General features: G+C 56.8%; 55 protein-coding genes and 1 tRNA gene (1 of these 56 only partly in view). 15 read left to right on the top strand and 41 right to left on the bottom strand.

Going from position 1 to position 57,098, the window contains the following annotated elements; genetic code table 11:
* Positions 1-15: 15 nt before the first annotated feature.
* From QPL95_RS09985 to QPL95_RS09965, 5 genes are all read right to left on the bottom strand, one after another.
* Positions 16-1,041 carry an IS110 family transposase gene (locus QPL95_RS09985; RefSeq protein WP_008170306.1) on the bottom strand — a complete coding sequence of 342 codons (1,026 nt, stop codon included), beginning with the start codon at positions 1,039-1,041 and terminating at the stop codon, positions 16-18.
* A 286-nt stretch (positions 1,042-1,327) separates the two neighbouring features.
* Complete coding sequence (locus tag QPL95_RS09980; RefSeq protein ID WP_008170308.1) at positions 1,328-2,578, bottom strand: NAD(P)/FAD-dependent oxidoreductase; 1,251 nt, start codon at positions 2,576-2,578, stop codon at positions 1,328-1,330.
* Between the two features lie 84 nt (positions 2,579-2,662).
* A complete protein-coding gene (locus QPL95_RS09975; RefSeq protein WP_023011694.1) occupies positions 2,663-4,300 on the bottom strand; it encodes a GMC family oxidoreductase in 1,638 nt (545 codons plus the stop codon).
* 17 nt (positions 4,301-4,317) lie between these two features.
* Complete coding sequence (locus QPL95_RS09970; RefSeq protein WP_008170310.1) at positions 4,318-5,730, bottom strand: cytochrome P450; 1,413 nt, start codon at positions 5,728-5,730, stop codon at positions 4,318-4,320.
* Between the two features lie 14 nt (positions 5,731-5,744).
* A complete protein-coding gene (locus tag QPL95_RS09965) occupies positions 5,745-6,065 on the bottom strand; it encodes a 2Fe-2S iron-sulfur cluster-binding protein (protein WP_008170311.1) in 321 nt (106 codons plus the stop codon).
* A gap of 129 nt (positions 6,066-6,194) precedes the next feature.
* Between QPL95_RS09965 and QPL95_RS09960 the strand changes: the two genes are divergently transcribed.
* A complete protein-coding gene (locus QPL95_RS09960) occupies positions 6,195-7,262 on the top strand; it encodes an AraC family transcriptional regulator (RefSeq protein ID WP_008170312.1) in 1,068 nt (355 codons plus the stop codon).
* Positions 7,263-7,303: 41 nt separating this feature from the next.
* On the opposite strand, the gene QPL95_RS09955 is transcribed toward QPL95_RS09960, so the two are convergent.
* Positions 7,304-7,918, bottom strand: coding sequence for a TetR/AcrR family transcriptional regulator (locus QPL95_RS09955; protein ID WP_008170313.1), 615 nt, complete (start codon positions 7,916-7,918; stop codon positions 7,304-7,306).
* Between the two features lie 258 nt (positions 7,919-8,176).
* Between QPL95_RS09955 and QPL95_RS09950 the strand changes: the two genes are divergently transcribed.
* The 5 genes from QPL95_RS09950 to QPL95_RS09930 are packed head-to-tail and all read left to right on the top strand — an operon-like array spanning position 8,177 to position 14,173.
* On the top strand, positions 8,177-8,662 hold the full coding sequence (locus tag QPL95_RS09950; RefSeq protein WP_008170314.1) for a PaaI family thioesterase: 486 nt from the start codon (positions 8,177-8,179) through the stop codon (positions 8,660-8,662).
* Positions 8,659-9,150: a PaaI family thioesterase gene (locus tag QPL95_RS09945; protein ID WP_008170315.1), complete on the top strand. Its 492-nt coding sequence runs from the start codon at positions 8,659-8,661 to the stop codon at positions 9,148-9,150. The genes QPL95_RS09950 and QPL95_RS09945 overlap by 4 nt, the downstream gene beginning before the upstream one ends.
* Positions 9,140-10,042: an alpha/beta fold hydrolase gene (locus tag QPL95_RS09940; protein WP_008170317.1), complete on the top strand. Its 903-nt coding sequence runs from the start codon at positions 9,140-9,142 to the stop codon at positions 10,040-10,042. Before QPL95_RS09945 ends, QPL95_RS09940 begins: the two co-directional genes overlap by 11 nt.
* A gap of 37 nt (positions 10,043-10,079) precedes the next feature.
* Positions 10,080-11,132: an efflux RND transporter periplasmic adaptor subunit gene (locus QPL95_RS09935; protein WP_008170319.1), complete on the top strand. Its 1,053-nt coding sequence runs from the start codon at positions 10,080-10,082 to the stop codon at positions 11,130-11,132.
* Positions 11,129-14,173 carry an efflux RND transporter permease subunit gene (locus QPL95_RS09930; RefSeq protein ID WP_008170321.1) on the top strand — a complete coding sequence of 1,015 codons (3,045 nt, stop codon included), beginning with the start codon at positions 11,129-11,131 and terminating at the stop codon, positions 14,171-14,173. Before QPL95_RS09935 ends, QPL95_RS09930 begins: the two co-directional genes overlap by 4 nt.
* Before the next feature lie 93 nt (positions 14,174-14,266).
* Here the strand turns inward: QPL95_RS09930 and QPL95_RS09925 are convergent, their stop codons facing one another.
* Positions 14,267-14,392, bottom strand: coding sequence for a hypothetical protein (locus tag QPL95_RS09925; RefSeq protein ID WP_264622537.1), 126 nt, complete (start codon positions 14,390-14,392; stop codon positions 14,267-14,269).
* A gap of 92 nt (positions 14,393-14,484) precedes the next feature.
* On the opposite strand from QPL95_RS09925, the gene QPL95_RS09920 reads away from it, so the two are divergent.
* A complete protein-coding gene (locus QPL95_RS09920) occupies positions 14,485-14,838 on the top strand; it encodes a GbsR/MarR family transcriptional regulator (protein ID WP_227497733.1) in 354 nt (117 codons plus the stop codon).
* Between the two features lie 242 nt (positions 14,839-15,080).
* On the opposite strand, the gene QPL95_RS09915 is transcribed toward QPL95_RS09920, so the two are convergent.
* From QPL95_RS09915 to QPL95_RS09850, 14 genes are all read right to left on the bottom strand, one after another.
* Positions 15,081-18,275: an Ig-like domain-containing protein gene (locus QPL95_RS09915; protein WP_039881818.1), complete on the bottom strand. Its 3,195-nt coding sequence runs from the start codon at positions 18,273-18,275 to the stop codon at positions 15,081-15,083.
* Positions 18,276-18,286: 11 nt separating this feature from the next.
* The gene (gene aupA / locus QPL95_RS09910) at positions 18,287-19,624 is read right to left on the bottom strand and encodes an alkane uptake protein AupA (RefSeq protein WP_008170331.1); all 1,338 of its coding nucleotides are present in this window, start codon (positions 19,622-19,624) and stop codon (positions 18,287-18,289) included.
* 483 nt (positions 19,625-20,107) lie between these two features.
* Entirely contained in the window at positions 20,108-21,199 is a 1,092-nt protein-coding gene (locus QPL95_RS09905) for an aldo/keto reductase (protein ID WP_008170333.1), read from the bottom strand.
* Between the two features lie 84 nt (positions 21,200-21,283).
* On the bottom strand, positions 21,284-22,090 hold the full coding sequence (locus QPL95_RS09900; protein ID WP_008170335.1) for a dienelactone hydrolase family protein: 807 nt from the start codon (positions 22,088-22,090) through the stop codon (positions 21,284-21,286).
* 78 nt (positions 22,091-22,168) lie between these two features.
* Entirely contained in the window at positions 22,169-22,735 is a 567-nt protein-coding gene (locus QPL95_RS09895) for a TetR/AcrR family transcriptional regulator (protein WP_008170337.1), read from the bottom strand.
* Positions 22,736-22,778: 43 nt separating this feature from the next.
* Positions 22,779-23,447, bottom strand: coding sequence for a cupin domain-containing protein (locus QPL95_RS09890; protein ID WP_008170339.1), 669 nt, complete (start codon positions 23,445-23,447; stop codon positions 22,779-22,781).
* A 63-nt stretch (positions 23,448-23,510) separates the two neighbouring features.
* Positions 23,511-24,131, bottom strand: a complete 621-nt coding sequence (locus QPL95_RS09885; RefSeq protein WP_011783969.1) for a glutathione S-transferase family protein — start codon at positions 24,129-24,131, stop codon at positions 23,511-23,513.
* Positions 24,132-24,393: 262 nt separating this feature from the next.
* Entirely contained in the window at positions 24,394-25,680 is a 1,287-nt protein-coding gene (gene umuC / locus QPL95_RS09880) for a translesion error-prone DNA polymerase V subunit UmuC (RefSeq protein WP_303290814.1), read from the bottom strand.
* Positions 25,677-26,426, bottom strand: a complete 750-nt coding sequence (locus tag QPL95_RS09875) for a CLCA_X family protein (protein WP_303290813.1) — start codon at positions 26,424-26,426, stop codon at positions 25,677-25,679. The genes umuC and QPL95_RS09875 overlap by 4 nt, the downstream gene beginning before the upstream one ends.
* Entirely contained in the window at positions 26,423-26,866 is a 444-nt protein-coding gene (gene umuD, locus QPL95_RS09870; RefSeq protein ID WP_199457149.1) for a translesion error-prone DNA polymerase V autoproteolytic subunit, read from the bottom strand. Before umuD ends, QPL95_RS09875 begins: the two co-directional genes overlap by 4 nt.
* Before the next feature lie 304 nt (positions 26,867-27,170).
* On the bottom strand, positions 27,171-27,713 hold the full coding sequence (locus QPL95_RS09865) for a YqiA/YcfP family alpha/beta fold hydrolase (protein WP_303290812.1): 543 nt from the start codon (positions 27,711-27,713) through the stop codon (positions 27,171-27,173).
* Positions 27,714-27,872: 159 nt separating this feature from the next.
* A complete protein-coding gene (locus QPL95_RS09860) occupies positions 27,873-28,823 on the bottom strand; it encodes a TraI domain-containing protein (RefSeq protein WP_303290811.1) in 951 nt (316 codons plus the stop codon).
* Positions 28,810-30,033 (bottom strand): tyrosine-type recombinase/integrase, encoded by a 1,224-nt coding sequence (locus QPL95_RS09855; protein WP_303290810.1) that lies wholly within the window; start codon positions 30,031-30,033, stop codon positions 28,810-28,812. Before QPL95_RS09855 ends, QPL95_RS09860 begins: the two co-directional genes overlap by 14 nt.
* Complete coding sequence (locus QPL95_RS09850; RefSeq protein WP_303290809.1) at positions 30,026-30,259, bottom strand: hypothetical protein; 234 nt, start codon at positions 30,257-30,259, stop codon at positions 30,026-30,028. The genes QPL95_RS09855 and QPL95_RS09850 overlap by 8 nt, the downstream gene beginning before the upstream one ends.
* Before the next feature lie 128 nt (positions 30,260-30,387).
* Between QPL95_RS09850 and QPL95_RS09845 the strand changes: the two genes are divergently transcribed.
* Positions 30,388-30,645, top strand: coding sequence for a helix-turn-helix transcriptional regulator (locus QPL95_RS09845; protein WP_303290808.1), 258 nt, complete (start codon positions 30,388-30,390; stop codon positions 30,643-30,645).
* A 194-nt stretch (positions 30,646-30,839) separates the two neighbouring features.
* Here QPL95_RS09845 and QPL95_RS09840 read toward each other — a convergent pair.
* The 16 genes from QPL95_RS09840 to rpsB all read right to left on the bottom strand — a co-directional run bounded on the left by QPL95_RS09840 (position 30,840) and on the right by rpsB (position 45,582).
* Positions 30,840-30,916, bottom strand: a tRNA-Met gene (locus QPL95_RS09840).
* Positions 30,917-30,990: 74 nt separating this feature from the next.
* Positions 30,991-31,674, bottom strand: a complete 684-nt coding sequence (rnhB, locus tag QPL95_RS09835) for a ribonuclease HII (protein WP_303290807.1) — start codon at positions 31,672-31,674, stop codon at positions 30,991-30,993.
* A complete protein-coding gene (gene lpxB / locus QPL95_RS09830) occupies positions 31,674-32,852 on the bottom strand; it encodes a lipid-A-disaccharide synthase (RefSeq protein WP_303290806.1) in 1,179 nt (392 codons plus the stop codon). Before lpxB ends, rnhB begins: the two co-directional genes overlap by 1 nt.
* Before the next feature lie 18 nt (positions 32,853-32,870).
* Positions 32,871-33,662 carry an acyl-ACP--UDP-N-acetylglucosamine O-acyltransferase gene (lpxA, locus tag QPL95_RS09825; RefSeq protein ID WP_303290805.1) on the bottom strand — a complete coding sequence of 264 codons (792 nt, stop codon included), beginning with the start codon at positions 33,660-33,662 and terminating at the stop codon, positions 32,871-32,873.
* The gene (gene fabZ / locus QPL95_RS09820; protein WP_303290804.1) at positions 33,662-34,099 is read right to left on the bottom strand and encodes a 3-hydroxyacyl-ACP dehydratase FabZ; all 438 of its coding nucleotides are present in this window, start codon (positions 34,097-34,099) and stop codon (positions 33,662-33,664) included. Before fabZ ends, lpxA begins: the two co-directional genes overlap by 1 nt.
* 11 nt (positions 34,100-34,110) lie before the next feature.
* Positions 34,111-35,136 (bottom strand): UDP-3-O-(3-hydroxymyristoyl)glucosamine N-acyltransferase, encoded by a 1,026-nt coding sequence (gene lpxD / locus QPL95_RS09815; RefSeq protein ID WP_303290803.1) that lies wholly within the window; start codon positions 35,134-35,136, stop codon positions 34,111-34,113.
* Positions 35,137-35,175: 39 nt separating this feature from the next.
* Positions 35,176-35,673, bottom strand: coding sequence for an OmpH family outer membrane protein (locus tag QPL95_RS09810; RefSeq protein ID WP_303290802.1), 498 nt, complete (start codon positions 35,671-35,673; stop codon positions 35,176-35,178).
* Positions 35,674-35,717: 44 nt separating this feature from the next.
* Positions 35,718-38,036 (bottom strand): outer membrane protein assembly factor BamA, encoded by a 2,319-nt coding sequence (gene bamA / locus QPL95_RS09805; RefSeq protein ID WP_303290801.1) that lies wholly within the window; start codon positions 38,034-38,036, stop codon positions 35,718-35,720.
* Positions 38,037-38,081: 45 nt separating this feature from the next.
* The gene (gene rseP / locus QPL95_RS09800; RefSeq protein WP_303290800.1) at positions 38,082-39,431 is read right to left on the bottom strand and encodes an RIP metalloprotease RseP; all 1,350 of its coding nucleotides are present in this window, start codon (positions 39,429-39,431) and stop codon (positions 38,082-38,084) included.
* Between the two features lie 52 nt (positions 39,432-39,483).
* A complete protein-coding gene (gene ispC / locus QPL95_RS09795; protein WP_303290799.1) occupies positions 39,484-40,668 on the bottom strand; it encodes a 1-deoxy-D-xylulose-5-phosphate reductoisomerase in 1,185 nt (394 codons plus the stop codon).
* The gene (locus QPL95_RS09790) at positions 40,665-41,516 is read right to left on the bottom strand and encodes a phosphatidate cytidylyltransferase (RefSeq protein ID WP_303290798.1); all 852 of its coding nucleotides are present in this window, start codon (positions 41,514-41,516) and stop codon (positions 40,665-40,667) included. Before QPL95_RS09790 ends, ispC begins: the two co-directional genes overlap by 4 nt.
* A gap of 19 nt (positions 41,517-41,535) precedes the next feature.
* Entirely contained in the window at positions 41,536-42,306 is a 771-nt protein-coding gene (gene uppS / locus QPL95_RS09785) for a polyprenyl diphosphate synthase (RefSeq protein ID WP_303290797.1), read from the bottom strand.
* A gap of 62 nt (positions 42,307-42,368) precedes the next feature.
* On the bottom strand, positions 42,369-42,926 hold the full coding sequence (gene frr / locus QPL95_RS09780) for a ribosome recycling factor (RefSeq protein ID WP_303290796.1): 558 nt from the start codon (positions 42,924-42,926) through the stop codon (positions 42,369-42,371).
* 18 nt (positions 42,927-42,944) lie between these two features.
* Positions 42,945-43,673 (bottom strand): UMP kinase, encoded by a 729-nt coding sequence (gene pyrH, locus QPL95_RS09775; RefSeq protein ID WP_303290795.1) that lies wholly within the window; start codon positions 43,671-43,673, stop codon positions 42,945-42,947.
* A 195-nt stretch (positions 43,674-43,868) separates the two neighbouring features.
* Positions 43,869-44,738, bottom strand: a complete 870-nt coding sequence (gene tsf, locus QPL95_RS09770) for a translation elongation factor Ts (protein WP_303290794.1) — start codon at positions 44,736-44,738, stop codon at positions 43,869-43,871.
* Positions 44,739-44,832: 94 nt separating this feature from the next.
* Positions 44,833-45,582, bottom strand: coding sequence for a 30S ribosomal protein S2 (gene rpsB / locus QPL95_RS09765; protein ID WP_303290793.1), 750 nt, complete (start codon positions 45,580-45,582; stop codon positions 44,833-44,835).
* A gap of 250 nt (positions 45,583-45,832) precedes the next feature.
* Here rpsB and map point away from each other — a divergent pair, with 250 nt between their 5' ends.
* The 6 genes from map to dapE all read left to right on the top strand — a co-directional run bounded on the left by map (position 45,833) and on the right by dapE (position 53,028).
* Positions 45,833-46,603: a type I methionyl aminopeptidase gene (gene map / locus QPL95_RS09760; protein ID WP_303290792.1), complete on the top strand. Its 771-nt coding sequence runs from the start codon at positions 45,833-45,835 to the stop codon at positions 46,601-46,603.
* Positions 46,604-49,258, top strand: coding sequence for a [protein-PII] uridylyltransferase (locus QPL95_RS09755; RefSeq protein ID WP_303290791.1), 2,655 nt, complete (start codon positions 46,604-46,606; stop codon positions 49,256-49,258).
* On the top strand, positions 49,255-50,457 hold the full coding sequence (gene dapC, locus QPL95_RS09750) for a succinyldiaminopimelate transaminase (RefSeq protein ID WP_303290790.1): 1,203 nt from the start codon (positions 49,255-49,257) through the stop codon (positions 50,455-50,457). Before QPL95_RS09755 ends, dapC begins: the two co-directional genes overlap by 4 nt.
* A complete protein-coding gene (locus QPL95_RS09745) occupies positions 50,454-50,789 on the top strand; it encodes an ArsC family reductase (RefSeq protein ID WP_303290789.1) in 336 nt (111 codons plus the stop codon). Before dapC ends, QPL95_RS09745 begins: the two co-directional genes overlap by 4 nt.
* A 61-nt stretch (positions 50,790-50,850) precedes the next feature.
* Positions 50,851-51,879, top strand: a complete 1,029-nt coding sequence (dapD, locus tag QPL95_RS09740) for a 2,3,4,5-tetrahydropyridine-2,6-dicarboxylate N-succinyltransferase (RefSeq protein ID WP_303290788.1) — start codon at positions 50,851-50,853, stop codon at positions 51,877-51,879.
* Positions 51,880-51,897: 18 nt separating this feature from the next.
* Complete coding sequence (dapE, locus tag QPL95_RS09735) at positions 51,898-53,028, top strand: succinyl-diaminopimelate desuccinylase (protein ID WP_303290787.1); 1,131 nt, start codon at positions 51,898-51,900, stop codon at positions 53,026-53,028.
* Between the two features lie 31 nt (positions 53,029-53,059).
* On the opposite strand, the gene QPL95_RS09730 is transcribed toward dapE, so the two are convergent.
* Positions 53,060-53,278 (bottom strand): SlyX family protein, encoded by a 219-nt coding sequence (locus tag QPL95_RS09730; RefSeq protein ID WP_303290786.1) that lies wholly within the window; start codon positions 53,276-53,278, stop codon positions 53,060-53,062.
* A 168-nt stretch (positions 53,279-53,446) separates the two neighbouring features.
* Here QPL95_RS09730 and QPL95_RS09725 point away from each other — a divergent pair, with 168 nt between their 5' ends.
* Positions 53,447-53,986, top strand: coding sequence for a cold-shock protein (locus QPL95_RS09725; protein WP_303290785.1), 540 nt, complete (start codon positions 53,447-53,449; stop codon positions 53,984-53,986).
* A 63-nt stretch (positions 53,987-54,049) separates the two neighbouring features.
* On the opposite strand, the gene QPL95_RS09720 is transcribed toward QPL95_RS09725, so the two are convergent.
* From QPL95_RS09720 to QPL95_RS09710, 3 genes are all read right to left on the bottom strand, one after another.
* A complete protein-coding gene (locus QPL95_RS09720; protein WP_303290829.1) occupies positions 54,050-54,424 on the bottom strand; it encodes a hypothetical protein in 375 nt (124 codons plus the stop codon).
* Entirely contained in the window at positions 54,396-55,805 is a 1,410-nt protein-coding gene (locus QPL95_RS09715; RefSeq protein WP_303290784.1) for a hypothetical protein, read from the bottom strand. The genes QPL95_RS09720 and QPL95_RS09715 overlap by 29 nt, the downstream gene beginning before the upstream one ends.
* A gap of 166 nt (positions 55,806-55,971) precedes the next feature.
* On the bottom strand, positions 55,972-57,098 hold the 3' portion of the coding sequence (locus tag QPL95_RS09710) for a hypothetical protein (RefSeq protein ID WP_303290783.1). Its footprint extends 1,066 nt past the window's final position; 1,127 of the gene's 2,193 nt are visible here — the last part of the coding sequence; its start codon lies off the right edge, out of view; the stop codon is at positions 55,972-55,974.

Raw genomic sequence — 57,098 nt, 5'->3', positions numbered from 1 at the left:
CGTTGGTGCTCGGTTTTAGCCCTCCACAGGCTGTGTCTTAAACTCGGTTTGATTCATGAGTAGTGCCCATATAATCCGGGCGTTCTTGGCCGCCATCGCAACGGCGGCCCGCTTGTATCCACGTCGTTCCACCAGGTCTTTGGCCCAGTCACTGAGTCGATCATTCTTATCCGGTAATTTTGCAATCACTGCCCGGGTGCCATGGATCAGCAGCGTTCGCAGGTATTTGTCCCCGCGCTTGGTGATTCGGCCAAGTCGCACCTTGCCACCGGTCGAGTATTGTCGGGGCACCAGACCCAACCATGCGGCAAAGTGTCGCCCACTTTTGAACTGTCTGGGGTCAGGCGCACTGGCCAGCAGGGCTGTTGCGGTCTGTGGTCCGATACCCGGTATGGCCATAAGGCGCTTGGCCTGCTCATCGCTCCGGGCCATCGCTTCGACCTCCCGATCGTAAGCCAGGATTTCTTCATCGAGCTGTCGAATGCGTTGGTTGATGTTGTTGATTAAGCGGCGAGCGAGCATGGGTAAGTCGTTTTCGGCATCCTCCAGGATTTCGGGAACCCGGCGCCGTGCGGCGTAACGGCCCTGGGGAATGATCAGTCCGAACTCGGCCAGCAGCCCACGAATCTGATTGATCTGCGCGGTGCGTTCTTTGGTCAGTCCACGGCGAATACGATGCAGGCACAGTACGGCTTGCTGGTCTTCGGTCTTGATTGGAACAAACCGCATATTCGGCCGACCTACTGCCTCACAGATGGCCTCGGCATCGTTGTCGTCGTTCTTGCTGCTCTTGCGATAGGGCGCGACAAACCGGGGTGCAATGATTCGGACATCGTGGCCGAGTTTGGTCATTTCCCGAGCCCAATGGTGGGCACCCGAGCAGGCTTCCATGCCAATCAGGCAGGGTGGGAGCTGAGCGATATAAGGCAACAGCTTGGGCCGGTTCAGTCGTTTGCGAACCACGACCTTGCCGTGTTGATCGGTGCCATGAATACTGAACACAGTTTTCGCCAGATCGATGCCAATGGTTGTAACATTCATGATGACTCCTCCTGCTTTTGATTGAAGATGTCAGACACCTTCAATGTGGCACATCGATGCCGTGGGAGCAGGGGGAGTCCATATCATTCGCTATGGTGCTCTCGGTTTACCAGAGCAACAGTAATGTGTCTGGCTACGGGAAATTCCGCCGGTTGTGGCTCACGCATCCTTTGCGCTCACTGAAAGCTGTCGGTCGTAGGATATGATATCCATAGGCCGTATGAGTTGTGCATTGCTTTCGCAATTTTGGGCAAACTAAGGGCACAGCTCTACTCGGTCGTCAATTTCAATTTATGGACTGACCGCTCACCAAGGACTTCAGTTCAATATCCGGATCCTTCAACATTTCAGGATTGACCTGCCTGCGTTGTTGAACGAGGGTCTTGCCGACCATAAAAGCGATGGGCAGGTTGACCGCATCAACAGCAATGACACAGCCATCGCGGAGATAGAACACCGCAAATCCCTTGTCTTCCGGGCTTCCGCGCAGCACACGCTGATCATGATGTTGCGACAACCCCACCATCTGCAGACGCACGTCATATTGGTTCGACCAGAACCATGGAGCGCTGTTATAGGGTTTCTCCTCGCCCATCAGGGTTGCCGCCGCTGTCCGGGCCTGATCAACCGCGTTGGCGACAGATTCAAGGCGCTGCATCTTCTCGAAGAAAAGATTCCGGTGGCGGGTACAGTCGCCGATCGCCAGGATGGCGGGATCTTCTGTGCGGGTAAACTCGTCAACAATAATGCCGTCATCACAGGGCAGGCCGGCGGCCTCAGCCAGGGCGGTTTCCGGCACAACACCCACTGAAACGAGCACGATGTCGGCCGGTACAGTGCCGCCGCTCGCCAAGGTCACGCCAGCCACATGCCCCTGATCGCCCGCTTCGAAACCGGTTACCGCCGTGTTCAGCCGCAGATCCACGCCGGCGCTGCTGTGTTTGGTGTAAAAAAACTCTGAGATTTCCGGGCCTGTTACACGCTGCATAAGACGCTCGGCCGCTTCCAGTACTGTGACATTAACGCCTTTTTTGGTGGCACTGGCTGCCACCTCAAGTCCAATGTAACCACCACCCACGATGACCAGGCGCTTCCCCGGGAGCAATTCTTCACGCAGGGCATCCGAGTCAGCTATGTCGTGCAGATAATAAATGCCCTCCAGGTCAGCCCCGGGTGCGTTCAGGCTTCGGACGTGGGACCCCGTGGCCAGAACCAGTCGATCGTATTTCAATGTGCTCTGGTCCGACAGGCTGATGGTCCTGTTGTCCCGATCAATCTGTTCGGCACGCACACCAAGCCGCAACTGATGGCCGGCGTTCTCGTACACCGAGCGCGGCTTCAGGTACAGCGACGCCTGATCAACCTCTCCTGCCAGATAGTTCTTGGACAGGGGCGGCCGCTGATAGGGTGGATGTGGTTCTTCGCCCACCAGAATCACTTCCTGTTGATATTTTTTTTGCAGCAGGGTTGTCAGGAGCGCACCCGCTGCGTGCCCGCCGCCAACGATGACTGTCGTCTCTTTCTGTTGGTTTGCCATAGTCTGTCTCTGCCTGTTGTTCTCTGGGATCAGATTGATCAGAAGTCCGGATGCCAGCTGTGCGCCGGGATGCCCCCCGCAGCGCTAGCCGACCGTCTCCCCGGCATCCTCAAGTATCATCGCGGCGCCTTTCTCGCCGATCATGGTTGCCGGCTGATTGGTGTTTCCGCCGACCAGCGTCGGCATGATGGAGGCATCGACCACCCGCAGGCATTGCAGGCCATGCACGCGCAGGCGCGGATCGACCACCGCCATCGGATCAACACCCATCTTGCAGGTGCCAACCGGGTGGTACGCTGATTCACCGCTGCGCCGTACCCATGCGGCGAGATCGTCGTCATTCTGGAGCGCCGGCCCGGGCGAGACCTCAACCTCGTGGTGCGGGGCAAAGGCCGCCTGCGCCAGGATTCTGCGCACCAGATGTACCCCGCGTACCAGTCGCTCGACATCGGCGGACTCGGCCATGTAGTTGGGGTCGATCAGCGGCGCCGCAAACGGGTCGGCACTGTGCAGACCGACGCGCCCGCGCGACGATGGCCTGAGCCCGTAGATCATCACCGCGTAGCCATAACCGCTCATCGCGGTCTTCAGGTCTCGCCCGTGATCGTCGTACAGCATTGGCGCGAAGTGCAGCTGCAGGTCGGGTATCGGCTCCTCGGGCCGGGAGCGGATGAACCCGCCGGCCTCGGCGCCGTTGCTCGACAGCACGCCCCGCCGGCCGCTCAGATACGTCAGAGCGCCCCACAGCCCCTTGAGCCAGTAGCTCGGATGCATCGAGATGCTTTGGCGGCTGCGGGCGCTGACGCGCACGAACACGTCGATATGATCCTGGAGATTCTGCCCGACGCCCTCCAACGCATGGCGCAGTTCTATGCCATGCCGGGACAGTTCCTCCCGCGGACCGACCCCGGACAGCATCAGCAGTTGCGGCGAGTTGAACGCGCCGCCGCAGAGCACAACTTCGCGCCTGGCACGAACCTGCGTCTGCCCCGTTGTATCGCGGTATTCGACACCGGTGGCGCGGGTGCCTTCGAGTAGCACCCGGGTGACATGCGCGCCGCTGCAAACCGTCAGGTTGGAGCGCCCCGCAGCGGGTTCCAGATACGCCCGCGCATTGCTACAGCGTGTGCCGTCTTTCTGGTAGGCGTAGTAGAAGCCCACGCCCTCCTGCTCACTGCCGTTGAAATCTGTATTGAGCCGGTACTTCGCCTGGGTTGCCGCCTCGACAAACGCAATGCTCAGCGGATTGGTATAGCGCCGCTCGGCAACGTTCAGCGGACCACCCTGACCATGAAATTCTGCCTCATTCAGCGTAAGTTTGGGCTCGAAATGTTCCGATCGGCGGAAGTAGGGCAACACCTCGGCGTATGACCACCCGTTGCACCCCAGCCGTGCCCACTCGTCGTAGTCCCGGGCATGCCCGCGAATATAGACCTGCGCGTTCATGGCGCTGGAACCGCCAAGCATCTTGCCCCGCGGCTGAAAAAGCGCCCGGTCGTGCATGTGACGCTGCGGTTCGGTATTGAACTGCCAGTTGTAGCGGCGGCTGAACATCAGCTGCAGGAAACCCAGCGGCATGTTCACGAAAGGGTTGCGGCGGCTCTCCGGACCGGCTTCAAGCAGCAGCACAGAATGGCGACCGCTCTCCGACAGGCGGCTGGCGACAGCACATCCGGCCGAGCCCGCGCCAACCACGACATAGTCAAATTGTTCGGTCGTCATCCTGGTCAGCCTGTTCATTAACTTTTTGGTGTCAGCTGGACCATCAGCTCCGAATAGCCCCGCACGAAGTTGGACTGCACGCGCTCCGGCTCGCCGACGACTTCGATCTTGTCAAAGCGTTTGAGAATCTCTTCCCATAGGATACGCAGTTGCAATTCCGCCAGGCGGTTGCCCATGCAACGGTGAACACCGTAGCCAAATGACATATGGTTTCGTGCGTCCTTGCGATCGATAATGAAGTGATCGGGGTCCTCGAACTTGCGCTCGTCACGGTTGCCCGAGGCGTACCACATCACAACGCGATCGCCCTTTTTGATGGTCTGGCCGCCCAGCTCAACATCTTGCTTGGCGACTCGGCGCATATAGGCCAGCGGCGTTTGCCAGCGGATGATTTCCGACACCATGTTCGGAATCAGTTCCGGTTTTGCCTTCAGTTTTTCGAGCTCCTTTGGGAATTCGTTCATGGCCACCAGGCCACCACTCATTGAGTTGCGAGTGGTATCATTGCCGCCAACGATAAGCAGCGTCAGATTGCCGATAAACTCCATCGGGCGATTGATCAGATCTTTGGTGTCGTCGTTGCTCTGTAGCAGGCTGATCAAATCGAAACCGGGCTCTTCGCCCGCCGCGCGGCGCGCTTCTTTATCCCTCCAAAGCTTGGAGAAAGACCAGGCCATGTCTGCTGCGTCGTCAAACATGATCTCTTCATCGGCAAACTCGCCGCCGGTCGCCGAGGCTGCACCGGCCATTCGATCCGACCACTCCACCAGCTTGTGACGTTCCTCGTAAGGAAAATCCAGAAGGGTTGCGAGCATGCGACCGGTGAGTTCCTTCGATACAGTGGGCACCCAGTTGAAGGGCTGGCCCAGAGGCAGGCTGTCAAGCACATCGCCGGTACGCGATCGGATCAGCTCCTCCATTTCCTTCAGGTTCTTCGGTGCCACCACGCCCTGTACCGAGCTGCGCTGCACATCGTGTTTTGGCGGATCCATCGCTATGAACATTTCCACCGACAGTCCCTCTGGAGGGTCACCCAGAATGATTTGCGGCTCGGCGGAAAACAGGTCGTGACTCTTATCCACGAACATGATGTCTTCAAAGCGAGTCACCGACCAGAAGGGGCCGAAGGGGCTGTTCTTCTGGTAATGGACCGGAGCCTCATCACGCAACCGTTTGAAATAGGCGCGCCACTGATCCTGCCGATATAAAAACGGATTGCTGACATCGATGTCCTCAAGGGCCAGCGTGTTAACGTCCGGGATGGCTGATTCAACAAATTCGGGCACGGGCCGGCGTGGGCCGAAGGCCTTCTTCTTGGCGCCCATTAACAGTTTCAGCCCCTGGATCTGCCTGTGCATCGGCACCACCCTGGAGGTAGCATTAATCACTCGGGACTGAATGTCGTCAAATGTTTTGGACAGTGTTGGCATGCGTCCTCCTATGTTCACATCTGGAACTCGGGTAAATGCACGGTCATGCCGTCCATTTCATCAGTAATGACCACCTGGCAGCCCAGGCGCGAAGTGCTTGCCCGCTCCGGGGTCATTGACAGCATTTGCTCTTCCTCACCACCAGGCGTACCTGTCTTTCTGAACCAATCGTCCGAGACGATGACGTGGCAGGTACCACAGGCACACTCTCCCCCACAATCCCCGTCAATACCGGGAATCAGATTGTCAACGGCGATTTGCATTACCGAGGAACCAGCTTTGAATTCAGCGACATGTTCAGTTTGATCATGTTCTATAAAAGTAATCTTGCCCAATATTGTTCTCCTGCCAGTAGTTTTCAGTAATAGATATTGTCTGTCTAACGACACTCCTGTCAGGTCATTTCTTGACAAGCTGAGGTCATTTAAAGACAAAATGACGTTCATTCAGGACGGGGAAGATCAATGATGACGACGCAGAAGACGGGTGATTTGCAAAAACCCGGTCCCGGCATTCCATCGAATTACTCACGGCTCATTGCACGTGAGCTCGATTTAACAGCCAAACAACTGCCACGTCTGCTGCTCGGCACCGGGCTTGGTGTGACGCAATTCCTGAGCGAGGAAAGCCTGCTTACCGCAGCGCAGCAGGTGCGGATTCTGCGCAACGCACTGGATCTGTCCGGCCAGCCGGAATTAGGGTTATGGCTAGGCAAGCGACTGACCCCGGCAACCCATGGTGCGATGGGATTCGTGGCCTACAGCAGCCCCGACTTTCTCACTGCGCTGCAAGCGATTCATACTTTTCTGCCCACGCGCGCGAGCTTCATCCAACTGCATTTGCGGCAAGTCAACGAGCGCCTGGAATGTATTCTGGACTACCAGGAGTCGCTGGACGATGACATACAGCGGTGCCTGTCGGATGCGATGGTTAAGGCCCTTTTTGAATTTGGCGAGTTTATAATTGGTCGCCCTTTGCATGAGGCTGAAATATGCTTCGCTCATCCTGAACCCCCGTATCAGGCAATGTATGCCGATTTTTTGCCCGGGCAGATTCGCTTTGATTGCGACCAGTTAAAACTTACGTTGCCGATGTCGTTGTGTCGGGAACCGAATGCCTCCGCCAATCACGAAAACTATCGTCTGGCCTTGCAACAGTGTGAATCGATGCTTGCGCAACTTCAGTCGGATAAACCGAGCTATCAGACCCAGCTGAAGATGATGATGTTGTCCCGACCGCCCGGAACGCTCAGTGAAGACGAAGCAGCGGCCTCGTTGTTCATGAGCAAACGCACCCTGGCACGCAAACTCAAACAGGAACGCAGCGGTTTTCGGAAAGTTCGCGACGAGATTCTGTCCCAGCAGGCAGCGACCTACTTGCGTGACAGCCAGCTGTCAATCGAGGCCATTGCCGCGTTGATGAACTATCACGACAGTGCCAATTTCAGACGCGCCTTCAAGCGCTGGTTTGACCAGTCGCCTGAGCAATTCAGGCAAAATGTCAGATCACAAACCGTGCATCCGCATGATTAGCGATCATAAACAGAGGCTACTTGCGTTTGTGAAGCCAGAACCTATGCCTGACCCCCTTTATTGATCACACCGTCCATAGCGATCTGCCAGATCAAGTCGCCAATGGCGTCGAGTGAATGAGCCCCGTTCGGGTCGAACCAGGTTGCAACCCAGTTGAGCGCCCCAAGGCCGATCAGGCGGAGCAAACGGCCGTCAACATTCTTCCGGATCACGCCCTGTTCAATCATTGTTTCGAGGATCTCAGCCCACAGGGACTCGTATTGGTCACGCAGTTCGATGATTTCCTCGCGAGCCTCCGGGCCCAGCGCTCGCCATTCAAACAGCAGCACGTAAACCGCGTCCGAATCTACCAACAGGGCTCGCAGATGCGCTTTGATACAAAGACGCAACCGTTCAACCGGGTCATCCGAACTGGCGTAAGCCGACTCGACCTCTGCGGTAACCAGGTCCACCCCCCGGCGCATCAGCTCGACAAGCAGCGCTTCCTTGCTGTTGTAACGATAATACAGACTTCCGGGCAGCATATTGCAGGCCTCGGCAATCTCCTTGAGCGACGTCCTTTCAAAGCCTTTCTCACGAAAAAGCCGGGCTGCGTTAGACAAAACGTCGCCCTGGTCGCCCAGTTTGCTTGCAGGAGTCATCTGTCTGTTAACCATCGCTTAAGTATCTCCTCAGCAAGCCAGTTCGTTATTCATCAGAGCGGCCACCACCTGACTTGTTACACTGATCGTACGCCATTGCACGGGTGGCGTGCCATTTGCCTCAACAGATTCTTGACTTTTGGTTGGTTAACCAACCAAAATCCAGCAACAATGTTATTCGGAAGAAACTGACATGGCAATGACCTATGACAATCAGCTGTTTCCCGCCACTTCCACCCCTGCGCGAAATGCAAACCGGGGTGGGCATATCTGATGACGGAGTCGAACAGAGCTCAGCACAGTGACGCTGTGACGACGGCGTGGCAGTTTACCGAACAGGTTCCCCACGGCAGGGATCTGGGTATGCAGGTTGTCTCTGTGAACGGAAACCAGGTCTGCATGCGCCTGACCCCACAGCCGTGGATGTTCGCCGAAGAGGATACACAAGAAATCTGCACCAGCGTGCTCTACTCGCTGGCCGACTCCGCCGGAGGCTTGGCGGTATTCGCGGGGGCCCTGGAGTTGATGCCCATTGCCACGCTGGATCTGCGCATGGATTATCTGCGGCCCGCCATCGGCGACCGTGCCCTCTTGGCGGTGGCCACCTGTCGTCATTTAACGGACGAGGTCGCGTTCATCCATTGCGACATCCTCAGCGAGAGCGATAGTGCACTGTTAGCGACGGCAAACGCCACCTTCATGCGCAACACCCAGGGCCAGCGATTCCAGGCCGGTGGACGAAAAAAGGAGGGCGCATGAGCACGACTGGCGATTCGGCACAACCCATCTCAGGCCCTACCGAAAGCGGGAAAGAATGTTCCGACTGGCAGGCTCTGCTGGAGCGCATTCCCTACGCACGGCACCTTGGGCTTGAGGTTCAACGCGACGATGTAGGTCTAGTGGTTCATATGCCGTGTCGTGAAGCGCTCATTGGCAACTTTATGCTACCCGCCCTCCATGGCGGCGTGCTTGGCGCCCTGATCGAACTCACCGCGCGGGTCGCTGCGCAAAGCCAGGATACCGACAAACGTTGCCCACGCATTCTCGACAGCCACATTAACTACCTCCGCTCCGCGCAGGCCCGATCGACGTTCGCCAGCGCCGAAATTGTCCGGCAAGGCAGGCGGAGCAGCCTGGTCCGGGTGACTTGCTGGCAGGGCGATAAGCGCAAACCGATCGCCAGCGGTCAGGTTCAGTTGTTGCTCCCGACAATGGCGGCCAAAGAAGCAGATCTTCATGAACAATAAGCACAACAACCCTGAACGCGACCAATTCCAGGCGCCGGATGGCGCGGAGATCGCACTGTGGCGTTGGCCGCAATCCAAAGCGCGCCCCACGGTGCACTGGGCCCATGCAACGGGTTTCCATGGCCGCCTGTACCGCCCCCTCCTTGATGAGCTTGCCACGGACGTCAATGTCCTGGCCTGGGACATGCGGGGGCACGGGGCCAGCGCCGGTGCGGCGAACTTTTCGACATTCCGGGGCTGGGAAACCTACTATCGCGACATGATCGCTCTGCTGGATAGCCTGGACGAGCCGGTCTGGCTCGCCGGCCATTCCATCGGTGCCACCACCAGCATCATGGCCGCTGCCCGACGGCCAGACAAAGTGCTGGGCCTGATTCTGGCGGAACCGGTGATCATGGATCCGGGGCAGGGCCTGAAGCTGTGGCTGGCCAAGCTGCTACGCCAGTCACATCGGTTGTCACTGGCCGCCGGAGCCGCACGTCGGCGCCGGGTATTCGACTCGCACGCTGCTGCGCTGGACAACTATCGTGGCCGCGGTGGCTTCAAGACCTGGCCCGATGCATGGCTGGAGGCCTACATCCAACACGCTTTTCTGCCGCAGGACGATCAAGTTCGCCTGGCGTGTGCGCCGGAGTGGGAGAGCACCACCTTTGCCCATACCGAACACAACCCCTGGCCCGGTATTCGTCAGTTGCGGTGCCCGGTTATCGCGCTGGCGGCGGAGCGCGGGTCAACCTTCTCGCCGGCGGCGCGAAAACGCCTGCAGACCCTGCTGCCCCGGGCTGACGTCATGGTTCTTGAAGGTACGACCCACTTCCTGCCCATGGAGCAGAACGAAACCGTTCGCGATGCCATCCTGCAACTTGCGTTGTCCGGACACCGCGAGAACTGATACCCACACCTTGATTTTGCTAATCGGGACACCTGCCATGCGCTGTATGCTGACACTGTTTATCTCGCTGCTCATTCTGTCTGGTTGTCAGCAGTCTTCGGAACCGCCCCCACAGGCCCGCGCCCCTATCCCCTGGGTAAAAACAGTTGAACTAAAGGACGCCGGCCCAACAGCGCACAGATTTTCAGGAACCCTGCGAGGCCGCCACGAAGTTCCTCAGGCCTTTCAGATCGCCGGTCGGATTCAACATCGTTACATTGATGCCGGTCAACGCGTGGAAAAAGGCGACTTACTGTTCAAACTCGATACACGAGACCTTGTAGCAACGGCGGAGGGAGCCGCGGCGGATCTGAAGCGTGCAGAAGCGGCCCTGGCAATTACCACCAATGAGCTCCAGCGCCAGCAGCAACTTGTGGGGCGTCAGTTTGTCAGCGAACAAACCCTGCAACGCCTTGAGTTGGCAGAGCGTGAGGCGCGCAGCCAGGTGCAAACGGCTTCTGCACGCAATCAGCAGGCTCAGAATGCCTTGGGGTATGCGGAACTGAAAGCCGCCCATGCAGGCGTGGTCACTGAGGTCATCGTTGAACCCGGCCAGGTTGTGGGTGTCGGTCAAACCCTTGCCGTTCTGGCCGAAGATCAATCGCTGGAAGTCGAGGTTTTTTTACCAGAGGGCAGTAACCCGCCCAGGCGCGGTTATGTTCCTTTGCCCACTGGCGAACAGCTTGCTGTGAGCCTGAGAGAGATTGCCGGGGCTGCCGACCCCGCAAGCCGGAGCTGGCGTGCCCGATACAGCCTGGAGGGGCCCTACCCCTCGTCTTTAACTCTGGGTTCGGTGGTGAGTGTCCGGTTAGCACAGAAGCAAACCGCGCCCAGCCATCGCGTACCGCTGGGTGCCCTCGATGAGAGAGGGCAAACGCCACAGGTCTGGTTGGTCTCCGATGGCACGGTGAAGCCCCTTGCGGTCGAGGTGATCGATCTGGGTGAAGAGTATGCGCAGATCAAGGCCGATATCAACGCGGGAACGCCCATCGTCGCGTTGGGGACACACCTGCTCACGCCTGGCATGGCGGTGCAGGAGCTGGCTCAATGAGCTTACCGAATCTTTCCGCGCTGGCAGTGCGCGAGCGTTCGGTCACCCTCTTTTTTCTTTTGCTGTCCGTTGTTGCCGGTTTCTACGCGTTCTCCTCCCTTGGTCGGGCGGAAGACCCTGCGTTCACCGTCCGGGCGATGGTGGTTTCTGTCGTCTGGCCAGGAGCAACCCCCGAGGTGCTGCAGAATCAGGTCGTGGATCGTCTGGAAAAGCAAATTCAGGAGGTGGCGTATACCGATACCATTGAAACAACCATTCGGCCCGGGCAGGCCGCCATGGTTATCCGATTCCAGGATTCGACGCCCAGCGAAAAAGTGCCTGATCTCTTTTATCAGGTCCGCAAACGCATGCTCGATGAGCAATCCAACCTGCCCCGGGGGGTGATCGGCCCCATCGTCAACGACGATTTCGCGGATGTGTATTTCTCCCTGCTTGCCCTGACGGCACCTGGGCTGCCGATGCGTGAACTGACCCGCGAGGCAGAATCGATACGGGATCGCCTGCAACGGCTGCCCGGCTTGCAAAAAGCACAGCTCCTGGCGGAGCGTCCTGAGCGGGTGTATCTCGAATTTGATCAGGACCGGCTCAACAACCTCGGTTTGTCGGCAGAAGAGGTGTTGCAGGCGATAGAGGCCAACAACCGTCTTCAGCCTCTTGGCTTTGTTGATCTTGCCGGCCCGCGGGTTTATGTCCGCAGCAACATCGACCTGTCTGACCTTGAGCGCCTCACCTCAGTACCTCTGCGTATCGGAGACCAGCTTATCACCGTGTCTGATCTGGCCGAGGTGCGTTTAGGTTATGAAGATCCTTTGAGCTACATCGTCCGCTCCAACGGTGAGGATGCGATCCTGTTAGGTGTCGTCATGCGCGCGGGTGAAAATGGCCTGGAGTTTGGTGAGCGGCTGCGCGAGTTTGTCAGTGCCGAACAGGGCAGGCTGCCGCTGGGAATGTCAATACAGACCCTGACCGATCAGGCGGAAGCCATCACTCAGGCGGTTGATCTTTTTCAGGTCAAGTTTCTGGTTGCGTTGGTCGTCGTGATGGGGGTCAGCATACTGGCGATCGGTCTGCGCGCGGGTTTGGTGGTGGGCATTGCGATTCCTGTGACCCTCGGCCTGACTTTCTTGTTGATGAAAATGGCGGGCATAAACCTGGACCGCATCACCCTGGGTGCGTTGATTATCGCACTGGGTCTGTTAGTGGACGATGCGATCATCGCCATTGAAATGATGATCGTGAAGATGGAGAGCGGCTGGGACCGGGTACGGGCAGCCAGTCATGCCTGGAGCGTAACCGCCGCGCCCATGCTGTTCGGTACGCTGGTGACGGTGGCCGGATTTGTCCCCATCGGATTTGCCCAGTCCGGAGTGGGAGAATACACCGGCAACATCTTCTGGGTGCTGGCTTTTTCGTTGTTGATTTCCTGGGTGGTGGCGGTAACTTTTACGCCTTATCTGGGCGTCAAGCTCTTGCCCGATTACACCGGGCATATGGGCCAGGACCTTTACCAAAGCGCGTTTTATCAGCGGTTGCGTGGGGTGATCACAGCGTGTGTTCAGTACCGGAAAACCGTCGTTTTTATCACAGTGGGTTTGCTGGCGATCAGTGCTTTCGGGATGGCAACCCAGGTGCAGAAGCAATTTTTTCCCAGTTCTGATCGCCCTGAAGTTCTGATCAGTGTCTATGCTCCGCAGGGGAGCGCTATTGCCACCACGGATCAAAGTGTCAGACGCCTGGAAGCAATTCTGATGGACATGCCGGAGGTGAAAAGCCTTTCCGCTTACATCGGAGCCGGTGCACCGCGATTCTTCGTATCGGCCAACCCCGAGCAGCCGGACCCGGCATTTGCCAAGTTGATTGCCATTGGGGAGGACGTTGAAGGGCGCGATCGCATCATCTCGGCATTGGAAGCCAGAATCGCGGCGGGTGAATTTCCGGAGGCACGAGTGCGTGTAACGCGTTTGCTGTACGGTCCGCCGGTGGTCTGGCCGGTCAGTTTTCGTGTGCTGGGTCCGGAAGCCGATCAGCTCAGAGAGATCGCGCACCAGATCCGGACTCTCATGACCGGGCATCCGAACATCGTCATGCCGCATCTCGAATGGGACGAGCGCGTACCCACGCTCTATCTTGATATGGACCCGGAAAATCTGGGTTGGATGGGCCTGACCCCGGCAGAGGTTGCCCGGCAACTCCAGTTCCAACTTCGCGGAGTGGCCGTCACCGAACTGCGCCAGGGCATAAGGAGCGTTCAACTGGTGGCGCGTAATGCACGTGGCGAAGTGATCATGCCGGAAGATCTTGAGATCAAAACCCGCGACGGCCGCAAACTTTCCGTACAGCAACTGGGCAAGTGGCAGGTTCGTTACGAGGACCCCGTCATAAAGCGTTACAACCGTGACCCCTTCCTGGCCGTTCAGGCCGATGTAGAAGGTGCCCAGCCACCGGATGTCACCAAGGAAATCTGGAGTGCGATGACAGCCCTGCGTGAACAGTTGCCGGAGGGTTACCGTATTGAAATTGGCGGTACGGTGGAACAATCAGCCAAAGCCAATGCTTCAATCCAGACATTACAACCGGTGATGTTGGCGTTGATGCTGATCTTTATCATGCTTCAGATGCGTTCATTTATCGGCACATTGACTGTTCTTGCCACCGCGCCACTGGGGCTGATTGGGGCTGTGCTGGCTCTGCTGCTGTTTAATCAACCCTTTGGCTTTACCGCGCTGCTGGGGTTGATTGGCCTGGGCGGCATCCTGATGCGAAACACCATGATTCTGACGCAGCAGGTGCAGGACAACTTCAAAGCAGGAATGGCTGCCCGGGAAGCCGTTGTCGAAGCGGCAGTCCAGCGTGCCCGCCCCGTGGTACTCACCGCCCTGGCGGCCGTTCTGGCGTTTGTACCTCTGACCTTTGACCTGTTCTGGGGGCCGCTGGCTTATGTGCTTATCGGTGGCGTAGCGGTCGGCACTCTGATTACGCTATTGTTTGTCCCGGCGCTTTATGCCCTCTGGTTTCGGTTAAAGAGCGAATGCTTAGATTAGATCGGCCCCACAGTTTAGACTGGAACATGTTATTAGAGTGACTGACGAAATCACCCGGGAGGGCAACGCTTATAGCCCGCTCATCCGTGAAGTTCAGTCCGGGACATCATGCTGGCCCAGGCGATCCTTTATCGTGGCGCGGGCTTCGCCACCGTCTGGCCGCAGTTCCTGGCCATCGCCTTTGTCGGGGCTGCCCTTTTCGGGTTTGCTCTGGCACATTTCCGACGGACCCTGAACACCAGCCGCCTGGAAAAGCGCCAAGACGCGTTCAGATGCGCTGGTTTGGCAGGGTCCGCATGGCCCCTTTAACTATGAAAACACTCACTGAATCAGATACGCGCTTTATTGAACGCATGGGCCAGTTAGCCCAATCAGACGGGCTTTCTCGTATAGGAGGAGAAATCTGGGCGGTCCTCATCGTGTCTGATGACCCGGTCAGTTCGTCAGAGTTGGTAGGACTATTGCGCGTCAGTAAGACCAGCGTGAGTACGAATACCTGCTTTCTTGAACGGTTGGGCATTGTCGAACGTCGTTCAGCGTTAGGTGAACGGCAGGATTTTTTCAATTCGTCCCAACCCTTATGCTGCTTTCCTGGAAGGCCAGATAAAAAGATATCAGACCGCAAAATCGGTCGTCGCGGAAGCCAGGTCGACGATCACGAATGACCGCAATCGGGCCAAACTGGCTGAGCTGGAGAAGTTCTACGGCATGTATCATCACAGCTTGAATGATCTGTTGGAATATTTAAATGCTCAAGCCTCTGAGGTAGGAAAATAGGGCATCGCAGTGGCTTTGTGAGTGCAATCCACCCCTCCTGGTCAAAACGGCCTCCCTGACTGCAATCTTCCCTTCGATTTTCTCAGGCTGAAGCAAAAAGCCCTGGCTGTTGAACCAGGGCTTCTTGGGGTTACTGCTGTGTGGTTGGTGAGAGATAGGTGAGAGAAAGCTTACCTTGAGGGATTTCAAGATGGATAACGGTGTCTGCATTCAGCCCCAAAAGATTGATGATCGGGTTACAAAGGTTAGGAACCAGACTGCATATACCACTTACATTATTCGAGTTGAGCGTAATATCTCCTCGCACTTCAACGTCAATCGGGACCCTCTCGACATTAAGCAGTTGGATCTGTATGCGGCCATCCTGGAGAAAGGTCACAGGCCCTCTCAGCGTCAAGCGGTCACCACCCAGGTCCTGAATGGGATAGCTGCGCAGGTTATGGTCAAGCTCGGCCGGGCCAATGCTTGGGTTGAGGTAAGGTGCATCCAGATATACGTCCAGACTGAGCTCGAAGGTAAACTGGCCCTGCTCATTGGTGTATAGAAAGCCCGTCAGCGGTTTGACATTCCCCTTTTCATCCCTTGGGTATCTTATGCGCATCATGAGCGGACCGGTCGAGATACTTTCGTTAGCCTCAATGCCGGTGTCTGCAAGCCCAATGCTTGCAAATGCATCCAGTAACGCAGTATCTATTTTGACCCACACATCGCTGGATGTGGTGGCTAACACAGATGGCGAAATTTCCACCGGTACCCTGCCCTGGTCGTCCGGTGTTCCTGCCACGAAGGTATCAAGCATGGCTGTCAGATAAATGAATTTGTCTTCCCGGCAGCTTTGCCCGACTTCACATCCAATTTCAGCGTCAACCACAAGAGAATCTTGCTGAGGAGGATTCAGTGACTCGACTCCATTGGATGCCAAGCCTACCGCGTTGGCAACGCTTTCTCCTGTTTGAGAGCCGGCCTCAAGACCTTTTGTATAGTCCAGATCCGCATTGGCATCGGCCGCCGGCAGGTTTCTCAGCGGCAGGTAGGTGGCAGTCTTCTTCTCGATACCGGTGAAGTAGTTCACCAGCGCCGTGCCGCCCTCGGTTCTGTGGGTTGCATCCCATTTACCCTGGGTGAGCAGGACGGTTTGCAGGGGCAGCCCCGCAGTTGACTTTATCACTGAGTTGTCATCATTGGCGGCATTCAGCGTATAGCGGTAGAGGCTGCCTGTCTCCCACGGAACCAGGGGCGTAATGGTCAGGGACCGTGGCTCGGTCGTGAGGGTGTATTCGGAGGTCGCAATTTCCTCCCATTGGCCAGTATCCGTTTGCCTTTCAACCGTCAGAGTGATGCCGGGGACGATGGTTTGTGGGTCCATGTTAAGGGAAAAACGGACGATAATGGGCTTGTCGGTTTCGAGTTGACCAAGGGGGAGCAAGTCGTCATCGGCTTTGCCCCCGGCACAACGTCCCTGGTTGCCGGCGTTGATATCAATGCCGGCTTTGGCGCAGGGATAACCGGGCCGGGTTATCAGCGCAAGCGGCGACTGGTCCATTGGCGTGCCCGGCTCGGTCGGGCTGAGTTGGAACGGCAGGGCAATCTGGCTGGCAAAGGTGTTTCCGGCCAGGTCCCGCAAACCGGACCCGTTTTGCGACGAAGCCCCATTGGGATTGAGCCTGAGAACGTAGCTTGCGCCATGCACCAATGGTTCCGCCGGATGAATCACCACACTGCCGCCATCGGCCTTCAGGTTCGCATCAACCAGCACCCCATCCTTTTCCAGCTGAATGTTGTCGGAATTGATAGATGATGGGAGCAGCGGTTCGTTAAAGTAGATCACCAGATTGTCGCCCGGGCGAAGCCTGGCCTGATTGTCAGTGCCGGGCACCCAGCTCGTGATGAAGGGCGCTTCGGTGTCCGCGAAGTCGGCCTGCAGCGGGGCATCTTCGACGTTGCGGAAGCCGTTCAGCTTGAAGGAGATCAGGCCTGAGGCCGTGTCAATACCCATCACGTCCGGCTCAATAACGCCAACGGCTTCGATGCTCAGCTTGCCGTCCTCGACGATGGCGGTGCCCACGAGCTGCACGTGCATGAGCTGTTGGCCAAGGGCGCCGTTGGCAACAGTGTTCCCGGTATTCAGGGCCATATCGATGTAGAGCTCGAGCACCCGGGGTGCATCCACTGCATCGGTATAGGGGTTGGGCATCAGGAAACCATTGGCATCCGAGAGAAAGCGAACTTCGACGGCTTCGGATTCGAACCCGGCCGGCACGGCGCCGGCGACCTTGACGACCACGGAGCTTCCGGTGAGCAAGGTGCCCCGGTCGATCCTCAGGGGAATGCTCTGGCCCGCCGCTTCAAATTTGGGAATAAAGCCCAGTTCCGCGAACACGGTGCCGGTGACACTGGTCGGGTTGTTCGGGCCCAGAAGAAGGGAGCTCAGGTTTACCGAGTTGTAATCGGCACCGGTCAGTGGCAACTGGCCGGGTATGCTTTCAGCTACCTGGCCCATGATCTGGCGCTTGCCCGTCGGGGAGCGGGAATCGATCGGGTTGAAGGTCAGTGTGTGATCTTCGGACAGGGCATCATCGAGCAGAGCGCTTTTGATGCCGGTAGTCACGGTCAGGTTATAGGTCAGGCCCGGATCCAGGTAGCCTTCCGGATCCACCGTGACCCGGTGGCCCTTGGCGTATACTTCGGCATTCACCGGTTCACCGTCCTGGTCCGTCAGGCGGATGGTCTGGCCGTAAACCACCGATTGCGGGTCGAGGGGCTCGGTAAACTGAAGCCGGAATGTCGTAAAGTCCGTGACGGGGTAGTCGTTCCCTCCGTCCGGAATGGCTCGCGCCAGTTCAAATCCGGTGCCTTCGGTCTGGCTCAGGATAGGGCCGGATGTGGCCGGTTCTGTCCTGAATCTGATGCCATCTGCGGTCAGTGACACCGGTGTGCCGCCAGCCTGAAGGCCCTCTGAGGTCAGGGTGTAGCTGGTTCCCGGCGCAAGCGCCTTGTCCGGCTTTGCCGCAAGCCCCATCTTGTCTTCATCAGTAAACATCACGTCGGTGAGGGTAACCTCGTTTCCGGTGGCATCCTTCAGGATCAGAGAATCGGGAATGTCAGTCAACGGTGTGTCGATGGACTTGTTGAAACGCAGGAAAACAGGTGCCGTTGTGGGAACGGTGGACGTGACATCGGGCTGATCACTGCCTGACGACATTGAGTCAGCCGGATAGGCAAACATTAGCGAGCCGGGTGTTGAGCTTTGGGTCATTGTTTGCTCGTCACCGCCACAGCCTGCGAGTAACGTGGTGACACTCAATGCAATAATTGTTCTTTTCATGCCGCACCTCTTCAGAATTTCAGCGTAACTGAGCCGCTGAACACGTGAATATCGCCATCCGCAGTAACGTCTTCTTCGTTTCCGTTGAAATCAACAATGGTGAAGTCGCGCTTTTGCAGCATCTGATACTGGTAACCGAGGTCCACGCGAACGGGGTAGGCCAGAAAACGGGTACGGTTGTACGTTGCACTGAGGCCAAGTCCAATAGAGATCTTGTCGGTATCCAGGTAGTTAACTTCCCGGTTTCGAGTGGTTTTCAGGGGGGATTCTCTGTAGGCGACACCAGTAAGGAACATGAAGTTATCATTTAACCTGTACTCGCCACCGATACGAGGGACCAGGATGTCGTCAAACTGCATCCGGGCAGCGGGGGAAAGGCTGGCCTGATCCTTAATGGTGTCGCCGGCAAATTCGTCCTCCAGTTCTGACCAGTTCTGTTGTTCGATACTGCCGCCAATGCGCCAGCCGTCACCTTGATACTGAGTGCCGATGACCCAGGTTTCCGGCTGAAAGGAGTCGATCGTCGTGACCGCAAGGGCAAGTCCCGGGTCGGGAATCGTCTGGCTGACAATGATGTTTGCATCGACGCTAGTGGAAGATGCTGATTTTGCCCGGTAGGCCAGGGCCGTTTCCCAGCCGCTCAACCAACAGCCATTTTCAGGGCAGAAGGTTTTGCCCCAGTTGATGGAGGTACTGACAATTGACTTTACAGAGGGCTCGGCATTAACAGACAGGCGCTCACGCTGTGTCTCACCGGCGAGGTTCGATATCGCATCGAGGTCGGCTTTGGCTTCAAGCGTGATCCTTGCCGAAATGCCGGCATCAATACCACGCCAGATAGTGGTGGCAGCACCGATATTGAGGAACAGGGGCTCCTTGCCGTACTCCAGGAACTGGCCGCTTTCCGATGTATTTGAAGAAAAAGCCAGCAGTTCCTTGCCGTATTTCTCCACTCCCGCGATGAAGCCAAGATAGATCGGATGGTCAGAACGAGTCATTGAGGTGAGATTGGTTTTCATGCCGATCAGCACATGCTGGCTCGGAGAATCGGCGAGTATATCGCTATTGCGCTGAGGGCTTTCCGCCCTTAGTTCCTGTTCAGCATGAAGCAGGCCAACGGTCAGCTCACCCTTGGGATCTTTTGTCAGATATGCAGGGTTATAGTAGGTGGCAGACACCTGATCATTGAACATTGAGAGAGACTGAGCTGTGGCCACGTCGACCGCCATTACCCCGTAGGTGGTGCCGATGTTGCCCATGCTGGCCTGGGCAGAAAGAGAGAATCCTGCGGAAAGTATTGCAACTGTAAGGGATATCGCCCTTACCGAAAACCGGGGGAAGATCGCCATTAATACACTCCATAGCTCTTTGTTTTTGTCTATACGCCGGTGCTTCTGTCTGGGGAAAGGCACACGTTGGTTTCGGATAGGAGTATATGTTGCTTGTCCTTTCAGGAATCTGGCTTTCTTGACGCAACTTAACGGCAGTAGAGCCAGGCATTGCCATTGCCGGAAGTTGAAATGCATGATTGACATTTCGCACTTTGCGACTTTTTAGAGTGAGTCTCGGGCTTATCGGTACTGGGGATCTCGAGGGTTGTCAAAACCTATAACTTGTAAAGAGACCTGTATAAGCAGGGGTTACATTCCAGACAGGTCCAGCGCGAACATTAAAATGGAATCGATCAGCCTAACTCAGCCTCAGCAACAGCCGGCAAATCCAATAAAGCGATCAGTGGGCATGCGCTTCTGCGTTTTACAATATATTCATGCTCTCCTCCCCCGGTAGCCGCACCAGAGCGGCGCGGCTACCCGTGATATCAATTGGCGACATCATTCTCCCGGCTTTACCGGATCCCGGTACCCCGCCATCATCTTCATCATCCAGCCCGGGTACTCCTCGGGCAGGCGGCTGACTTCATCCAGGGCTACCAGTTCATCGTCGGACAAGCGGATTTGGGCCGCGCGGATATTGTCCCTGAGCTGCTCGGGCCGCTTGGCGCCAACGATGATGCTGGTCACAGGCTTCTGGTGTAGCAGCCATGACAGGGCAATCTGTGCCACATTGACCGGTTCGCCGTCGATCTGTTTGCCATCGGCAATCTCCCGCATAACCTTGATGACTTCGCTGCCCCGCTCGCGGTTGACGGGCGGAAAGTCAAACTTGGCGCGCCGGTTTTCTTCGGAAACGTCCGGCCCCTCGTATTTACCGGACAGGTAACCCCCGGCCAGTGGGCTCCACACCATCAGACCGACGTTCTCAGATTCCAGCATCGGAATAATATCCCGCTCCAGATCGCGACCTACGAGGGTGTAGTAGGCTTGCATGGATATGATCGGGCACAGGTTGCGGGCCCGGGTGATGCCGATGGCTTTCATCACTTGCCAGGCGGCCCAGTTGGACAGGCCCACGTAACGCACATGGCCTTGCTGCACCAGGGTGTTCAGTGCCTCCAGAGTTTCCTCGATCGGTGTGGCCGGGTCAAAACCGTGGATCTGGTACAGGTCAATATAATCCGTTTGCAGGCGCGCCAGGCTCGCCTTGCATTCGCTCATTATATGGCCGCGGGAAGCACCACGGGCATTGGGGCCAGCCCCCATGGGGCCAAGCACCTTGGTCGCCAGCACCACATCTTCGCGGCGAACGCCGAGATTCTTCAGGGACTGGCCGACGATGCGCTCACTGGCGCCGAAACCATAGATGTTGGCGGTATCGATAAAGTTGATCCCCGCCTCCAGGGCGATCTTCACGAGTTCGTCGGCCTGTTCCTGCTGCAACTGGCCGATCAGGCCCCAGATGTCCTCATCGCCGCCGAAGGTCATGGTGCCCAGGCACAGTTCGGATACGAACAGCCCCGAGTTGCCCAGCGACTTGTAGCCTGGACGATTGTCTCCATCGAACAGTGGTAAACTCTCAGTTGCCATGTTGCACCTCATCATGCTTTTCGGTTGGTGTTCCAGAATTCACTGTAAATACTGCCGGTTTCGGTTTGTTTGCACTCGCTTGTGTTACTGGGTGAAGATGGCCTTGTAGAAACGCATGGTGCCATCCCAGGAACGGCTGGCAGCCTCTTCATCATAACCAACCGGCATGCCGAACTCCTCGGCGATCTTGTCGGCGCCTGGGTTGGTGAATGAGTGCAGTACTCCGGGAAAGCTCACCAGTGTCAGGTCGACTTCGGCATCCTGCATCTCCTTGACCAGGCCCGCGACCTGATCCGAGGGGACCAGCTTGTCGGCACCGCCGGTGTACACCTGGATCCTGGCTTTCACGGACTCGGGTTCAGCCGTGAGGGGGCTGCCGAGCGCGCCGTGGAAGCTGACAACGCCGTCCAGATCGACGCCCATGCGCGCCATGTTGAGAACCACGGCGCCGCCAAAACAATAACCCTGTGCCGCAATTCGGGACGCATCAACACTTTCGTGGTTCTTCAGGATGTCCATCGCCTTCATGAAGCGCGCCTTGACCTGACTCATGTCCCGAGTGGCTTCCTGCATGAACTTCTGGGCGGTATCGGGATGGTCGGCTTGTTTGCCAGAGCCATACATATCCAGCGCAAACGCCGTATAGCCGGCCGAGGCAAGTCGTTCTGCCTGATTCCGGGCAAATTCATTGTGCCCCCACCATTCATGGACCACCAGAACCCCCGGACGCTTTTGCCCGAATTCATCATCCCAGGCCATGTAGCCGGTGAAGGTCTCGTCGCCGACTTGATACTCGATGGTTCTGGTTTGCGTTTCTGCCAGTACCTGCGTACTTGCAACAGTGAGTGACAGCGTGGCTGCTGCCAGTGCTGTTTTCAGGGTGCTCATCATCTGTTTGCTCCTTTTCGCTCGTTATGAGTCAATTTGCGTAGCGATTCTGTACATCAAAGCGCGATTCCTGTCCCGTCGTTACTGGCAGCGGGCGCGCAGCAGTCGCGTTGCGGCATCAAACACGGCGAGGTCTTCTTCGGTGCGCGCGGCAAGGTGGGCCCCTTCCAGCATCGCCAGGGTCGCCTGCGCTTCATCGGCGGGACCCAGGATGGCCGAGACGGATCCATCCCTTTGTCCCAGTTCAAACGTTGCCGTAATCCACTGCAGAACCATTGCGCGAACGGCGCCGACTCTGGCAATAACGGTGTCGGACAGGCTTTCGCGGCAGGTCGAAAAGGCAACGCACAGACACACGGTCTGGCCATCATGCAACGCCCCGCGGTACAGGGCAATGAGTGCCTTGAGGCGCGCGCCAGCGCTGGCATGGGCTGCGTCTATCTCGGTCAGACCCTGCTGCAGACTGGTCTGATAGCGCTCGATCAAGGCTTCGGAGAGCTTCGCCTTGGTGGGGAAATGATAATGGATCGAGGCCTTTCGAATGCCGATGGCCTCGGCCAGATCCGCGTAGCTGAACCCGTCAAAGCCCCGTGACCGGACGGTGTGCTCGGCAAGATCCATCAGGGCTGTTCTGGTATCACGGTTCATGGTTGTTCACCTGTCTGCCTTTTCAATCCCGCTATTGCCGGGCTTATACCCTCGGTGCCCCGGCAAATCGCAGGTGCCCCGTTTTCATCCAGATCTTGGCGCCGTCGTCCCCGGCCGTCACGGACAACCTGTGTCCTTCAGGGAGGCGCAGCCAGTCATGCCTGGCCAGCACCTCGCCATCCCTGATAGCCGAACCTTCGACCACCAGCAGTTCGATTCCGCCGGGCGCCTCAGAGGTCAGTGTCGCCCCCGCATCGAGCTGGCTGTAGGTCACGATCTCACGATCGTCCTCATGCAGCTTTGCGGTGGCAACGCCGCCCACTGGGGCGCCCAGCTCGGCCTCCATATTCTTGCTGAACTGGGTGCGGTCGGCCAGGTCGAACTGCCACAGTTTCACAAATATCGTGCAGCCCGTTTCAGAGCCCGGAATATGTGACGTGGTTGGGGGGTTGCGCACGTAGGTGCCAGCAGGGAAGTCACCGTGCTCGTCCTGGAACACGCCATCGAGTACGATGAATTCTTCTCCACCGGTATGGGTATGCGCCGAGAAATGACTGCCCGGCGCATAACGCACGATGGTCGTGGCGCGGGCAACTTCGTCCCCGATCCGGTCCAGCATGCGCCGCTCCACCCCTTTCATGGGCGAGGGCTGCCATTCAATCTGGTCGGAATGCATAACCACCGGTTTGGAGAAATCTGCATTAATCTCCATGATATTCCTCCCTTTTGTGCCCTTCATGTTTTCAGCGCTTGCATTAAATCCGAAGGTTTCGGATTACCCGGAAATTGAAGGACGGGCTGCGACTTTTGCGCGCCAGGCCTGGAGATTGGTCAGAGACTCGGGAATGTCAACCTTCGCGAAATCCGCAAACCCCAGGCCGGCAAAGGCGGTGATGTCTGCGACCGAGAAGCTGTCGCCTGCGAGAAACTCGTTGTCCGCCAGAACGCTGTCAAGGTAGGCCATGGTTGCGCTGGCAATTTCTTTCTGTTTATTACCCCACTCAGCGCATTGCCAGGTTTCCAGATCCGGACCAAGCCCCGGGGTCGCGTGGTGGAAATAGGCACCCACGGCGTTCATCAGACCGTTTTCTGCCCGCAGATTCATCATTGCGATACGGGCACGCTCCGCTGGGGTTGTACCCATAAGGGACGGACCATCAAAGACGCCGTCGATATATTCGGTGATGGCATTGCACTGGGCGATGCAGGTGCCGTCGTCAAGTTCCAGCATGGGCACGGTGGCATCCGGGTTTTTCGTCTTGAACGCCTCGGAACGGTGCTCGCCGCCCATGACATCGACCGGGACGAATTCCACCTGGTTTGTTGCGCCTTTTTCTGCCAGAGCGATGCGAACGCGGAGCGGGTTCGGGAAGCCTTCGATATCGTAGATTTTCATTGATTGCCTCTGTTGGTCATTAAACATGCGCCAATTAATCTACCTATTAGTAGGTAGGTGTGCAAGAGGCAATTTGATTGTTCTGCTTTTCTTTGATCTGTTGACAAGACATTCCAAACGCCAAGAACAGCCCGGGCCTTCTTGCAGTACATAGCCAAACCAAAAAGCCAGCTTCTCAGTTAGACGATTTGATAAATATCGAAGTGTTTTTGTTGAAAGAAGCGTGGGCGAACGAGCAGCCGTGAATGTTCGCTTATGTTTACTAGCGAACCTTCGGCAAGTCATCCCAGCAGGTCGTATACGCCGGCGACAAATGCCCCCGCCGCATCGCATAAGCCGCAGGCCCGGCCTCTCTGGCCATGTAGACCGTCGCCCTGGACTTCCGGTTGATGGTATCCATCACCGCCATCAGGCGTTCCGATCTACCACTGTCTGGCGCCTGCTCCTGCGCGGCTTGGAAGAGATCCTCCTGAACACCCGACTCATCCACCAGCTCCTCCAACATAACGCCGGCCTTGGCGTAATCAAAACCTTCCCGATACATCGGTCGAAGCAGGTTCAGAGCCTGCTGCACAATAACCCGGGAGTCCTGGCTGGGCTGGATGAGCTTCACGCTGGCACTGCGTGAATACTGCGGTGCCGTCGCCTTGAACGGATTGGTTCGGATGAACACCATCAGCTCTCCCGCATACTGCTGGCCTCCCCGCAGCTTCTCGGTCGCGCGGGTCGCAAAGTGCGCTACGGCTTCTTCCAAGTCGCTCAGTTTCTGAAGGGGCTGACCAAACGATCGGGAGCACATAATTTGTTTCTTGGGCGGTGGCGCATCGTCCCACGGAACACAGGGCACGCCGTTGAGCTCCCGGGCGGTGCGTTCCAACACCACAGAGAACTGTTTTCTGAGCGTTGCCAGATGGGTATCCGCTAGTTGTAACGCCGTGACAATACCCATGGTCTGAAGCCTGGCACTGAGTTTTCGCCCGACACCCCAAACCTCCTCAACCGGTACCCGCGCCATCAGCCGCCGTTGCCGGTCGTGGTCCGTCAGATCGACCACGCCTCCAGTGGCTGGATATTTCTTGGCGGCATGGTTGGCCAGCTTGGCCAGGGTTCGCGTCGGAGCAATGCCCACACAGACCGGTAAGCCAACGTTCTGATACACCGTGTTCCTGACCTCTCGCCCAAAGTTCTCGAAGGACACCACCCGGTCAACGCCGGTCAGGTCCAGAAACGCTTCATCGATGGAATAGACATCCACTTTGGGAGCCAGGGCTTCCAGAGTCGTCATCACCCGCCGGCTCATGTCGCCATAGAGGGTGTAGTTGGAGGAGAACACCTGGATGCCGTATCGGCGAATTTCCGGTTTAATGTGATGAACCGGCACGCCCATCTTGATCCCAAATTCCTTAGCTTCTTTGGAACGGGCGACGACGCAGCCGTCGTTGTTGGACAGCACCACAACCGGTGTATGACGAAGATCCGGACGGAACAGCTTCTCGCAGGAGGCATAGAAGTTATTGCAGTCCACCAGGGCGAACACAGGCTTCCTCATCCGGCTTTGGCCTGTTCCCGGTACAACGCAGCCCCGAGCGCGGCAAAGTAATACTGAAAGGTGTCATTGATCCGCTGGCGATGCTCGCCCTGCGGATACAGGCCCGCCTTGGCTTCATCAGAGTGAACGGTTCCGTTTACCAGAAATCGGTTACGCGGCTGGCTGTCTTCAATAAAAGCTTCAAAGGCGCGGGCGCACAGCTCCTCCGGCTTGGCGTAATAAACCGTTTTCAAGTGCTGATCGGCCACCTGGGCGGCTCGGAACAAAGTGCTGGGTGCTGTGCCGTCCTCCGTCAGCATGATGGCCTGGAAGCAAGCGCCTAGCCGTTCATTCAGTGGATGGGGTTTACTGCTTACGCTGTTCAGCCAGGCACTGGAAGCGAAGCCGCACGGTCCGGCATTCCGGTAAGCTTTGCCACCCATGTAGTGATCAAAGGCATGAAACCACTCATGAGCCAGGCTACCCGCGCCGGCGTTCTTGGCCAGCGCCAGCTGTCGGGTGGCGGGAATGTAGTGCGCGGCCACGCCCAACCGGCCGCCGATGCCATACTGCAGGCCCAGCGTGCTCCTCAGGGAGATCAATGGCTCCGGTCCTCGCAGGATCGTCATCAAATCACACAGCGCCTGATAGAACCGGCCGGCTGCCCGGTCCCGCTCCTGGGGCGTTACCCAGCGTCCGACCTCGATGCTGCGAAAATCGAACCGTCGTCTTACGGTGACAAAGGATACTGCCGATTCAGGTGTCATCCCTGCCCTCCCCGCTTGAGTGACCGGATGACGTTGGTGACCACCCCAAACACCTCCATCACCATATCGCCCTCGACGGTAATAGGCCGGTACGCTGAATTCCGTGGAAGGAGCCGAACGGGCGGTGGCGTCAAATGCAATTGCTTCACCGTCATCTCGCTTTCCAGGCTGGCGATGATGATGTCTCCGTGCTTGGCTCTCAGCGACCGATCCACCACCAGGACATCGCCGGGATAGATACCCGCCTCAACCATAGACTCTCCCTGCACTCGCACAAAAAACGTGGCAGCCGGGTGTTGAATACACAGCTCGTTCAGGTCAATGGTTTTCTCAACATAGTCTTCCGCCGGCGATGGGAAGCCAGCCGAGACCCGTTCAAGAAACATCGGGATGTTCAGGCGTGAGACGGATTCGTAGTCACCAAGCAGAATGCAGGACATGCTTTACACCGGATACTGTTTGAATATACAGTATTTTGGCGAGACAATACGTTTGGGTCAACCCATCATTGGGCCCAGTGTTCTATACTCGGACTAATGCAGCTGCCAGGAAGGCGGGAGGAGTCTGTATGAAAAGCGTGGTACTGATGTTTGTTGGTGGCTTAGTGGGTGGCCTGATCGGTCCGGTGACGGCGTTGATCGGTGTGGCAGCCGGTTACGTGTTAGGTCGCGCTTTGACACATTCGGTCGCACCGAAGCCGAGAGAGGAACAGTCGCACTGTCGTTAACGCCGCCCCTCGTAGCGTTAATCCTTCACATGCTCCCGAACAAGCTCTAGCGCTTCTTCCATGTGCTCAAACCGGTGACTCCCGCCCTCAAAGCTGTGTACCGGAAAATAACCCCCAAGCGCCCTGACGGTGTCGTTCCACGGAAGCAGTTCATCCCCCTGATCCAGCAGTACTAACCCTCTGCCATAATGGGTGAAAGGATAGTAGCTAGAAACCACGTCTTCCGTCAGTTGATAGGCCTGCCCCTGATGATCGACATCCGGCCCTATCCAGGACTTGAGAGTGTGGGCAGGATCCGTCACCGGGTTGATGGCAACAAACGGAATGCCGGATTCGGCACCCAGAATACCCGCCAGCCATCCCCCCATCGAGGTCCCAACCAGAAGGTCCGGGTTCACTTGCATCAGTTTGTCCAGGCTATCTTCAATGACGTCTTCCGAAACTTGAGTGTAATCGATGTCGTGACCATAGACAGGGCCAAGCCTGGCGAGCGTTTTGAGTTTGTCGCTGGTGATATCGAAGCGGCTGGCGAAGCCGTGGAGGTAGTATATTTTCAGCATATCCTTCGCTCTGGACGCGGTATTTTTCCTGACCTTAGCACCGTTGCCGGGTAAATGCCTGTTTCACAGCCTAGCTGCTGTCCTCACACAACATCGAATAAAAAAAGGGGTGTGGCCGCAACATGCTCACACCCCTCACTGTAGTTTTCATCCGCCTCATCAGTGAGCTTCTATCGATGGCCGCCAATATGTGTTGTTTCCGAGCCGCCCAAAACCGATTGGCTGGCGCTTTAGATAGGCCTTCCGCTGATTGTCAGCCATAGCACTCTGGGCATCAGCGTCCCGAACATAGCGGGCAAGCGTCATGGCAGGGGTGGCACCGTAGCGCGCGCCGGGGGAGGCGCAGGTCCAAATGTGCCGGAGTGCAAGCGCCGCATCAGGGTCTACCCTGTCGAGATAAGCCAGACCGTAGGCGCAGGCCTCCAGAGTTAGGTCGGCGTGGTCGCACAACCTTGCGGTTGCTGTCGGCTTACCCCAGGTGTCATGGGTGTAGGTTTTGCCAATATCGTGCAACAAACCAGCGACGAAACCGAGCTCCTGAAGTTCCCAAGGCATCTCGGGTTCATTGGCCTTCGTCATGACCAGAACGTTCTTCGCCACCTCCAGGGAATGAGCCAGCAGGCCGCCAGGCTCACTGTGGTGGTAATTCCTGCTCGCCGGAGCTTTCATAAAGACTTCCAGCCTGTCACGGCGCTCCAATACTCGCTTAATGAACATCTGTAATGGGGCTGACCGCAAAGACCGTACCGCAGCCACCAGCTGATCCAGTGCCTCCGGCTTAGGGCAGAACGTTCGTGGCAAAGTCTGCAGTGCCGGCAAGCCGGCAACGTCTGCCTGCAACGGGCGACGGATATCGGTCAGCAAAATCTCACTTTCCTCCGCACCGACACAGACCTGTCCTTTGACTACAACTAGATCCATATGCCCGAGATGCTCTGGGATCACGATAGAGCCGATCACCGCCAATACAACAATGTCGCTGGCACAACTGCTCAAGCGAAGTTTCAGATACGGGATACCCTCATCATCAAAACAGGCAACACGCCCCGTCAGTCGGTAGGTGCCTTTAAAAGTTTCCTGCATCAACGGGCGTAGATCATTCAGTTTCATCACCTACCTCCTTATCGTTTTCGATGACCCGACTCTGAATCAGTCGCTCAAAGGCGCTGCCATCCATGCGAGTCAGGTTCGGGATGTATCGGGAATACACTTTAAACAGCATTTCCGTTGAGGAATGGCCCAGAGTGCGGGCGACCCATTCCGGGTTTTCTCCCGACGCGAGGAGTAGCGTCGCAGCTGTATGCCGCGTCTGGTAGGGACGGCGTTTTTTTAGTTTGAGATGCTCCAGCAGCGGGTACCAGACACGCTTAGTCACGTTGTTATGGTCAAGTGGCTCACCCAGCCGGTTGCAAAATACGAACTTGCTGAGCTTGCCGGTGGCCTCGTACTGGGCCTTGAGTGCATCGTACACCGGGCCAAACATGGGAATTTCCCGCTGAGAGCCATCTGTTTTGGTGTACTCGGTCTGGCCATGAATGAGGGTTTCTCGCACCAGGATTTCCCGTTTATCGAAATCCACATGCTCCCACTTGAGGCCGTCAACTTCCCCTGTGCGCATGCCGGTGTAGAAACGCACCAGGTAGTAGTTGCGGTAATCTTCCCTGACTATTTCGAGGATCTTTTCTACCTCATTCAGGGAGAAGGGCTCGATGTGTACCTTCTGCTGTTTCAGCGGCTTGATGTTCAGGTAGGGATTAGTGAAGTCAAACCGCTCCGCCGCCTCCGTCAGAATCATCCGCAGAATGGTCATGTGGCTGTTGATGGTTTTGGGCGACATCAAACCACTCGCCCCCCTTCCCTTCCGACGCGCCATCTTGTTACGCGCAGCCAAAATGTCTGGTTTGGAAATCTCGCCTACCCGTTTATCCTTGAAGGCTGGCTTCAGAGAGCTGGCCAGAATGGATTCCACATTACGAGTGTGGGAATTCCGCCACTGGATTTTCGATTCGAGGAACCACTGGTCAGCGAAGTCTGTGAACAGAGGAGTAGTAGATTCTGACTGACCAAGAACACCCTCACCATTTTTGGGAAGGACCCCAGCGTCCTCAAGCTTTTTGAGGTTTTTGCTTCCCGGAAAGAACTCGGCGTAGTCAAAATCCCCAACCAACATTTTGGCTTCCATTCGCTGGATCAATGTCTCCAGCTGTTTACGGTTGCGGGCGGTGTCACTCAATAAAGTCTGCTCCCTGCAGCGTATTCCTTGATACCGGAAATCGATAAAGAGCTTCTTGGTATCGACTCGTGCTCGCACCTTAGCCATGACAAACACCTCCGCTTGCCATCGGGATGGCCAGATTGTTGTGAGCCATGCTGAGCATGTCTTCCTCGATGATCTCCCAGATGTAGAGGATTTTTCGGCCGCCAAATGGGCGGATATAATGTTTACCCTCTAACAGGACGCTGTCTTTCAGACACTGACGTATGGTCCGGGGGTCGTACTTGATACGCTCTGATAGCTCTTCAGTTGTCAGGTATGTGTTGTTCATGAGAACATCTCCTTTTAACAATCAATGATCAGTTGATAACTTTTTTTATCACCTGATCATTAATATACGCCCTATCGCGATAATTGCAAGTGGCGTTTGATACTTTTTTTTATCAAAAGAGCAGAGAGATGATCCGTTTCCATTTGAAGGAATTGATAGCAGATAAAGAATTTGCCGAGAAACGGCGAATCACTATTGGTGAAATTGCTAAGGACACCGGCATCAACAGGATGACACTATCGAAAATCATCAACCATCCCGGCCACAGCACAGTGACGGACAACATTGATAAGCTATGCACTTATTTCGACTGTTCAGTTCAGCAATTGATCACGCACATCAAGGAAGCGGCGGATGAGTCGGAGGGATCCGAAGGCGAAAAGTGACTCTCTTTTTATGGCATGAGGGCAGGAGCTAATGTCCTGTGCCCCAGAAGACTTACGGTCAACAACGAAGAGGGGCCAAAATGTCCAGATCGGAAATTGGCACGCATAGGGCACGGTGAGGGCACGGAGAAAATTTCAGGATCGGAAAACAAAAAAGGCAGACCAGTAACTAACTGATCTGCCTTTCTTTTTTATGGTAGCGGGGGCAGGATTCGAACCTACGACCTTCGGGTTATGAGCCCGACGAGCTACCAGACTGCTCCACCCCGCATCAAACTTTTTGTTGGCTTTCGGGGCTAACCCCGATCAACGTGGCGCGAATATTACAGACAGTTTTTTAATACGTCAACCCATGGTTTCGAATAAATCGGAGGGGTAGATCATGGAGTTGTCCGCACCGCTCTCGCCACGGTAAAGCCCCACGGTGTCGATCGCCTCCTGCACGGGCCGAAATGAGCGACGGTGTTCCGGGGTTGCGCCAAGGCGCATCAAGGCTTCCTGGTGAACCGGCGTGGGATAACCCTTATGCTTGGCCAGACCAAAACCCGGGTACTTTTGTTCCAGCACCGCCATTTCCCTGTCCCGGGTCACTTTGGCAATAATCGACGCAGCACTGATGGCCGCTACCCGACTGTCTCCTTTCACCACAGGCTCTGAAGGCCAGGACCATTCGGGGCACCGGTTGCCATCCACCAGCACGTATTCCGGGGCTATCGACAGACCATCCACTGCCCGTTTCATGGCCAGCATCGTCGCCTGATAGATGTTCAGGCGGTCTATTTCAGCGGCTTCGCAGCGCCCGAGGTTCCACGCCGCTGCCTTTTCAACGATTTCGTCGTAGAGCTTCAGGCGTTTCTTTTCAGTCAGTTTCTTGGAATCAGCCAGGCCTTCAATCGGCCGCTCGGGGTGCAGAATGACGGCAGCAGTGACCACAGCACCGATCAAGGGGCCGCGACCCACCTCGTCCACACCGGCCAGCAACCAGCCCGGGTAGGAGCACTCAAACGGTGGCAGATGTTTTTCTGCCATCAGCGCTTTCTCTCAATCAATTCAGAGACCGCGGCTGCAGCGCGCTCATCTGCATTCTGCTTCAGGGTCTCGTGAAGTTCGGAGAACGCCTCCTTCAACCTGGCTCGCTCTACATTGTCTTCCAGGCGTTCCAGCACTGCGGCGCCGAGCGTGTCCGGCGTCGCATCGTCCTGCAACAACTCCGGCACCAGCGCCTTCTGCGCCAACAAATTTGGCAAGGCAACCCAGGGCACCTTGACCAGATGCGAGAGCAACTTGAAACTGAAATTGCTTAAACGGTAGCCCACAACCATGGGCTTTTTCAAAAGCATGGCTTCCAGCGTGGCCGTCCCGGACGCCAGCAAAACCACATCGCTTGCTGCCATTACCTCCCGCGAGCGACCCCGTACCAGTGTCACCGGCAGCGTAACCTCCAGGGACTCAACCAGCGCCTGAACCTGCCGTTCCCGATCCCGATTGACGCAGGGAATCACCAACTGAAGATCAGGCCTGCGCGCCTGGAGCCAACGCGAGGCTTCAAGAAACAGGGTACCCAGGCGCTCGACTTCCCCGCTCCGGCTACCCGGCAAAACAGCAAGCACCGGCTTGCCCGGGTCCAGGCCAAGGCTTTCACGGGCGGCCAGGGTGTCTGGGTCCATAGGTATCCGATCCGCCAGGGGGTGCCCCACAAAGGCAACCGGTACATCGTGCTCCTCGTAAAACCTGGCCTCAAAGGGAAACAGTGTGAGCATCAGGTCAACCGACTTGGCGATCTTGAAAATCCGCTTCTGGCGCCATGCCCATACCGACGGGCTCACATAGTGCACTGAGGGAATACCCGCCTCCCGGCATCGGCGCTCTATGGCGAGGGTGAAATCCGGTGAATCGATGCCAATCACCACATCAGGAGGAGTGGCAAAGAAATAGTCCAGTAGGCGGGCGCGAATGTTGAACAATTCACGGATACGCCCCAGCACTTCGACCAGCCCCATAACAGACAGCCGATCCATGGGAACCAGGGAGTGAAAACCTTCAGCGATCATTTCGTCGCCGCCAATACCCACAAAACGAGCCTTGGGGTAGCGGGCACGGAGAGAACGGATAAGCCCGGCACCCAGGATGTCTCCCGATGCCTCCCCGGCAATGATCGCAATGGTAACCTTGCGGGAGCTGACCGGATCAGCCTGAGCGTTAGACACTGGCAGTCTCCTGCCAGCTCAGCGGATGATGCCGCGATCCGATCCCCGGAGCGAGGCGATCAGCGGTTTTACGACGGTGATGTCAGAAAAATCTTTTTCAAGCTCTTCCAGAGCCTGCTCGGTGGTCAGGCCCTGACGGTAGATGACCTTGTAGGCACGGCGCAGGGCAAGCAGCTCATCTTTGCTGAACCCGCGGCGCTTCAACCCCTCGACATTCATGCCATGGGGCTGAGCGGACTGACCACTCGCCATAACATAGGCCGGGATATCCTTAAGCACGATGCTGCCACCAGCCGCCATACTGTGGGGGCCGATGTGACAGAACTGATGCACCATGGTGCCGCCGCCCAGAATCGCAAAATCACCGACGGTGACATGGCCAGCCAGAGTCGCGCAGTTGGCAAGAATGGTGTTGTCACCTACCACACAGTCGTGAGCCACATGCACGTAGGCCATCAGAAGGTTGTTGCTGCCAATTCGGGTTTCACCGCGATCCTGAGTAGTGCCCCGGTGAATGGTGCAGTTTTCACGGATAATGTTGTCGTCGCCGATCACCAGCGTGGTCGGTTCTCCGGCGTACTTCTTGTCCTGGCACTCTTCCCCGATACTGGAAAACTGAAAAATGCGGTTATTCTTGCCAATAACCGTGGGGCCTTTGACGACCACATGGGAGAGCACTTCTGTGCCCTCACCAATTTCAACCCCCGGCCCGATGTAGCTCCAGGGACCAACGGTAACGTTATCCGCCAGTTTGGCTGACGGGTCCACAATCGCTTGAGGATGGACACCCGACCAGTCATTTGTCGCCATCAAACTTCTCTCTCAGCGGTAAGGATTTCAGCCACGCATACGACTTCACCGTCAACCAATGCGCGGCAATTGAACTTCCAGATTCCACGCTTGCCAGAAACAAACTCTGACTCCATGTCCAGGCGGTCTCCGGGCAGCACAGGGCGCTTGAATCGCGCCTTACTGGAACCAGCGAGATATTGTACCACGCCGTCAGAAGGTTTCCGTCCAACGGTCACAAAACCGAGAATTCCAGACAACTGGGCCATAGCTTCGATGATCAGCACACCGGGCATGATCGGATTATCAGGAAAGTGCCCGGCGAAAAACGGCTCATTGAACGATACGTTCTTGTAGCCCTTGATCGACACACCCTTCTCAACCTCGGTTACCCGGTCTACCAGCAGAAACGGGTAGCGGTGCGGCAAGTACTCAAGAATCTCATCGATTTTCATCATGTTAATCGGCCTCAGCCCTCTGATTTCTTTTCCAGATCTATGATCCGCCGCGCCAGAGCATCCAGCTGCCGGAAGCGGACGGCATTCTTTCGCCATTGCCGGTTGGTATCCGCAATAACACCCGAGGAATACACCCCGCTCTCACTGATGTTGTTGGTGACCATGGTCATGCCGGTCAGGTGCACCTGATCTGCGATATCAAGGTGACCCGCTACCACCGAAGCACCACCGAACACACAGTGTTTGCCAATCCGGGTACTTCCGGCAATGCCGACCATAGCGGCCATGGCGCTGTGGTCACCTATCTGGACGTTGTGGCCAACCTGGATCAGATTATCCAGTTTCACGCCATTGCCAATAACAGTGCTGTCCAGCGCTCCCCGATCGATGGTGGTGTTGGCGCCAACTTCCACATCATCGCCCAGGGTTACACCACCCAGTTGCGCAATGCGATGCCACACGCCTTTTTCGTTAGCGAAGCCAAAACCATCAGAACCGATAACCGCACCACTGAGAATATGGCAGCGCTGCCCAATCACCACATCGTGGGCCAGGGTTACCCGGGGGCGGAGTACGGAATGATCCCCGATACGGGACCGGGCACCAATACAGGAACCGGCACCTATTACGACCTGCTCACCAATACAGGCCTCCGCCTCAACAACCACGTGGGGGCCGATGCTGGCAGACGGTGAAACAGTCGCACTGGGGTCAATAACAGCCGTGGGGTGGACGCCTTCAGGCGCCATAGGCGTCGGGTCAAACCAGTGGCTGAGGCGAGCGTACCCCAGGTAGGGGTTGTCCAGTAACAGGACGTTGGTCTGAGCTTGCTCTGCCGCCGCCTCAGAGACAATCACCGCCGCAGCTTTCGTGTCTTTCAGGTACTTGCCGTAGGAGGGATTCGCCAGAAAGCTGATGTGGCCGGGGCCGGCAGCCTGCAATGTGGCCAGGCCGGTCACCCGGACATCCGGATCTCCCCGGAGGCTGGCCCCCAACGCATCGGCAATCTCCTGCAGACGGTAGGACTTCTGTGCCATTGTATTCTCCAAACACCTGGGCCGGGGAGGCCTTGCTTGTTATTTGTTCAGTTTGTCGAGCAGCTGAGACGTCAGGTTCATTTCCGGCTTCACGTAAACCACAGCTTCACTGGGAAGTATGAGGTCCAGGTTGTGCTCGTCGAGCAACTCTTTTACCGCAACATCCACTTCCGGACGGGCGTTCTCAAGAAACTGCTGCTTGCGCTGGGAAACCGTGGCGTCCAGGCGCTGCTTCAGAAAATTGAATTCCTGTACCTTTTCCTGGAATTCGGTCGCCAGTTTGTTCCGCTCGTTTTCGTTCATCATGGAACCGTCTTTCTCGAGGCGGTCCTTCAGTTTACGGGCAGCTTCCTGCGCATCACGCACCTTGGCCTCATCGCCGGCAAAATCCTTCTGCAACTGATCACTGAAGGCCTGAGCGTCGTTTGATGAGAAAAGCGCCTGGCGCAGATCTACAACACCAATACGGGTCTCTGCCATGGCCTGAAATGAAAAGGCCAGCAACAGGGCGCCAATCACAGCTGAAATACGGGTCATCGGAAATCTCCTTTGTTTCATCCTTTGTTTTTTTGTATTACGCATCAAAAGGTTTGCCCCAGAGAGAACTGGAACACCTGAGTATCGTCACCTGGTTTGTCATTAAGCGGCTTGGCCAGACTGAATGCAAGGGGGCCAACGGCGGTGATCCACTGGAAGCTGACACCGGCTGAGGCACGAACTTCCGAGAGCTCGGGATCGAAGCCTCGCTCGGTATCGAACACCTGGCCTGCATCCAGGAAGAATGACGTGCGCATGCTCCGTGAATCACCGGCAAACGGCGTCGGGAAAATTAACTCCAGGCCGGTTTCAGCCAGAAAGTTACCACCAAATGGATCAGGGTCTGAGCTGTCACCCACCCGGTTTGTTGCCCTGTTACCCAGAGAGTTTGCGCGGTAGCCCCGTACTGAGCCGTAACCACCCGAGTAGAAGTGTTCAAAGAACGGCATCTGGGTACGGTCGCCATAACCATCACCATAACCGACTTCCGTTCGGGCGCGGACGACCCAGTTGTGGGTGTCCACCAACGGATAGTAAAAATCGGTTCTATGGCTGGCCTTGTAGAACGTCAGGTCGCTGGCAGGCACCGCCACGTCCAGCGACAGCGAGTGGCTGTAGCCATCGGTCGGAAGCACGCCACGGTTCAGTGTACTCCGCCGCCAGCTGCCAAACAGGAAGTAGTTGGTAAAGGAATCGCCTTCTTCGTCAATGAACGTCTCAACTTCCTGGGCCGAGAAGATACCTTTCTTGATATCAGACCGGGTAACGCCCACGCCAAAGTTCAATCGCGTGATCGAATCGGTCGGGTAACCAAACGTCATCCGGGCGCCGTACTCATCCAGCAGGTAGGACGAGATGTCTTCTTCTTCGTAGTCGGTTTCACGGGCGAACAGGCTGAACCCGCGACTGACACCGTCAACGGTGAAGTAAGGGTCCATATAGGATACGTTGGCACTTTTTACGGAATCGCTGAAGTTCACACCAAACGACACACGCTTACCGCTGCCAAAGAAGTTGTTTTCCGACACCGAGGCGCCAAGAATCACACCGGAATTCTGGGAGAAACCAACTGACGCAGACAAGCTGCCGGTGGGCTGCTCCTGAACGCTGTAGTTCACATCCACCAGATCATCTGTTCCCGGCACGGGCACCGTTTCCACATCAACGGTCTGGAAGAAGCCCATGCGCTCAAGGCGGGTCTTGGAAAATTCAATCCGGTCTGAAGACGCAACGCCACCTTCCATCTGGGTCATTTCCTGACGCAGCACTTCATCTTTGGTGGACACGTTGCCGCTGAAATTAACCCGGCGCACATAGGCCCGTTTACCCGGTTCTACATAGAAGGTCACCGCAGCGGTATTGTTTTCACCGGGTTCCGGAACCGCATTCACACTGGCAAAGGCATAGCCTTCGCGACCAAGGCGGAACGACAGCGCCTCGGAAATGGCGGTCATCTGGGCGCGGGAAAACACATCGCCCCCTTTTACCGGAATGAACTTCCGCAGTTCCTCTTCTTCGACAATCAAGTTGCCACGCAACTGGATATCGGAAATCGTATATTGCGGCCCTTCGTTCAGAGCGATGGCAATAAACACCTGCTGCTTGTCCGGGGAGATCGAAACTTGACTGGATTCCACACTGAAGTCGAGGTAGCCGCGATCCAGATAGAACGAACGAAGGGTCTCCAGGTCACCACTGAGCCTTTCCCGGGCGTATTTGTCTTTGCTGGTGAGTGAGTTCCACCAACTGCTGCTACGCAGTTCAAACAGGTCGGTGAGCTCATCGTCACTGAAATCTTCGTTGCCAACGATATTGATGTGCTGAATGGCCGCTACGCTGCCTTCGTTGATATCCAGACGGACAGCTACGCGATTACGAGGCTGCTCTTCACCGGAGGCTTTGACCCTCGCGTTGTAACGTCCCTGGGCAATGTATGAGCGCAGGATTTCAAGCTCCAGACGTTCGAGAGTCGCCCGGCGAAACACCTGCCCCTCTTCCAGGCCGGCGCTGGCCAGGGCATCCATCAGCATGTCGGTTTCGATGTTCTTGTTGCCTTCGATTTCAATGGATGAAATGGAAGGCCGCTCCTTGACCGAGAGTATCAGGACACCGGAATCACGACTGACTTCGATGTCGGTAAACAAACCCGTGCGAAAAAGGTCTTTGATGGCCGTGGCCAGGCGAGTTTCATCAATTTGCTCACCAATATTGACCGGGAATGCGGAGAACACCGAACCAGCGGATACCCTCTGAAGGCCTTCTACCTCGATATCCGCAACGGTGAATTCGTCCGCCAGCGCTGGCTTCATACCGGTTGCGGTCATTGCGAGGCCAACAGCTACAGCTAGAAGAGAACGTCTCATTCAGTTATATCGCCTGGTTAATGTGCGGTAAGGAGCCCGCAATTCTCACAACCGCATCAGGTCGTTGTAAAGAGCAAACACCATTAAAGTGAGGATCAAAGCCATACCAATTCGTAATCCGAACTCCTGAACCCTCTCTGACAAAGGCTTTCGGCGAATGGCTTCGATGGTGTAATAAACAATATGGCCACCGTCCAGAACAGGCACCGGCAGCAAATTAAGCACGCCAAGGCTCACACTGAGGTAGGCCAGAAAACGAACAAAGTCTTCAAACCCGGAACTGACACTCGCCTCGGCGACCCTTGCAATGGTAATCGGGCCACTCAGGTTGGTGGGCGAAAGCAGCCCGGTCACCATCTTCTTGATGGCCACCAGCGTCAGGCGGGTATCGGCCCAGGTTTCGTGTACCGCATTGGGAATGGCAGCCAATGGCCCGTAGCGTACCTCACGCAGCAACTCGTCCGGCCAGGAAATGGCTTCAACACCGGCGCCAACAAACCCGATCACCTGGCCATCATCCAGAGTCCGGGATGCCGGAGTAACCGGAATATCCAGAGGCTGTCCATCACGCTCTACGGTGAGCACCAGAGCTTGCTCGGGCGCGTTACGAATGTGATCAACCAGTGCGAACCAATCCGCAACCGGCTCACCATCCAACGCCAGCACCCGGTCACCGGGCTGCAGGCCCGCGGCCATAGCCCGGCCATCCGTGTTTACCTGCCCTAAAATGGCAGGCACATCCGGCCGCCATGGGGTTATGCCAAATTCTGCCAGCGGGTTTGGCGTGTCCTTGCTCAGGGTCCAACCGTTTAACGCCCCGGAGACAACACCACGGGAGTCATCGCGGGAAACGTCCAGAATAACCTGCCCCTGCTCGCCAGCGCGTTCCAGCAGCCGCATGTTGATGTCCCGCCAGGACGTGACCCGATGACCATCAACCGAGTGGATTTCCATCCCCTCCTGCAAACCAACGCGCTCCGCCACGCTTTCCGGCGCCACGGCGCCGACAATCGGCGCCACCGTTGTCACACCCACCACACTGATCAACCAGTAGGCAAGGATCGCAAACATGAAATTAGCCACCGGGCCTGCCGCGGCTATGGCAATTCGCTGGTACGGTGGTTTGGAGGTAAAAGCCTGGTCTTTCAATTCATCTGGAACCGGGCCTTCCCGCTCATCCAGCATTTTGACGTAGCCACCCAGTGGAATCGCCGCTATGGCAAACTCGGTGCCGTGGCGGTCATACCAGGAGTACAACGGCTTGCCGAAACCGACGGAAAACCTCAGCACCTTGACGCCGAAACGACGCGCCACCCAGAAGTGCCCGTACTCGTGCAGAGTCACCAGGATACCCAAGGTCAGTGCTAGTGCCAGAACGCTTTGAATTATCTGCATAGAGTTTCCGGTATGTGGCTTGGGGCCAGCTTAACGAGATTCTGCCCGGAGATCAGACAGACAGCAGGCTGATCTGTTCCCTTGCCCGTTCGCGGGCTTCTGCGTCTTTCACAAAAATGGTATCGAAACTGTCAGCCTCTGACACTTCTGTGGCTGCCAGCGTTCGCTCAATAATCACGGGAATATCGGTAAAACCCAGTTTGCCGTCCAGGAAAGCCGCTACGGCAATTTCGTTAGCCGCATTCAGCACAGCCGGCGCTGTTCCGCCTGTGGCAAACGCTTCTGCCGCCAGTCGCAAGCACGGAAAACGCTGCCGGTCGGGGCGCTCAAAATGAAAGCGACCAATGGCAAACAGGTCCAAAGGCGCAACGCCCGCCGCTATCCGCTCTGGCCAGGCCAGTCCATTCGCTATAGGCGTTCGCATATCCGGGCTGCCCATCTGGGCGAGAACGGAGCCATCGGCATATTCCACCATGGAGTGGATGATACTTTCAGGGTGCACATGCACTTCAACCTGCTCTGGCGACGTATTGAACAGCCAGCAGGCTTCGATCAACTCCAACCCTTTATTCATCAAGGTTGCTGAATCTACCGAAATCTTCTGCCCCATGGACCAGTTGGGATGAGCACAGGCCTCGGCCGGTGTAACCGAACGCAATCGATCAGCAGAAAAAGTACGAAACGGCCCACCCGAAGCGGTCAGCAGGATACGGGTAATGCCGGCAGCCACAGGGCTCCGTACCTTATCTGCTGGCATACACTGGAAGATTGCATTGTGTTCTGAATCAATGGGGAGCAGCTCAGCGCCGGATTCTGCCACGGCATCCATGAACAGTTTTCCGGACATCACCAACGCTTCTTTGTTGGCCAGCAAAACCCGTTTACCTGCGCGAACGGCCGCCAGCGTTGGCGCCAGCCCTGCTGCACCCACGATGGCAGCCATGACCGTATCGGCTTCACTTGCCGCGGCAACCTGACACAGCCCGGCCTCGCCGCTAAGCACCTCAATCTCCGGCAGATCAACCAGCCGCTCCGCCAACTCCCGAGCCGCATCAGAGTCCGCCATCACCGCGAAGACCGGCCTGAACTCGCGGCACAGACCCGCCATTTCCGCAGCCCGGGTTCCAGCAGTCAGCGCATAAACCGCAAACCGATCCGGGTGACGGCGAATCACGTCCAGCGTACTCAGGCCTATGGAGCCTGTTGCCCCAAGAACCGTAACACTCCGCTGTCTCATAAAGACAAGCTGCCCGTTGTCAGCCAGCCAAGCAAGGTAATGATCAACGCAAAAACCGGAATGGCTGCGGTGAGGCTATCAATTCGGTCCATAATCCCGCCGTGACCCGGCAACAACTGACTGCTGTCCTTGATACCACGGAAGCGCTTCAGCATGCTTTCCAGAAGATCGCCCAACACAGACACCAGGCCAGTAAACAAACTGGCCAGGATCAGCAACAGGGTTTGTTGGGCACTGGCTGCGACCAGAAGGCTGGCTACCAGGGCCAGCAAACCAACCGCCACCAGGCCACCCCAAACACCGGCCCAGGATTTACCGGGGCTGACTCTTGGCGCAAGCTTGGCTTTCCCGAACGCCCGACCCGCAAAGTAGGCGCCGATATCGGCCACCCATACCAGCAGGAAGACATACAGAATAACCAGCAGGTTATTGGCGGTATCACCAAACTGGAAGACTCCGGTACGAAGATGATTCAGGCCAACCCAGGCTGGCAGGAGTACAAACAGCCCCATTACCGCTCTGGCCGGTACGGAGCCCCAGGATTCAGAGCCCGCCGGATAGCGGCGAACCAGCCAGAAACACACCAACCACCAACCCAGCGCAAGCCAGAGTACCGCAACCGAGGGCAGTTTGAGCTGCCATATCAAGGCCAGCAACACGGCCACGGCAATACCGTAGGACACACGGCCAGGCTGCCCTTCAATGCCTGACATGTTGGCCCATTCCCAGGCACCGAGGACAATGATCGCGCCGGTAAACAAGGCAAAACCCAGAGGCGGAAGAAAGAAAATGCCGCCAATCGCAATCGGGGCCAGGATAAGAGCAGTGATAATTCGGGTTTTAAGCACGTGATTAATCGCTATATCGTTATTGTTTTGTTACGCGGGTGGCAATCTGGTCGTCAGTCTGACCAAATCGGCGTTGGCGATGACTATAGGCGTCCAGTGCTTTCAGCATCTCTTCAGCCTTGAAGTCCGGCCAGAACACCTCGGAAAAGTAGAATTCGGTATACGCCAAATGCCACAACAGGAAATTACTGATGCGCTGTTCGCCAGCTGTGCGAATCAGTAAATCAGGCATGGGGAGATCGCCAATACTAAGGTGTTGCTGAATCAAATCGTCCGTTATACCCGACGGCTCAAGTTGGCCCGAACGAACTTTTTCAGCCACGGCCCGCGTTGCCTGGGTAATGTCCCAGTGCCCGCCATAGTTCGCCGCAATCACCAAGGTCATCGCCGTATTGTCACCCGTGAGCGCTTCGGCTTTTTCCATGTGATCCTGCAGTGCAGGATTGAACGCTGATCGGTCCCCGATAATACGGAGCCGGATATTGTTGCGGTGGAGTTTGCGAACTTCCCGCTCGAGAGCGATCAGGAATAGCCGCATCAGCGCCGAGACTTCGTCTTTCGGCCGGCGCCAGTTTTCACTGGAGAAGGCAAACAGGGTAAGCACTTCCACGCCCTGCTTGGCGCAGGTTTCAACAACGGCCTTTACCGCATCCACGCCGGCCTTATGGCCCGCAACTCCTTTTAACCGGTGCGCTTTCGCCCAGCGATTATTGCCATCCATGATAATGGCCACGTGCCGGGGACGACTGTTTGCCTCCACCGGAATCTCTGCGGTTACTTGTCCCGTCATGAAATCCTCTGCGCGGTGGCACTTCCAACCACCGCTCATTCTGCTTCTGAATAGACCGGCGGTTACACCGCCATAAGGTCCTCTTCCTTCGCTTTCAGCATCTTCTCAACTTCAGCGATGTATTTATCGGTCAGCTTCTGGATTTCTTCCTCACCACGACGCAGGTCATCTTCGCTGATTTCCTTATCCTTCAGCATATCCTTCAGCATGCTGTTGGCATCCCTACGGGCGCTGCGAACAGAAACACGGCCCTGCTCGGCATCGGCTTTCGCCTGCTTGACCATTTCCTTACGGGTTTCTTCGGTCAGCATCGGCATGGGCACACGAATCGCGTCACCATTGCTTGACGGGTTCAAGCCCAGGTCAGACATCATGATCGCTTTCTCAATGGTCGGCACCAGGTTCTTTTCCCAGGGCGCCACCAGCAATGTGCGGTTGTCTTCTACGTTGACACTCGCCACCTGCTTCAGCGGCGTCTCCTGGCCATAGTAATTCACCATTACGCTATCCAGGATAGCGGGGTGGGCGCGGCCCGTCCGAATCTTGTTGAAAGCCGAATGCAAAGCCTCAAGGCTCTTCTGCATCTTCTTATCGGCGTCTGTTTTGATATCGTCAATCACGTCAGAATCCTCAATTCGTTACTCAATCAGTGTGCCTTCTTTCTCACCGGTCACAATGCGGGTGAGAACGCCGGGCTGGCTCATATCGAAAACCCGCAGTGGCATACCATGATCACGGGCCAGGCAGATAGCGGTCAGATCCATCACACCAAGCTTCTTGTCCAGAACCTCATCGTAGGTCAGGTAGTCGTATTTTACAGCGCTGGGGTCAAGATGGGGATCCGCATTGTAAACACCATCTACCTTCGTCGCCTTAAGAACTGCATCGGCTTCGATCTCGATGCCACGAAGGCAGGCTGCGGAATCTGTGGTGAAGAACGGGTTGCCGGTACCGGCACTGAAAATCACGACATCACCTTCCTTGAGATCGCGAACCGCTCTGCGGCGGTCGTAGTGCTCAACGATACCACTCATCGGGATGGCAGACATCACGCGGGTGCGGATATTGGAACGTTCCAGCGCATCCCGCATGGCCAGGCCATTCATAACGGTGGCCAACATACCCATATGATCACCGGTAACCCGATCAAGACCTGCGGCACTCAAGGCTGCACCACGGAACAGGTTTCCACCACCAACAACCAGGCCAACCTGAACACCAATGCCAACCAGGGCACCTATTTCAAGAGCCATCCGATCGAGAACTTTAGGGTCAATACCGAAACCAAGGTCGCCCATCAGGGCTTCGCCACTGAGCTTCAGCAGAACGCGCTTGTATCTGGGCTGGTTTTTTGAAGATGTCGGCATGGTGGTCCCCTTCTCGTCTGTTGGCTATCCGGTATCAAACCCGTTGCAGGCCTGTATCTGACATACCCCTCGCTTTCACCCGAACGAAAAGGGGTATCTCAGATACAAGCCCGCCACGAAAGCCGGGAAAACCCGGCTAACGTGGCAGACTCAGGTAAGCGCCGTTACCCTCAGCAACAGCGCTCAGAAGACGGATCAGGCCTTGCCTGTGCCAGCGGCAGCAGCCACTTCAGCGGCAAAATCCACTTCTTCTCTTTCAATGCCTTCGCCCACTTCCAGGCGGACAAAGCTAACCAGTTCGCCACCGGCAGACTTGATCAGATCGCCCACTTTCTGGTCAGGGTTTTTCACGAAAGGCTGCTCAACGAGGCTGTTTTCAGCCAGGAATTTCTTGATACGGCCGCCCATCATCTTTTCAACGATTTCGGCAGGCTTGCCTTCCATATCCGGCTGAGCGCGGATGATTTCCTTTTCTTTTTCCAGCTCTTCAGCAGGCATTTCGTCCGGCTGACCAACGCGCGGGTTAACAGCGGCAACGTGCATAGCGATGTCACGGGCCAACTCTTCGGTACCGGCGGTCAGAGCCACAACAGAAGCGATCTTGTTGTTGCTGTGAACATAGCCACCCACAACCGGCGCTTCTACTTTAACGATACGACGTACGGTCACGTTTTCGCCGATCTTCTGAACCAGCGCTTCACGCTTGCCTTCCAGCTCGCCTGCCATCAGCGCAGCAACATCGGTCTCGCCCTTGGCGAACGCTGCTTCGAGGATGTCGTTAGCGAAGTTCATGAAGTTATCGTCACGGGCAACGAAGTCTGTTTCAGAGTTCACTTCCAGAATAAAAGCAACGGTCTTGTCGTCAGATACTTTAACCAGAGACACACCTTCAGCGGCGGTACGGCCAGCTTTCTTGGCAGCCTTCAGGCCAGATGACTTGCGCAGCTCTTCGATCGCAGCGTCGACACTGCCTTCAGCCTCAACCAGTGCTTTCTTGCACTCCATCATGCCAAGGCCGGTGCGCTCACGCAGCTCTTTGACCATTGCAGCGGTAATTGCAGCCATGTTCAGTCCTCTTAATCGGTTCCGAATTCGGTGGGGAGGTATGCCCGGATAAACAGGCGGGCATACCTTACAGCCAGAGCGTTACGCTCAAATGTTACTCGGCAGCTGGAGCAGCGCCTTGGGCATCTTCGCTAACTTCAACAAACTCGTCAGCGCCGCCGGCAGACTGGGAAGACTCCATGCAGGTATCAGCAACAGCCTGAACGTAGATCTGGATAGCGCGGATAGCGTCGTCGTTACCCGGGATCACGTAATCAACGCCGTCCGGATCGCTGTTGGTATCAACCACACCGATAACAGGGATGCCCAGCTTGTTGGCTTCCTTGATGGCAATACGCTCGTGGTCCACGTCGATAACGAACAGTGCGTCCGGCAGGCCGCCCATATCCTTAATACCGCCGATAGAACGCTCAAGCTTGTCCATCTCACGGGTACGCTCAAGGGCTTCTTTCTTGGTCAGTTTGTCAAAAGTACCGTCTTTGCTCTGAGCTTCCAGATCACGGTAACGACGAATAGACTGACGAATGGTTTTGTAGTTGGTCAGCATGCCACCCAACCAGCGATGGTTGACGTAGGGCTGGCCTGAACGCAGGGCTTCTTCCTTGATGATCTTGGCCGCAGCACGCTTGGTGCCAACGAACAGGATCTTGTTCTTGCTTTCTGTCAGCTGCTGAATGAAATCCAGCGCCTGATTCATGGCAGGAACAGTCTGCTCAAGGTTGATGATGTGAATCTTGTTGCGGGCACCAAAGATGTACTTACCCATCTTCGGGTTCCAGTAACGGGTTTGGTGTCCAAAGTGAGCACCTGCTTTGAGCAGGTCACGCATATTTACCTGAGCCATGATAGTTACCTTTTAGCTTCGGGTTAGGCCTCCACGCATCCAATTGCCCCAACCAGACTCCTTAAAGCAGGAGCCGGCACCCTGGGACAACGTGCTGACACGTGTGTGAATTTGCCGATTTCGTTTTCGGCGGGCGCGTTTATATCATATTGCGCCGCCACAACGCCATTACTTTTACCAAAGAGCTTCCTTGTACCTTGTCCTTCAGCCCCTTAAAATGCGGGTTTGATGCAAATCAACAGGAAGCCCGATGCAGGTATCAATCAAGACCCCCGAAGAAATCGAAAAGATGCGCGTAGCCGGCCGGCTGGCGGCGAACGTTCTCGAGATGATCGGCGAGCACGTCAAGCCCGGCGTAACCACCGAAGAGCTCGACCGCATCTGCCACGACTACATTGTTAACGAGCAGCAGGCGATTCCAGCCCCGCTCAATTACAAGGGATTTCCGAAGTCGATCTGCACCTCGGTCAACCATGTGGTGTGCCATGGCATTCCGTCAGACAAAAAAGTTCTGAAAGATGGCGATGTGATCAACATCGACGTGACCGTCATTAAAGATGGCTACCACGGCGATACCAGCAAGATGTGGGTCGTCGGAAAACCCAAGCCAGGGTCCGAGCGGCTGATTCAGATCACCCAGGAGTGTCTCTATAAAGGAATTGAGCTGGTAAAACCCGGCGCGCGCCTGGGCGACATCGGTCATGTCATTCAACAGCATGCAGAAAAACACCGTTATTCGGTGGTTCGGGATTATTGCGGCCATGGCATTGGCGCAGTCTTCCACGAAGAGCCGCAGGTGATGCATTACGGCAAGCCTGGCACCGGCGTTGAGCTAAAAGAAGGCATGACCTTCACCATCGAGCCGATGCTGAATCAGGGCAAATACCACACCAAGCTGCTGGCCGATGGCTGGACAGCGGTCACCAAGGACCACAAGCTATCGGCACAGTGGGAGCACACCATTCTGGTGACGGCCGATGGCCATGAAGTTCTGACCAAGCGATCGGAAGAGTCCTTTTAAGTGGATCGGAGCGAGCTGGAATCCCGCATCAGTAACGACACGTCCCCGGTTTTCGCTGCAAGAGAGCTTTTGCGGCAAAGCTACAGCGCAGATGCCGATGCGTTTCGCCAGGGCGTGGATGTCAGAGCCCTGGTTCAGTCCAGGGCCAGCACGGTAGACACCGTTCTGCGACTGATCTGGAATCGTTACCCTTTTTCCCGCTCGTCCGATATCGCCCTCATTGCCGTAGGTGGCTACGGCCGGGGCGAGCTCCACCCACACTCTGACATTGATCTTCTGATTCTTACCCGAAGTGACATGGGCGGTATGGATAGCGCCACGCAAGAGGACCTTGGGGCCTTTATTACCCTGCTCTGGGATCTTAAGCTGGATATCGGCCACAGCGTTCGGAGCATGGAGGAATCCGTCGCCGCAGCCCGTGAGGACATCACGATCCTGACCAACTTGCTGGAAACCCGCACCATCGCCGGGCCAGACAGTCTCCGGGAGGCACTAAGCACACAGGTGTATTCGGACGACGTGAAGTCTGACAAAGACTACTTCGTTGCCAAGCGGGAAGAACAGCAACAACGGCACACCAAATACGGCGACACCGAGTACAACCTGGAGCCAAACGTTAAGGGCTCTCCCGGCGCTCTGCGGGACATACAAACGATCGGCTGGATCACCAAGCGCCATTTTGGCCTTCAAAGCACCGCCGACCTGGCACGATTCAGCATTCTTACCGAAGAAGAGCACCAGATTCTGCATCAGGGTGAAACCTTTCTCTGGCAGCTTCGCTACGGCTTGCAACTGATTGCGGATCGCAACGAAAACCGGTTGCTGTTTGATCACCAGCGAGCACTGGCGGAGATGCTCGGCTACAAAGACGAAGGCAAGCGGCTCGGCGTCGAGCTGATGATGCAGTCCTACTACCGCACCGTTCTGGCACTGGCCGAGCTGGCCGACGTGATTCTGCAGTATTACGACGAAGCGATTATCGGCAGCGGGAATGAAGATGAGATTCGCCCGCTGAACAAACGATTCCAGATGCGCAACTTCTATATAGAAGCCATCAATAACCAGGTATTTGCCTACGCGCCCTACGCCATCATGGAGATCTTCGTACTGATGGCGCAGCACCCGGAAATCAAGGGCATCCGGGCGACAACTATCCGGTCACTCCGGGCCCACCGTCACTTGATAGACGATGCCTTCCGGGCGGATCTGGCGGTGACCAGCCTGTTTATGGAACTTCTGCGCACACCGCACGCACTGGACCAGACACTCTCTGCCATGAAGAAGTACAACGTGCTGGGCCGCTATTTACCGGAATTTGGCCAGATCATCGGCCAGATGCAGCACGACCTCTTTCATATCTACACCGTTGATGCCCACACCATGCGGGTGATACGAAACATGGTCAGGCTGACCAGTGCCGAGGCCCGAACCGAATACCCGCTGGCATCACGACTGATACACCGGCTGCCGAAAATGGAAACCCTGTACATCGCGGGGCTGTACCATGATGTCGCCAAAGGCCGGGGCGGCGATCATTCCGAGCTCGGTGCCATTGACGCCGAAGCCTTCTGCGAGCGCCATCATCTGAGTGAGCGGGATACCCAGTTGGTGTCCTGGCTGGTGGAGAGCCACCTGCTGATGTCCATGACCGCCCAGCGCAAAGACATATCGGACCCGGACATTATCCAGGCCTTCGCCCGCGCCATGCCCAGCCAGGCGCACCTGGACTACCTGTACATCCTGACGGTGTGCGACATCAGCGCGACCAACCCGAAACTCTGGAACACCTGGCGCGCTTCACTATTGCGCCAGCTTTATATCGAAGCCAAGCGGGCACTTCGCCGAGGCATCGATACCCCGGTCGACCGCCAGGCCTGGATTGACGCCACCCGCGAAGAAGCCCGGGAAATCCTGCACGCCCAGAACATGACCAACGAACAGATCGACAAGATCTGGGACACGGTCGACGAGGAATATTTCCTGCAGGACTCCACCGTGGATATCGCCTGGCAAACCGCCGCCATCATCCGCCATGGCGACAATCCAGACCCGCTGGTACTGATCCGCGACACCCGTGGTGGCCCCACCGACGGCTATTCCCAGATCATCATTTACATGAAAGACCGGGTCGCCTTGTTTGCCGCCACCACCGCGGTGCTCGAGCAACTGAATCTGAACATCGTAGACGCGCGCATCAATTCCAGCGAAGGCCCCTACTCCATCAGCTCTTATGTCGTACTGGATGAACAGGGCCAGCCCCTGGGCGTTGATCCGGCCCGCAAAGAGCGAGCGCGTAAACGCCTGATCGAAGAGCTGGACGATCCCGAAGACTACCCGGACATCATCCACCGGCGCACACCCAGACAGCTGAAGCACTTCGCATTCCCGACCGAGGTCACCTTCTCAAACGACACGATCAATCAACGCACCGTGATGGAAGTGATCACTCCGGACCGCCCGGGACTGTTGGCGCGGATTGGCCAGGTGTTGCTGGAACACCGGGTGCGACTGACCAACGCCAAAATCGCCACCCTCGGCGAGCGGGTAGAAGACGTGTTCTTTATCACCGATGAACACGGCGAACCTCTCCGCGACCCGAGCGTATGCCAGGCCCTGCAAGAGGACCTCTGTACCATGCTGGACGACATTCAATGAACCCCGATCTTCAAAGGCTTCACCCTTACCCTTTCGAAAAACTCGCCAGGCTCAAGGCGGGCATCACCGCGCCGGCGCACCTGGCACCGATTTCCTTGGGCATTGGCGAACCCAAGCACCCTTCCCCCGCTTTCGTAAAGCAGGTGATTGCAGACAACCTGGACAAGCTGGCCAACTACCCCACGACCAAAGGCATTGACGAGCTGCGAGAGACCATCGCCCTATGGGCCAGCCGCCGCTTCGACCTCGCCGACGGCACGCTGGACCCAGCCCGACACGTGCTTCCGGTCAATGGCACCCGCGAAGCCATCTTCGCTCTGGTGCAGGCCGTGGTCGATGCCAGCAAGCCGGCAACAGTGGTGAGCCCTAATCCGTTCTACCAAATCTACGAGGGCGCCGCCTTCCTGGCTGGGGCCGATCCGGTTTACCTGCCCTGCGACGTCAGCAATGGCTTTATTCCGGATTTCGAGGCGGTGCCGGAATCGGTCTGGAAAGACTGCCAGATCCTGTTCCTGTGCTCGCCGGGCAACCCCAGTGGCGCGGTGATTCCGCGGCAAACCCTGATCAAAGTGATCGAACTGGCCGACCGGCACGATTTTCTGATCGCTTCCGACGAGTGCTACTCCGAACTCTACCCGGACGAAGCCCATCCGCCCGAAGGCCTGCTGCAAACCTGCGCCGCCATCGGCCGCCACGACTTTAAACGCTGCGTGGTGTTCCACAGCCTGTCCAAGCGCAGCAATCTGCCAGGCCTGCGCTCGGGCTTTGTCGCCGGCGATGCCGACGTGCTGGCCGGCTACCTGAAATACCGGACCTACCACGGCTGCGCCATGCCCATTCACAATCAACTGGCCAGCATTGCCGCCTGGAGCGACGAAGACCACGTGCGGGAAAACCGCGCCGCCTACCGAGCGAAATTCGAAGCTGTGGTGCCCATCCTGCGCGAAGTCATGAACGTAGATTTCCCCGACGCAGGATTCTACCTCTGGCCGGAAACGCCCATGGATGACGAAACCTTCGCCCGTGAACTGTCTGCCCGGCAGAACGTACACGTACTGCCCGGCCGCTATCTTTCCCGCACTGTCGATGGCCACAACCCCGGCGAAAATCGCGTGCGCATGGCGCTGGTGGCGCCGCTGGAGGAGTGCGTTGAGGCTGCGCAGCGAATTGTGGAGTTTGTAAAGGGTTTCAAAGCATGAAGATTTACGGCATCAAGAACTGCGACACCGTCAAAAAAGCCCGCAAGTGGCTGGACGAAAACGGCATCGCCTACGAGTTCCACGATTTCAAGAAAGACGGCCTGAGCAGCGAGAAGCTGAGCCAGTGGGAAAATGCCATTGGCTGGGAGCCCCTGATCAACAAACGGGGCACCACCTGGCGAAAACTTCCCGACGAGGTTCGTGATACCATGAGCGCCCAAAGTGCCCACCAGATCATGCTGGAGAACACCTCCATCATCAAACGCCCGGTTGTTGAGCGGGGCGGCCAGGTCAGTGTGGGCTTTAACGCAGACGAATGGGCTGCCTGGTAAGACTAAACGCTTTCTTGGCTGACAATACTATCTCTACGAATTTAACAGGAGCAACCACCAGATGAGTTTTGCATTCGGCATTGGCATCGGCACCCAGAACAACCAGGGCGAATGGCTGGAGGTGTATTACCAGCAGCCGATCATGACCCCAGGCAAAGACCTGATCGACGTGGTTGAAACCGCGCTGGAATACAAAGGCGGCAATCAGGCCATCGAAGCGAATTCCGCGCAGCTGGCTCAGTTTGCTAACGCCCTGCGCCAACTGGGCCAGACCGACCAGGCCAAACTGGCCGAAAGCGCCGCCCACAGCAAGCGCCCCGTTGTGGTCACTGTGCTGTCGACTGACGATACCGCCTCCAGTACGCCCGAGGTGTACCTGAAGCTGCACCTGATCTCTCACCGGCTGGCCAAGCCCCACAACCTGAAGCTGGATGGCATCTTTGGCCTGCTGCCCAACCTGGCCTGGACCAACGAAGGCGCCATCGACCTGAACGAGCTGCCCGAGCGCCAGCTGCAGGCCCGCATTGAAGGCCGCACCCTGGAAGTAAAATCGGTCGACAAGTTCCCGCAGATGACCGATTACGTGGTGCCCAAGGGCGTGCGTATCGCTGACACCTCACGAGTGCGCCTGGGCGCTTACGTGGGCGAAGGCACGACTGTCATGCACGAAGGTTTCATTAACTTCAACGCCGGCACCGAAGGCACCAGCATGATCGAAGGCCGGATTTCAGCTGGCGTGATGATTGGCAAGGGCTCAGACCTGGGTGGCGGCTGCTCCACCATGGGCACCCTGTCTGGCGGCGGCAACATCATCATCTCTGTCGGCGAAAACTGCCTCCTGGGCGCCAACGCCGGCATCGGCATTCCCCTGGGCGACCGCTGCACCGTAGAGGCCGGTCTCTACATCACCTCCGGCACCAAAGTAGCCCTGCTGGATGACAACAACACGCTGGTGGAAGTGATCAAAGCCCGTGACCTGGCTGGCAAGAACGACTTGCTGTTCCGCCGCAATAGCCAGACCGGCGCCGTGGAGTGCAAGACCAATAAATCCGCCATCGAGCTGAACGAAGAACTTCACGCCAACAACTAAGCAGAAAAGGTTCCCGGAATGTCGTTGTCGCCTACGCTAGAACTCGCCAAAGACCTCATCAGCCGACGGTCTGTCACGCCTGACGATGCGGGCTGTCAGGATCTTATGATGTCCCGCCTGGCGCCCCTGGGCTTTGCCGGTGAAAATCTGCGCTTTGGCGACACCGACAATCTCTGGGCTCGCAAAGGCACAGACGGACCGGTGCTGGCCTTTGCCGGCCACACCGACGTGGTGCCTACGGGGCCAGAAAAAAACTGGGCACATCCGCCGTTTGATCCGGTGATTAAAGACGGCTATCTGTACGGCCGGGGCGCGGCCGACATGAAAGGTAGCCTGGCCGCTTTCGTGACCGCTTGTGAACGCTTCATAGAGAAGAACCCGGATCACCGGGGCTCCATCGCACTGCTGATCACCAGCGACGAAGAGGGCCCGGCCCAGAATGGCACCGTCAAGGTCATCGAAACCCTGGAAGCCCGCAACGAGAAAATGGACTGGTGCCTGATTGGCGAGCCGTCCAGCACACACGAGGTGGGCGACGTGATCAAGAATGGCCGCCGCGGCTCACTGCACGGCTACCTGACCGTGCACGGCGTACAGGGCCACGTGGCCTACCCGCACCTGGCCGAAAACCCGGTGCACACGGTTGCGCCCGCGCTGGACGCTCTGGCGAAAGAATTCTGGGACAACGGCAACGACTTCTTCCCGCCCACCACCTTCCAGATCACTCGCATCGAGTCAGGCGTGGGTAGCAACATCATTCCCGGCGACTGCCTGGTTCACTTCAACTTCCGCTATTGCACTGAAAACACCGCAGAGAGCCTGGAAGAGCGCGTGGTAGCCATTCTGGATCGCCACAACTTCAAGTACGACCTGCAATGGCACCTCAGCGGCCGGCCGTTCCTCACGGACAAAGGCGCGCTCGTCTCCGCCAGCCAGAATGCGATTCGCACCGTCACCGGACGGGAAACCGAACTCTCAACCACCGGCGGCACCTCCGACGGGCGCTTCATTGCTCCCACTGGCGCCCAGGTACTCGAACTCGGCCCCATCAACGCGACCATCCACAAAGTGGACGAGTGCGTAAAAGCGGAAGATCTGGACACCCTGTCCGACATCTACGAACAGATACTGGTAGAACTATTGGGATAACTGAGCCCGGAACTCAAGGCTAACTCCAAAATCAATAATGCGGCGGCGGAGTCTCATCTTCCTCCGCCTTAATGTTCGAAGGCGACACATCTTTCAGCTGCTGATGCATCAGCCGCTTGGCATCCCACAACGCCCGGATATCCATTTCCTGCTTGGTCACCTGCTCGCTCAGGGTATTGATCACGTCATCCTGGAACGCAAGTCGCATTTCCAGTTCGGCAATCCTGTCTTCGAGGGTGTTTTTACTCATGAGATTTGGTCAGCCCTTTCCTTAATCTGTTATCATGCCGCCTTTTACCGCCAGTGCCGTTTAACCTTAAGGTTGGTTTCGGCGGCGGTGTTCACTGGCTGGGCGTGCCATTTTACCCGATGTCCGGCTTTTTATCGTTAGTGTTTAATCATGGAGAATAATCAACCAATGCGTAATCCAGCCAAAGCGATCCTTGTTGCTATTCTGATCGCAATTCCGGCACCGTTTGTACTGGGCCTTTTGCTGTCCGCTACCCCCGAACCCCTTCGCCTGCTCGCCATCGGTCAAGGCCTTGAGGCACTGGGCAGCCAGGGCGGTATTGCCGCTTACCTCATCGCTTTCGTAATCTTCGGCATTGTCGGTTTTCTGGCCGTTGCGATTGCAGGCAAACAACCGGCTCCGGCCGCCCGCACTCAAAGCCGGCCGGCCCGCGCCAGCCAGCCAGCGAACGGCTACGATGACGAAGACGACGACGATTTTGACGACAGCACTCCAGAGGGAGATGAAGAAGGCACCGTCAAATGGTTCAACGTCAAGAAAGGGTTTGGCTTTATCGTACGCGACAGTGGTGATGAAATTTTCGTTCACTTCCGCGCCATTCGCGGCCGCGGCAGACGCGTATTGCGCCAGGGCCAACTGGTTCGGTTCAACGTGGTTGATGCCGACAAAGGCCTGCAGGCTGATAACGTGTCCATTCTGAGCGACTGATCAGGCCCTGAAGAAACAAAAAGGCAGCCAGTTATGGCTGCCTTTTTTCGTTGTGCGACAGAACTAGTTCCAGACGACCTGCTGTTCACCCCGGTGATCCAGTCGCCACCACTTTTCGTCCTCTACCAAATCGCCTTCCTTCCACTCACCAAGACTGCACCGGATCTCACCTTCCATTGCGCGCCAGGCGCTGCGAGCACACTCCAGATCACTGTTCCAGGGCAGTTCTTCGCCCTCCATCACCAATGAAGTGAAGCGCTTGCCGAAAGCACCCGGATACAAGGTAATTCGCATCCTTGCACCATTGAATAAAGCGGTTCCTTTGGAAACCGATGACACATCCGTATCGTTCAGCTGCAACTCATCAAGCTGCGCCTCCAGCCAACCGGATACGGCGCCCGGCTCGAGGTCACGAATATATACTTCCAGATCCTGCACCCAGAGAATCTCCATGCTGTTGCTCACAATGCAGCACATAGTGAACCGGCCCGGGCCTTGCTGCAACCCATCGTTCCAGTTCCTGCCGAAGATCCTCTATCTGCAATATCCGAAGCGTGCCTGCGCGGTCACGCTCGTGCCAGACAACCTCTGCGGCTGCCTGCTCGATGTCCAGGTCGGTCATACCCGGCCCGGTATCGGCCCACTCCTCACCTCGAGCCAGGGCCATCAGTGATTGCCGTTGCAAAACATCTTTCCTGCCGGCAGCCGCCACCGCCTCCAGAGAACCGCGGCTGGCAAACAGGTCCAGCCTTCTTGCTGCACGCTGAACCCATTCCAGCATTCCACCGGGGCCCGAAACACAGCGGCTGCGGCGTGAGGCGGCGTACTCCAGGGCGGCTGCGGATACCTGAATGTTGAAGGCTTTCTCAATGTGCGGCTGATGTACCGAAAGAATGGCTTGGCGCTGCATCACACCAACACCGGGCATTGTCATGACGTCCAGCGCCCGGCCCAGCAAGCGGGTAAGGCGGGTTTCCTCTGCATGGTCCCGCGACTCTCCCGGGGCCAACAGCAAAATGGGGCCGTGCCAGCCGGTGATCAATTCCCGAGCCACACCGTTGGGTTGCAGCATCAACTCCAGCAACTCGGGCGGCGAAACGTTATCGAGCACCAGAGTTGGCCAGTGATACTCATCACAATCCTGTGAGGGCATCACCGGCTGATCAAACGCCATCACCTCAGCGTGGCGCCGAAGGTCAATCTGCAACCAGGCAAACCCAGGGGTATCCCGAAGCATCTGAAGCCAGGTGGTTTTTCCGCTACCCCTCTCGCCTTTGATCCACAGCAGGCCATTTTGGTTAGCGGAAAGCGCGACGACCACGTCCTCCGCCAACTCAAGCCACGCCGGCTCCGTTATCGTAACCGGCAGCACCCGCTGCTGACTGGGTACGGTCGGCAATAGACGGCTTTGAGAATCGGTTGGCCACTGGTTGACCAGCTCCAATACAGCCACATAAGCTTTGTCTTGCAAGCGCTCAGCACAGCTCACCAACCCCCACAAAAGCTGCGGCCAATCGATCCAAGGCGTTTCGGTCGCCTCACGGGTGGCCGAAATCCAGTAAATGAGCTGGGAAGACAGATCGCCATCTCCTCGAACCTCCGCGACGATGGGTTGCTCCCCCTGTACCGTTCGTATCAGTTCATCCAGATCCACCCCCTGCCGTTTAAGATAGGGCGCAATCGGGGAAGCAACATCCAGCAGCGAAAGCAGAAAATCCTCAGCGCTAATGACTGAACCGCCGCGGCTGACGACGTTTTCCCTGGCCTGCACCAGCGCCTGCTGGCACTGAGGGGCCAGGCATCCTTGCCAATCTTCCATATCAGATGTCTCCTTTTCTGATGACCCATACGTAGCCTATTCATCGGCACCCCAGGCGATGTTCGTCGCGCGAAATGTAACAAAATGTAAAATGACAGGCGGGGTCAAGGTCACATCATAGCCATCAACTTAATTACACTTTTGAAATATTATTTCTGCGGGCGACCTATGGGGCGCGGCCCGGCTCATCCATCATCCGCTTCGGATAGCGCACCCGAGCCACCTCTCCCCAGAAGCGAAACTTACGGCCATCCGGCGCCAAACCACCATCCACAGCACCAAACACACCATCAGTCAGTGGCTTCAAAGCCGAACCGTCCTCGGAATAGGCGACCAACGGCAGCCCTACCACCTTCTGGGTGGCCCGAACCCATTCCAGATCCCTGAACAGTGCTTCGGACACCTCAACGGTATTTGCATCAACTTGCCTGACCTCGCCGGACTCAGCCGGTACGGCGGTCGTCATAACAACGTTTGGCCAGTCAACTGCAGCATCCTGACCGGTGAGGTCGGACAGATTCAACGGAGCAAATTCAACATCACGAACATCGGAGTACGTCAGAAATCTTTCGCCAACAACCTTGCCACCGTTAAGGGTAGACAGTGCCTTGGCCGCCGAGAAGGTTCGCACTTCGTCTCTGGTGGTGTAGAGGTTCACTTCGATGGCTTCGATTGACTCCCCGGCTGGCGCCTTCAAACTGTAGATCAAATCGCCATAACGCTCGGCCATCGGCAGGCCTTCAATAAGCAGAAGCACTTCCCCCGCAAACTCTGACTGCTTCCACATCAATTCCTGCTCGGTAAACTCAGCCGCCATTTTTGCCCTTAATGGTTCAAACAAAGAATGGCTCTCACGGGTATAGAACAGCGGCAACGGCTCTCCCTCTCCGGTCAACGGCAAGGGCTTGATCAGCGGAAACGCATCGGGCAGATACCCCTCTGGCCGAGTTACGCGCAATATAACCTGTTCGGGCGCCCATTCATCCACGGCAATGGTGATACCGCTGTCACCCACCGGTTTCACGCTATCGCCGGCGGACAACCGGAGGGTGTGCAACTGATCCGGCACGGTTACCGGCAAGTCAACCTCCACCCGGTCAATGGAATCCAACTGTGCCTGGGAAAGGCCATCCGTCAGAAACGGTACCAGGGGCGGATCTATTCCATCGGCGACGGAATACCAGCTCCCCATCAAGAACCTTGGGTCAACCGCCACCTCATCAACCACCGGTTTACCCCCGGAATCCAGCAATCGCACTGCCTCTGGCAGGTGAAACAACACCGAAGAAAATC

This window comes from Marinobacter sp. SS5-14b, assembly GCF_030541005.1.
GTDB lineage: Bacteria > Pseudomonadota > Gammaproteobacteria > Pseudomonadales > Oleiphilaceae > Marinobacter.
This window is presented reverse-complemented; position numbering and strand designations above follow the sequence as displayed.

Excerpts from the sequence above, each read along its gene's own strand:
- QPL95_RS09970 (WP_008170310.1), bottom strand. The coding sequence starts at position 5,730 with ATGCCAACACTGTCCAAAACATTTGACGACATTCAGTCCCGAGTGATT.
- dapD (WP_303290788.1), top strand. The coding sequence starts at position 50,851 with ATGAGTTTTGCATTCGGCATTGGCATCGGCACCCAGAACAACCAGGGC.
- QPL95_RS09730 (WP_303290786.1), bottom strand. The coding sequence starts at position 53,278 with ATGAGTAAAAACACCCTCGAAGACAGGATTGCCGAACTGGAAATGCGA.
- QPL95_RS09855 (WP_303290810.1), bottom strand. The coding sequence starts at position 30,033 with ATGGCTAAGGTGCGAGCACGAGTCGATACCAAGAAGCTCTTTATCGAT.
- pyrH (WP_303290795.1), bottom strand. The coding sequence starts at position 43,673 with ATGCCGACATCTTCAAAAAACCAGCCCAGATACAAGCGCGTTCTGCTG.
- tsf (WP_303290794.1), bottom strand. The coding sequence starts at position 44,738 with ATGGCTGCAATTACCGCTGCAATGGTCAAAGAGCTGCGTGAGCGCACC.
- QPL95_RS09885 (WP_011783969.1), bottom strand. The coding sequence starts at position 24,131 with ATGAAAATCTACGATATCGAAGGCTTCCCGAACCCGCTCCGCGTTCGC.
- QPL95_RS09985 (WP_008170306.1), bottom strand. The coding sequence starts at position 1,041 with ATGAATGTTACAACCATTGGCATCGATCTGGCGAAAACTGTGTTCAGT.
- umuD (WP_199457149.1), bottom strand. The coding sequence starts at position 26,866 with ATGTCCTGCATTCTGCTTGGTGACTACGAATCCGTCTCACGCCTGAAC.
- QPL95_RS09925 (WP_264622537.1), bottom strand. The coding sequence starts at position 14,392 with ATGTGCCAGAGCAAACCCGAAAAGGGCAGCCCCGACAAAGGCGATGGC.
- rseP (WP_303290800.1), bottom strand. The coding sequence starts at position 39,431 with ATGCAGATAATTCAAAGCGTTCTGGCACTAGCACTGACCTTGGGTATC.
- QPL95_RS09895 (WP_008170337.1), bottom strand. The coding sequence starts at position 22,735 with ATGAACCGTGATACCAGAACAGCCCTGATGGATCTTGCCGAGCACACC.
- QPL95_RS09850 (WP_303290809.1), bottom strand. The coding sequence starts at position 30,259 with ATGAACAACACATACCTGACAACTGAAGAGCTATCAGAGCGTATCAAG.
- fabZ (WP_303290804.1), bottom strand. The coding sequence starts at position 34,099 with ATGATGAAAATCGATGAGATTCTTGAGTACTTGCCGCACCGCTACCCG.
- map (WP_303290792.1), top strand. The coding sequence starts at position 45,833 with ATGCAGGTATCAATCAAGACCCCCGAAGAAATCGAAAAGATGCGCGTA.
- umuC (WP_303290814.1), bottom strand. The coding sequence starts at position 25,680 with ATGAGGAAGCCTGTGTTCGCCCTGGTGGACTGCAATAACTTCTATGCC.
- QPL95_RS09920 (WP_227497733.1), top strand. The coding sequence starts at position 14,485 with ATGAAAACACTCACTGAATCAGATACGCGCTTTATTGAACGCATGGGC.
- ispC (WP_303290799.1), bottom strand. The coding sequence starts at position 40,668 with ATGAGACAGCGGAGTGTTACGGTTCTTGGGGCAACAGGCTCCATAGGC.
- uppS (WP_303290797.1), bottom strand. The coding sequence starts at position 42,306 with ATGACGGGACAAGTAACCGCAGAGATTCCGGTGGAGGCAAACAGTCGT.
- QPL95_RS09900 (WP_008170335.1), bottom strand. The coding sequence starts at position 22,090 with ATGATGAGCACCCTGAAAACAGCACTGGCAGCAGCCACGCTGTCACTC.
- QPL95_RS09935 (WP_008170319.1), top strand. The coding sequence starts at position 10,080 with ATGCGCTGTATGCTGACACTGTTTATCTCGCTGCTCATTCTGTCTGGT.
- QPL95_RS09980 (WP_008170308.1), bottom strand. The coding sequence starts at position 2,578 with ATGGCAAACCAACAGAAAGAGACGACAGTCATCGTTGGCGGCGGGCAC.
- QPL95_RS09745 (WP_303290789.1), top strand. The coding sequence starts at position 50,454 with ATGAAGATTTACGGCATCAAGAACTGCGACACCGTCAAAAAAGCCCGC.
- QPL95_RS09890 (WP_008170339.1), bottom strand. The coding sequence starts at position 23,447 with ATGGAGATTAATGCAGATTTCTCCAAACCGGTGGTTATGCATTCCGAC.
- QPL95_RS09875 (WP_303290813.1), bottom strand. The coding sequence starts at position 26,426 with ATGACACCTGAATCGGCAGTATCCTTTGTCACCGTAAGACGACGGTTC.
- QPL95_RS09915 (WP_039881818.1), bottom strand. The coding sequence starts at position 18,275 with ATGAAAAGAACAATTATTGCATTGAGTGTCACCACGTTACTCGCAGGC.
- lpxA (WP_303290805.1), bottom strand. The coding sequence starts at position 33,662 with ATGGCGACAAATGACTGGTCGGGTGTCCATCCTCAAGCGATTGTGGAC.
- QPL95_RS09865 (WP_303290812.1), bottom strand. The coding sequence starts at position 27,713 with ATGCTGAAAATATACTACCTCCACGGCTTCGCCAGCCGCTTCGATATC.
- QPL95_RS09945 (WP_008170315.1), top strand. The coding sequence starts at position 8,659 with ATGAGCACGACTGGCGATTCGGCACAACCCATCTCAGGCCCTACCGAA.
- rpsB (WP_303290793.1), bottom strand. The coding sequence starts at position 45,582 with ATGGCTCAGGTAAATATGCGTGACCTGCTCAAAGCAGGTGCTCACTTT.
- QPL95_RS09955 (WP_008170313.1), bottom strand. The coding sequence starts at position 7,918 with ATGGTTAACAGACAGATGACTCCTGCAAGCAAACTGGGCGACCAGGGC.
- bamA (WP_303290801.1), bottom strand. The coding sequence starts at position 38,036 with ATGAGACGTTCTCTTCTAGCTGTAGCTGTTGGCCTCGCAATGACCGCA.
- QPL95_RS09975 (WP_023011694.1), bottom strand. The coding sequence starts at position 4,300 with ATGACGACCGAACAATTTGACTATGTCGTGGTTGGCGCGGGCTCGGCC.
- QPL95_RS09905 (WP_008170333.1), bottom strand. The coding sequence starts at position 21,199 with ATGGCAACTGAGAGTTTACCACTGTTCGATGGAGACAATCGTCCAGGC.
- lpxD (WP_303290803.1), bottom strand. The coding sequence starts at position 35,136 with ATGGCACAGAAGTCCTACCGTCTGCAGGAGATTGCCGATGCGTTGGGG.
- QPL95_RS09940 (WP_008170317.1), top strand. The coding sequence starts at position 9,140 with ATGAACAATAAGCACAACAACCCTGAACGCGACCAATTCCAGGCGCCG.
- QPL95_RS09810 (WP_303290802.1), bottom strand. The coding sequence starts at position 35,673 with ATGACCCGTATTTCAGCTGTGATTGGCGCCCTGTTGCTGGCCTTTTCA.
- QPL95_RS09845 (WP_303290808.1), top strand. The coding sequence starts at position 30,388 with ATGATCCGTTTCCATTTGAAGGAATTGATAGCAGATAAAGAATTTGCC.
- dapC (WP_303290790.1), top strand. The coding sequence starts at position 49,255 with ATGAACCCCGATCTTCAAAGGCTTCACCCTTACCCTTTCGAAAAACTC.
- dapE (WP_303290787.1), top strand. The coding sequence starts at position 51,898 with ATGTCGTTGTCGCCTACGCTAGAACTCGCCAAAGACCTCATCAGCCGA.
- QPL95_RS09725 (WP_303290785.1), top strand. The coding sequence starts at position 53,447 with ATGCGTAATCCAGCCAAAGCGATCCTTGTTGCTATTCTGATCGCAATT.
- QPL95_RS09960 (WP_008170312.1), top strand. The coding sequence starts at position 6,195 with ATGATGACGACGCAGAAGACGGGTGATTTGCAAAAACCCGGTCCCGGC.
- QPL95_RS09930 (WP_008170321.1), top strand. The coding sequence starts at position 11,129 with ATGAGCTTACCGAATCTTTCCGCGCTGGCAGTGCGCGAGCGTTCGGTC.
- QPL95_RS09860 (WP_303290811.1), bottom strand. The coding sequence starts at position 28,823 with ATGAAACTGAATGATCTACGCCCGTTGATGCAGGAAACTTTTAAAGGC.
- aupA (WP_008170331.1), bottom strand. The coding sequence starts at position 19,624 with ATGGCGATCTTCCCCCGGTTTTCGGTAAGGGCGATATCCCTTACAGTT.
- rnhB (WP_303290807.1), bottom strand. The coding sequence starts at position 31,674 with ATGGCAGAAAAACATCTGCCACCGTTTGAGTGCTCCTACCCGGGCTGG.
- QPL95_RS09950 (WP_008170314.1), top strand. The coding sequence starts at position 8,177 with ATGACGGAGTCGAACAGAGCTCAGCACAGTGACGCTGTGACGACGGCG.
- QPL95_RS09715 (WP_303290784.1), bottom strand. The coding sequence starts at position 55,805 with ATGGAAGATTGGCAAGGATGCCTGGCCCCTCAGTGCCAGCAGGCGCTG.